This window comes from Streptosporangium sp. NBC_01469 (assembly GCF_036227305.1).
Lineage (GTDB): Bacteria > Actinomycetota > Actinomycetes > Streptosporangiales > Streptosporangiaceae > Streptosporangium.
In genome coordinates, this window is the sequence record NZ_CP109465.1 from 8561241 (window position 1) to 8618911 (window position 57671).

The window sequence follows — 57671 nt, forward strand, 5'->3', positions numbered from 1 at the left end:
GCCCGGACATCGGGACCGGGCATGCGGCGTGGGCGCCGGTCCCGTCCCGCGCCCGCCCGGCGCGGACGGCCGGACCCCGCCGCACAACGCACCCGCCGCACCGAACGAACCCGCCCACCGCCTACGCGCAGCCGCCTCAGGCCTACGACTCCGCGATGACGTAGCCACCGGTAGTACGTCTAATCGATGACGTACTGATCAAGTCCCTGATGTTCACCCGTTGACAGGCCGCTCCGACCACCGGCCCCAACCGCTACGCGGCCCCTACGGGGTCCTTCGGATTGGCGCCGGCCGCTCCGCTCCGTAAGAGCCGATCAACGGGCACTTGTGGTCGTAGGCGGTGTACGGGTGGCGGTCAGCAATTTCAGTCCGTAGGCGGTGAGGATCTCGCCGATCGGCTGGAAGTAGGTGGTGCCACCGGAGCTGCAGTCGCCGGAGCCGCCGGAGGTGACGCCCTGGGCCTGGTCGATGGAGATGAAGGAACCGCCCGAGTCGCCGGGTTCGGCACAGACGCTGGTGCGGGTCAGCTCGAAGACGTTGCCCTGGGGGTAGGTGACGCTGGCGTCGCGCTGCTGGATGAGACCGCAGTGCCAGTCGGTGGTGGAGCCGGACCGGCAGACCGAGGCGCCCTCGATGGCGGCCCGTGCGCCTGCTACGGGCACGGATTCGTCGATCCCGGCGCCGCCGTTACTTACCGTCGGTGTGAGCGTCCAGTTGGTGTTGACCGCGATCCAGGCGTAGTCGCTGCCGGGGAATACCGATCCCTGGAAGATGCCCTGAGCGGTCCGGTCGGCGCCGACGGTGGCTGCCCCTTTCTTGCCGCAGTGACCGGCGCTGACGAACCCTCTTTGGGCTCCCTTGGTTACGGCGAACCCGATCGAGCAGCGACTTGTGATGCCGGTGTAGTAGGCGTCCCCACCTCGCACATCACCAAGGAGCCGTGGTATCTCGAAGGAGGGAATCACGCTGACCACGTCTTTGTTCACTCCGACGGTCTCGATGATCGCTTCGGCCTGCTCAGGCGCCGCCGACAAGATCACGACCTTGTTGTTTCGCACGTCGATGTAGCGCACGCTGCCCACACGCGGGCGGGCGGGAAGAGCCGCGTCGAGACTCTGCTTGATCGGTATCAACTGTGCCAGCGATCGGGTGACGACCTCAGCCTGGGCGCCCGCAGCGAGGATCGCGGGAATGTCGGCGGCACTGGTAGTAGCCACCACCAAGCTTCGGGCGGTGGTGCCCGACAGCCAAGAGCCGCCGAAGCGGTCCCCGAGACTATCGCGGAGTTTGGCCTCGATCGGTGCCAGGCGGGCCTCGTTGACCAGCCGGATCTCGGCTTGATCCTTGCTGAGCCCGAGGTCGCGCTGAAGCGCCTGGATCATGCCCGGCGGCCATGGTCCCGGGGCGAGTGGAGCGGCCGGGGAGTCTGCTGTCTGGCGATTGGCGGCGGCTGGAACCGCTGCCAGGCTGAGTGCGGTGACTACTAGGACGCATCCGGTGATCATGGCTTGCCGACGGACCATGGGCCTCTCCTCGACCTCGTCGCGAAGGGGGAGCGGACCTCACATCGCAGATCAACCATGCGACATGGATAACGTCACCTTAATCCTGATCAAGGCCGCAAAAGCTTCACGCCACGCAGGAGCGTTCACCTCCTTGACCGCGTGACAACCAACATAAACAGGGGGCGGCCGTCATCCGGTCACCCCTCCCGCCTCCTCCCACGCCAAGTTCCGCGGCCCCGGCGAGCGCGCCAACGCCGTGTTGAAGACCTGGCACATCCTCCAGAAACTACGCTGCTGCCCACTTCGCGCAGGTCAACTCGTCAAAGCCATCTTCGTCCTTCAGGCCCGCGAAGCCGGATGAAAATACGTTCAACTCACCCGTCGGCCACCGGGTAGCGGCTGAAGATCTCGGCTCGCTGCGTCGCCGACGGCCGGTGGAAGTAGAGCAGCTCGCCGGGGGTGTCCACGCACTGGACCAGGCCGGCCAGCTCGGCGCCGCGGGTCTCATCGATGATGAGAAGATCGCTCGTCGCACCGCGGGCCACCAACTCCGTCGTCGCGGCGTCGACCGTGTCCTCCTCGACCACCACGAGCTGGTAGGTGACGGGCACCGGCAGCCGGCCATCGAGGGCCCGCGCGGCGAACTCGAAGCAGCGCATCGCCTCCACCCAGCCGATCCGCCGGTCAGCGGGGTTCATGGCCAGGCCGACGATCGACTGGATCGCCACTTCGGGCGCTTGATGCTTGGCCATCATGTAGGCGAGATTGCGGACCCAGTCGCTGTACATTCCGGCGTCTATCCCCCGGCGCCGCTGGTGGTAGGCCACGGCCGAGACGTTGAAAGCGAAGGCCAGTCCCGCCTGCCGCAGCCGATACCCCAGGTCGGTGTCCTCAAGTCCCCAGCCGAGAAATGCCTCGTCGAAACCACCGAGCCGGCGTAGGTGCTCGATGCGCACCGAGGCGTTGCAGGTGAACAGGAGATGCCAGCAGATGGCGAGCCGGTTCATGTTGCCCGAGAATTCGGCCAGCACCTGCTCGCGCGGATCACTCCAGGCGACGGCGGGCATGGCGTCAAAGGTGAACTCGCGGCTGAGGCGCTCCTTGTCGAAGTCTCCGTCTCCGAGGTCCGGGCGGGGGCCGATCACGACGAGATCATTCCTGAGCCGGTGATAACGGACGTGTTCGGCGAGATAGGTCGGCCCGACCACCGTATCGGCGTCGACCATGACGATGAGCTCCCCGGTGGCCTTGGCGATGGCCGCGTTACGGGCGGCTGCCCGGCTCGACCGATCGGTGCGCGGAAGGTAGAGGTAGGTCAGATTGTCACGGCCCGCCAGCTCGGCGACCATCTCGCCGGTACCGTCGGTGGAGCCGTCGTCGGCGACGACGAGCTCGAAGGAGTCTTCCGGATCGAGCACGCTGTGCGCGAGGGTGTACAGCAACAGGCGCAACTTGCTCCGCACGTTGAAGGCTGGAATGACGACGCTGACCTTCACGGAACCTCCGGTGAATGGGCGACAAAGGATGACCGGCACGGTCACGGACACGTCGAACGCCTTCGCGACCAGAATTATCAACCGTCCGCAAGTCCAGTGCAACGGCAGGTGGGACGAACCGGTCGGGGGCGACGGTCGTAGGGTGAGGGCCAAGGTCTTGAAGGTCCGGAGGTTTGTCATGGAGTACGTGCGCCTGGGGTCCACCGGGATGAAGGTGTCGAGGGTCTGCCTTGGCATGATGAGCTACGGCGATCCCGCCAAATGGGGCGAGTGGGTGCTGGACGAGGCCGCCGCCGAGCCGATCGTGCGCCGGGCCGCCGACGCGGGGGTGACGTTCTTCGACACCGCCGACGTCTACTCGTTCGGCGCCAGCGAGGAGGTCACCGGCCGTCTGCTCGCCAGGATCTTCCCCAGCAGGGACGACTACGTGCTGGCCACCAAGGTGTTCATGCCGATGGGCAAGGGTGTCAACGCCGGCGGCCTGTCGCGCAAGCACATCCATTCGGCGATCGACGCCTCGCTGCGCCGCCTGGGCACCGACCACGTGGATCTCTACCAGATCCACCGCTGGGACCCCGGCACTCCGATCGAGGAGACCATGGAGGCCCTGCACGACGTGGTCCGCGCGGGAAAGGCCCGCTACCTCGGCGCCTCCAGCATGTACGCCTGGCAATTCGCCAAAGCCCAGCACACCGCCGAAACCCACGGCTGGACGAAATTCGTGGCGATGCAGAATCACTACAACAAGTGCTTCATCTCGCGCAGGATGACATTTCTTGCCGCGTGACTCCGACAGTCCGTGATCGACAAGGCGCGAGATGCCCGTTGAGCTGGCTATTCACTCCGGAAGACGTACCCTTGCCGACTGCCCTCAGTCTTAACGATCTTGCACTGAACACGTCTCGGCGAGGATTTTCATTACATGGTCAAGGCGCCCGCTCCGCGCGCGCGGCCAGTCGCTTGACGTCCCCGTCGATCCCGACCCACATCGCTTATCAAACGTGAGAGAGGTAGCCATGCACATCAGGACACTCGGACAGGGCATGCAGGTCTCGGCTATCGGTCTGGGCTGTATGGGCATGTCTCAGGGCTACGGCCCGAACCCCGGCACCCATGAGGATATGGTGAGTGTGATCTGGGCCGCCGTGGAAGCCGGGGTGACATTCCTCGATACCGCCGAGGTCTACGGCCCGTACGTCAACGAGGAACTCGTGGGTGAGGCTATCGGCCCCGTCCGCGATCAAGTCCAGTTGGCAACCAAGTTCGGCTGGGACATCCAGGACGGCAAGTCCGTTGGTCTGAACTCCCGGCCCGAGCACATCAAGGAAGTCGCCGACGCCTGCTTGCAGCGTCTGGGAGTCGAGACGATCGACCTGTTCTACCAGCACCGGGTGGATCCCGACGTCCCCATTGAAGACGTCGCCGGAACGGTCGGCGAGTTGGTCCAGGCGGGCAAGGTCAAGCACTTCGGGCTGTCCGAGGTCGGAGCCGAGACGCTCCGCAAGGCGCACGCGACGTATCCGGTCACTGCTGTGCAGTCGGAGTACTCGTTGTGGACGCGGGACCCCGAGCCCGAGATCCTGCCTGCCTGCGCGGAACTGGGCATCGGGTTTGTCCCGTTCAGCCCACTCGGTCGCGGCTTTCTTACCGGCGCTATCGACCCGAACGCGTCCTTCTCCGAGGGCGACATGCGGGCAACGATCCCGCGTTTCCAGGCTGAAAATCTCGCCGCCAACCAGGCGCTCGTCCACCATGTCCGCGAGCTGGCCGCCGCCAAGGAGGCCACTCCTGCTCAGGTCGCGTTGGCGTGGCTGCTGGCCCAGGCACCATGGATCGCGCCGATCCCTGGAACCCGCAAATTGTCCCGGCTCATCGAGAACGCAGGCGCAACCGAGGTCAGGCTGTCCTCCGATGAACGGGCCGACCTCGACGCATTGGCCGCCCGAGTTGGTGTGGCCGGTGACCGTTACTCCGAGGCACACATGAAGCTCATCGGGCACTGACCATCATCTGCGCGGCGGGATGGTCGGCGGCAGCGCTCCGCGCCGTCGCACGGCGGGGCGCGTCCGCCCGCGCCGCCCGGACATCGGGACCGGGCATGCGGCGTGGGCGCCGGTCCCGTCCCGCGCCCGCCCGGCGCGGACGGCCGGACCCCGCCGCCCGCCGCACCAGCCCGCCCGCCGTACCGAACACCGCGCCGACCGTGAACGCACTGCCGCCCGCTCCGACCACCGGCCCAACCGCTACGCGGCCCCTACGGGGTCCTTCGGATTGCGCCGGCCGCTCCGCTCGTGTTCATCAGGAACGCTCGAATGTGGGAGTAACACCTCTGCCGCCCCGCTTCCGATGCTCGGGCCTGGCGGCCCTGTGCTTCGGGTCGGGTTGCCACCGGATGACATGGTTACCAACAGCAAGAGGGACCTATCCCCGCTGCCGTCAGATGTCCCTTGCCTGGCGTAGCCGGTCCAACGCGTCGTTGACCAGGCGGCCGAGGTTGCCCAGTTCGTACACCATCCGGTGACGTTCCTTGTCCTCCCAAGCCCTGATGGCCGTTCCGAGGTCACCCGACTTACCGGCCGCGATGATGATCTCTTGGCCGTTGACGCGCTTCGTTGCCGCATTGCCCAGGATGACCCAGCCGTACACAGTCACGCCCCTCGGGCAGCCACGATCAGGGCAACCACCTGTTCGGGATGCTCGCTCCTCACCGCTTGAGGGCCGGAGCCGTCGCGCAGGGAGACCAGGTAGCTGCCCGAGCGCGGCCCCATGGTCACCGTGGCCATGCGCCAGCCCTGCGGACCCTTCACGGTCAGCTCGGGCGGGTGTCGTTCCATCCACGACCGAAGCGGAGGCTGGTCGGGCCAGGCAGCCGCACTGTTGGCGAACAACCCCAGGCTGATCGTGTGATGACGGTGAGCACGGATTCCCCGCTCGATGAGAAGCCGCTGAACCACCGCCAGCGCCTTGTCCTGGCTCTCCACCGTCGCCTCGTCAACGGCGGGCGGGACGGCTCTACAGTTGTCCATGGGTCGCACCTCCAGTGTGCGATCAAGGACCCGCCGAACGAGTGGTGTCGTTCTGGCGGGTCCGCCATTTATGCGTTGCGCCAATCTCCGGTTCTGTTGTGCAGCCACTTAGAAGCATGTGTGATTGGTATCTCTCCGAACGAGGGGTTGCCTGAGCGGGGCAACGTGGCAACGGGAAGAGGCAACGATGAGCTTCGGGGAACAATTGCGCTGGTATCGCCAGCAACGGAAGATTTCGCTATCGGGCCTTCACGCGGTGACCTACTTTTCCAAGAGCTATCTCAGCCGCGTTGAGCAGGGAAAACGCAACCCGGAACGGGTATTGGCCGAACTCACCGACGATGCCCTTGGGGCAGGAGGGAAGCTCGTCGAAGCATGGGTGAACCAATATGAAAACCCGTTGCCTATGCTGGAGACGAGCACAGGAGGTAGGACAACGAAACGACGCACGTTCATCAAGAGCGCGGCGATTGCTGCGGGCGTCGGGCTGACCAATGGAGTCGGACAGCCGGACCAGAGCGCGGCAGCCGTTGCGCGCCTGCGTGATGCCCTCATCCCCAACGAGCCCACCTCAGGACCTGCCCTCACGCATGCGTCCTTCGCACGTGCCGTCACCCGTGCCCGGCGGGACTTCACCGCCGCCCGTTACGCCGACCTCGCCGGTGATCTCGCCGAGCTGATCCCTGTTGCCCGCGACGCGTCCGACCCAGCTGACCTCGCCACAGCCGCACAGGTCTACCACCTGACGACCCGCACTCTGATCAAGCTGAGCGCCTCACCGTACGCATGGGTTGCCGCACACCAGGGCGAGCGGGCCGCGCACGCCAGCGGTGACCTCCGAGCCATCGGTGAGGCCCGTCGAGACCTGGCCAGCCTTTTCCACCGGGCGATGGACTACGGCAAGGCCCGTGACATCACGGTGAGCACGGCGGAACTACTTCGCCCGCAACTGCCTTCCGCCCCCGCCTCTGCCTGGGGGTCGTACGGGGCGCTGATGTCTACCGGCGCCATCGCCGCAGCGCGGTTGGAAGACCGTGACAATGCCCTGGGCATGCTGGAGGAAGCCGAAGAGGCAGCCCGGCACGCGCCCAAGCTCGTGCTCAGCGTCGGGCATGTGGCGACCTACAAGATCGGTGTGTCCATCGTGCTCGGGGACGCCGGAACCGCCATAGAGCACGCCAGGGATATCGTTCCCGAAGAGATTCCGACCCTGGAACGGCGCGCCAGCTACTACACGGGCATCGCCGAGGCTTACACGCTCTGGGGGAAGACCGATCGCGCCGTACGTGCGCTCCTGGTCGCCGAGAAGATCGCTCCTTCCGAGGTGCGGCGAACCGGACCCCGTCAGGTGATCACCGACCTACTCCACCGCGACCGCCACAGCAAACTTTCCGGTCTGCACGCTCTCGCGCGTCGCTCCGGTGTGACTCTGTGATCATTTTCTGAGTGACGAACTGAACGACGCTTGAATAGTCGAGCGCTGGAACACGACTACCGGCCACTGTCACTACGCCATGGGTCGAGGCGGACGGGATGATCAGGCCGGGCGGAGTATGGGCGGGGAGGCGAGCACTCCAGGTTCTCAAGCCCCGGTAGAAGGATGGCCAGTTTTGGTCACTCTCAGTAATTACTTGATAACACAGAGTGATGGTTGTTTGATGGTGATCACCTGCCCCACCCCACAACATGGAGGAACGATGGCAAAGTTCACCGCCACACTGATGGCCCGCCACAGCAACAAGCTGGCATCGGTCATCGGAGAAAGCGCCGACAAGGGCGCCAAGGTAGTTCAGTGGACCGACAAGGGCAAAACCAATCAGGAGTGGAGCCTGGAGACGACCAACGCCGGATACTACGTCGTCCGCGCCGTCCACAGCGGCAAGGCCCTGTCGGTCCTCGGCGAAGGACTCCAGGACGGCGCCGAGGCAGTCCAGTGGGACTACGTGAACAAGCTCAACCAGGAGTGGCGACTGGTCCAACAGGACAACGGCTACTTCAGCATCGAGGCCCGCCACAGCGGTAAGGCTCTGTCGGTCACCGCCGAGGGCGGCGAAGACGGAGCCACGCTCGTCCAATGGGCCTATAAGGGCAAGCACAACCAGCACTTCCGCCTTGGCTAGCCCCACGACCTGACAAGGGTAGTCGCGGACACGAACTCATGCGGAGCCCCCTCTGCCAGACACTCTCTTCCCATACCGAGGAAGAGGACGCCTGCTTCTCCACGCCCTACCCCAGATACAGAAGCACCCGATCACCTGCCTGGTGGTCGGGTGCTTCTGTATGGCCCCCTCGCCGTTCCTGAGATCTGCCTCCGGCGGGGATCTCCGCTCCGGGATGATCAAGGCTAGGGAATGAGTACGGCGTCTGACCAAGAGCCGCACTCAGCACGCGGGATCTTCTCCGTTGCGCTCTTTGGCGATCCTGCGGGCAGTGGCGATGCGTTGCCGAGCCAGTTCCGCCCAGAAGGGTTCGCCGTGTCGGTGACCACTTCCGGCGTAGCGCCACTCAGACAGGGTGAGCGTGGTCTCTTCGGCAGGGTCGGGCAGACCGAGGAGCATCCGGGCTTGCACGGCCCGGTAATCGGCACGGGTCCGGCGTAGCTCACCGAGGGTCGTGGAGTAATAGCGGCTCTTGGTGGAGAAGTGCCCCCTGTACCCAAGCATGTGCGACCAATGCCGCAGCGGAAGCAGCCGGTATTGAGGCAGGCGGTTCAGGGCGAAGCAGGTCGAGATCATGCGCCGAGCGTGTTCGGTCACGTCCAGTCGAGCGATGTCCCGAGCGTCACGGATGCGCCGGTCCACCGTCCCCGCCGACTCGGCGCCCTTGGTCGCGTACTTGGCCACGTACGACGCCACCCGCTGGTCACTCACGCCGTCCAGGTCGGTGGAGAGGTAGACCGGTCGCACGTCGAGCTGATTACCCCAGCGCAGCAGGACCGGCGGAGGAGCGTCCGGCGATTGCTTCGAGGCCGGGACGACGACCTGTGCGGCGGCTTGCCGGATCGCGGTGTCCAGCAGCGGGACGGTTGCCCAGTCCGGCGGAGGTGAGGCAGGGCCGTCCGGGCCGTCGAGGCGGATCACGGCGTGAAAGTGGACCAGGCCGCGCGCTTGGTACTCGGCGACCTTGGCATACGACAGGCGCAGCACCTCACGCAGGTGAGCACGGCGCACGCCGAGCTGCCGAGCCAGGACAGCGGGGAGTGCTTGGGTGAAGCGGCGCCACAGCTCTCCCGCGTGAGCGTTCCACAGGACCGCGCCCTGGTAGTCATAACAGTCCACGCAGAGCGGTTGTCCCACTTGCGGGTCATCGCGGTCGTGGCGCCTGCCGCAGCCCTCATACCGGCCATGGGGGCAGGTGGGGGAGTCGCGCCGGGGACGACAGGGCAGGGTCTTGCCGTCCTTGGCTGTGCGGTGAGCGTGGACCGCGCCGAAGGACGGAGCGGTGAAGGTGGCGAACACCCGGGGGTAGCCGCCCACGTCTTCGGGGACGCCCTTGCCGCCGCGCAGGCCGGAGATGATGAGGTGATGGGTGTCGTCCTTATAGACCGCCGAGCAGGCCGCACAGCGCGACGCACGACGGTTGCCGCAGGCCGTCAGCAGGAACCCGGTCGGTTCGTCGGCCGTCTGGTAGACGTCGAGGATCTCACCGGTCGCGCCGTCGAAGGTCAGGCGTTCACCGTGCAGGCGGACCGGTTGGGCACAGCCCCCGGTGGCGTAGACCATGCGTTGCCACCGGGCGAAGTCGGGCATGGCCGCACGTTGCATCGCGGCCAGGATGTCAGGGGCGAAGGAGGAAGCCAGGTTCACGCGGCGCCCCTCCCGTCCACCTCATCGGACAGGGAGGCGTCGTGTCCTTCGGCGACACTGGCGCCCAGCACAGCGGCGACACGTTGCCACTTCTCGTCAGACCAACGCGGGGACTGTTCGGCTTGTCGTCTGCCCCACTCCCGGGCAGACAGGGGGGCTTTAGGGTTCAGGTGGCCTCCTCCGTCGTGGATGGAGTCACCGCCCGCCGGACGACAGGACATCGCACACCGTCACCGGGACAGCCGAAAGACAGCCGTTGGCATGTGGTGCGCAGCAACGAGAGATCAGATTGGAGTGCGGCGAGAAAGTGGATGGCGCGCTCTGTGTGGACGCCTACCGTCGGGCCGGGTAAATCCGACGATCATCGGTGATCATGAAATGTGTCTGTGCCCGGATTGAATATGCGCCTGAAGTGATTCGCCGAGAGGTTCGCTGCGTCGTGCCGTGAGAGGGTCGATGACTTCTTACGCAGATCTTTTGTACCACTTGATAAACGCTTTCACATCGCCGAGCGTTCCCTTATCGGCGTTATACGAGGACGTCCGTACGGCGTCCATTGAAGTCCGTGAAAGTCCGTAGACGTCCAGCCATCACCGGCTGTTCGGCAGGAAAAAGGAAGAGAGCCGTCACCTTTGGGTAAGGCTGACAGCTCTCTCGGAAGCTCAGGACGTCCAGGACGTCCAGGACGTCCAGGACGTCTTGAGGGTCACTCCTCGCGCCACACCGGTTGGAGAAGGTCCGGGTTGAAGATCTTCTGTCCCTGTCCAGCGGGATACATGATCACGGCGTGAAGCGCCTCCCGGATGTACGTCCGTTTCGTGGAGATCGGGAACCCGCCCTCCGCCTCAGCCAGGTACCAGCGCCGCCGGATCTCCGCCACGTCCGTGCTCGCTCGCGACTGCCGCAGTTCGACGGAGGCGGCGAAACCGGCGGCCTCAGCTCGGAGTCGCGCGGTCTCTTGCTCCAGGCCGGGAGCCAGCTTGAAGAAGAGATCGTTGCTGATGTTGCCCGCGTTCCACTGCCTGGTCAGTTCGTCGAGTCGCGACTTGACCTCCTCCAGTTCCTCTTCCTTCCCCCACGTGGACTGCTTGGCCGATGCGGTGAACGCCGCCTCTTCCAGCTTCGCCAGCACCGCTTCCGAGACGTACTCGTCCACCATGTCGCCACGTCGCGAGACTCCACCACCACAACCACCCTCTGACTTGCTCAAGCACGTGTAGGTGTGATGTCCGGCGCCCTTCTTCCGATTCGCACGGAGCGGTGTGTTGCAGAGCGTTCCGTCCGGGCGCGTGCGACCACATCGGAGAATTCCCGAGAGCAGGTAAGTGTGGTCCCGGTAATCAGGCTGATGCGGCTTAATGATCTTCATGTCCCGACCGATGAAATAGCCTTTACGACTGTCGAAAACAGCCCGAATCGCGGACCACTCCTCAACGGTGAGAATTGTTGCCCACTGGCCTTGGACCGGGTTGCCGTCCGCATCCCGGACGAGCTCCCCGTTGAGTTCCCGCAGGCCGCACATGCGCGGATTGCGCAGCATCACCTTCAAAGACAGCGTGATCCACTCGTTGCCCAGCGACGTCTTGACCCCTGCCTCCTGCCACTCCCGCACGATCGAGTGCAGGGAACGGCCACCGAGGAAGTCCTTGGCCGCCTGCCGGACGAAATCGGCCTCCCTCTTGTCGAGGGTCCGGCGATCCGGGTTCCAGCCGAACGGACGCGGACCACCGGACGGCACCCCTTGCTCCGCCCGTGACCGATGAGAGCGCCGCATCCGGCGCTGCATCTTGCGGACCTCCATCTTTGAGATGACCGCGCCGAACAGGCCCATGCTCTCCACGTCCTCGCTGTAGAGATCCTGAGCACCCCGCGCGTCGGCGAACACCCGCCCGTCCTGAAAGGTGATCGCTTCCACGAAACGCTCATAGTCACCAGGACGACGGGCGAGACGATCCGCCGCCAGGATCACCACGCCCTGGACAGATGTGCCGTTCGACAGCTTGCCCGCGCGCAGCACCCGTAGCATCGCCTCGAACTCGTCCCGCACGACGTCCGCTTTGGCGGCGGAGCGGTCGTTGTCGGTGAACTCGTGGACAACCGTCCAGCCGTAGCGCGCGGCGGTCTGGCGGTTGACCTTGTGCTGATCCTGCACACCGTGTTCGTCGCGCCTGAGGTCGGCCGAGATTCGTGCGTAGGAGACGACGGGGACGGGGGAATCTGACGGGTTCATGTGCACCTCCGCCCCACATCTTGCACGAGTTATAGAGCTACAATCTTCTTTACGGAGAGGAAGAGCGGGAGATGAACCCGCTCTGCCTCGACCAGGGCGTCGGCCTGATCCCGTGGAGCCCGCTGGCCAGGGGCCTGCTGGCCCGCGCCGGATCCGAGGAGGTCACCACCCGGGCGGGCAGCGACCCCCGCATCGAGGCCCTCTACGACGACGCCGACAACGACCGCCTGATCCTCGACCGGGTCGCCCAGGTGGCCAGAGAGCGCGAGGTCGCTCCCGCGCGGGTGGCGCTGTCCTGGCTGCTCCACCAGCCGGGCCTGTCGGCCCCGATCGTGGGCGCGACCAAGGACAGGCACGTGGACGACGCGGTCGCCGCGGTGGACCTGTCCCTCACCGAGAAGGAGCTCGCCTTCCTCGCCGAGCCGTACCGCCCCCGGGTCGTCAAGCTCTGACGTTCCCGGCCCGGCGAGTCTCCCGGCACGGCACCGCCGCCATCGGGCCGGACCCCGAGCGAGGGATCCGGCCATGTCGCGATGCTCCTCGAAGCGGGCCCTGCCGGTGCACGTCATCGGAGCCCGGTGGGGCTTCCCCAACGAAGCGCACTTCAACAGGACCTTCAGTGCGGCCTTCGACATCTCGCCCGCCGCCTACCGGCGACGTCTCGAGGAGCGGCACGACCCCCCGGCGGAAGGCTGACGGGAGTGTCAGGAGCCGGCGGGCGGCTCGAACCGGACGCACGTCATGCGTCATACCGCGCGTGGCCGGCCACGCCCGTCCCGGCGCCCGTACGAGCCGGTTGCGGCGGACGTGGCCCCTGTTCACGTCCGCGGCGGGCACGGCTCCCGGGAGGGTCGGGCGTCCGAGACGGCTCGGGGGTCAGGTGCCCGAGACGGCTCGGGGGTCGGGCGCCCGAGACGGCTCGGAGGTCAGGCGCCCGAGGCAGCGATCACCTCGGAGACCAGACGCGGGGAGGTGATCAGACGGCTGTACTCGGGCTGGCGCAGTTCCCCGCCCATGAACGGGTGGGGGTTGCGGTGGACGGCGAGGCTGGGCGCGTCGACCAGGGCGGCGAAGTGGATCTCGGAGGCTCCGGTCGCCTCGACCACGCGGTGCACGTTGCGGGGCGTGATGCCCCCGCCGGGCATGATGATCAGGTCGTCGCCCGCCCGCTCGACCAGGGAGGCGATCAGCGGCGCGCCCTCCAGGGCGGTGACGTCCTGGCCGGAGGTGAGGACCCGGTCGACGCCCAGGGAGACGAGGGTGTCCAGGGCGGCGAACGGGTCGGCGGTCATGTCGAAGGCCCGGTGGAAGGTGACCGAGAGGCCCCCGGCCGCGCCGATGAGGCGCTTGGCCACCTCGACGTCCACCTCGCCCGACGGCGTCAGCACCCCGATCACCACGCCATGCGCGCCCGCGTCCCTGATCGTCGCCACGTCGCGCTCCATGGCCGCGACCTCGTACTCGTCGTAGATGAAGTCGCCGCCCCGGGGACGGATGATCACGTGGACCCGGATCGTCGAGATCTCCGCGAGGGTCGCCTCGACGGTGCCGAGGGTCGGGGTCAGGCCCCCTTCGAAGAGGGCCGAGCACAGCTCGACGCGGTGTGCCCCGGCCTGCTCGGCCGCGAGCGCGCCCGCGGTGCTGTCAATGCAGATCTCATATCTAAGACTCATTTTTCCTCCAAAGCATGGATTTCACCGACTGGTAGGCCCCCGCCCAGCACCGGAACGCTCGCGAAGCCCGCGGCCGGCGTGACGTCCCCTCCGGCCGCCCTGAGCGCGGCGAGCGCGATCGCGCTCGTGGCCCGCGGGCTCCCGTCGATGACCTTGACGGCCGCCGCGTGCCCGGTGGCGAGCGCGACGACGAGGACCCCCTCGGCGCCGCCCTTGGCCACCGCCCCCGGCAGCGCCCGCATCAGCGAGGTGTTCACGTGCCCGGTCCCGCCGACGTACTCGGGGTGCTCGCGCATCGCGTCGGCGACCGCCCGCGGCGGGGTGCCGGGCTCGGCGACGACCAGGGCCCGTACGGCCCGCGCCAGCCCGGTCAGTGACAGCCCGAACAGCGGGGCGCCGCACCCGTCGATCGCGACGTGGGCCGCCTTCTCCCCTGACAGTTCCTCGGTCACGGCGCGCACCCGCAGTTGCAGGGGGTGGCCGGCATCCAGGTAGGAGGCGGTCTCCCAGCCGGAGGCGGCGGACGCGGCGAGCATCGCGGCGTGCTTGCCCGAGCAGTTCATCCGCTCGCGCGAGGCCGTCAGGCCCGCCCGAATCAGCATGTGCCGGGTGGCCTCGTCCTCCGGCCAGTCCGCGGGGCAGCGGAGGTCCTCGAAGCCGAGCCCGGCCCCGGCGAGCATGTCGGCGACCAGCCGCACGTGGAAGTCCTGGCCGGTGTGGCTGCCCGCGGCGATCGCCAGGCCGGGACCGTGCAGGTCCGCCCCGGACAGCAGGCAGGCCAGCGCCTGGAACGGCTTGGCCGAGGAGCGCGGCAGCACCGGCGCGTCGACCGCTCCCCTGGCGACGGCCACGGTGCCGTCGGGCGCCAGGGCGACGGCGCTGCCGAAGTGCACGCTCTCCACGAATCCGGAGCGCACCACCTCCGCGAGCGGGACGAGTTCAGGCACGGGCGGGTCTCCTTCTGAGCCGACGGGCCCCCGGGGTGTCGCGGGCGTCGAGGGTACGGGCGAGTTTGGACAGCGACGCGTTGACCACCAGGTAGATCAGCGCGACGATGATGTAGGTCTGGATGAGCAGGCCGTTGAAGGTCGCCAGGACCTTGCCGCTGTAGAGCAGTTCGGCGTAGCTGACCACGAAGCCCAGCGAGGTGTCCTTCAGCAGGCCGACCGACTGGCTCACGATCGAGGGCAGCACCCGCCGGGCCGCCTGCGGCAGCACGATCAGGCGCATGGTCTGGCCCTGGGTGAGCCCGACCGCGAGACCGGCCTCGCCCTGGCCGCGTTCCACGGACAGGACTCCGGCGCGGAAGATCTCCGCGAACGCCGCGGCGTTCGAGATCGCCAGCGGCACCACGAGTTTCCAGAACAGCGGCAGGTCGAGCCCGTAGCGGGGCAGCGCGAACAGCACGACGTAGACCAGCAGCAGCGCCGGGATGGTCCGCACGACCTCCACGTACGTGGCGGCGGGTACGCGTATCCACCTGTGCCGCGACAGCCGCCCGAGGGCGAGGGCGAGCCCGGCCGCCATCGCGAGCGCGGCCGAGACGACGGCGGCGAGCGCGGTGGCCCACAGGCCGTTCAGCAGGTAGCGCCACATCGGCCAGGTCGCGTACGGCGACCAGCGGTCGGCGTCGAGCTGGCCGTTGGCGGCGAACTGGCGGACCGCCAGCGCCAGCAGGACGAGGACCGCGACCGCCCCCACCGCGGTCGCGATCCTTGTCCTGCGGCGGGCACGCGGCCCCGGCTGGTCGAAGAGGAGGTTGCTCACCGGACCACCACCGTTCCGCCGGGAATCGGGACACCGGCCGTTCCACTCGGAACCGAAACCGGGACACCGGCTGTCCTGCCCGGGGGCAGGTCACCTCTGTCGGGAGGCGGGACGCTCACCGGACCACCACCAGCCGTCGTTCGAGCCGCCCGGTGACGAACCCGGCACAGGCGGCGATCAGCGCGTAGGCCAGGCCCGCCCCGACGAAGATCGGGATGGGCTGCGCCTCCGCGAGGTTCACCCGGTTGGCCGCGGCGGTCAGGTCGACCACGCCGACCGCGGCGGCGAGCGAGGTGTTCATCGTCAGCGCGATGAAGATGTTGCCGACCGGCTGGATCACCGTGCGCAGCGCCTGCGGCAGGACCACGTGGCGCAGGGACTGGCCGAAGGTCAGCCCGAGCGCGCGGGCCGCCTCGCCCTGTCCGGCGGAGACTGCGTTGACGCCGGAGCGCAGTGCCTCGGCGATGTAGGCGGCCTCGTAGAGCGCTATGACGATCATGGCCGTCACCAGCAGGTCGGCCTTGAGCCCGATCTCCGGCAGGCCGAAGACGGCGAGCACCAGCAGCACCAGCAGCGGCAGGTTCTGGAAGGTCTCCACGTAGGCCGTGCCGATCCCGCGCAGGACGCCGACCGGGCTGACCCGCATGGCGGTGATCACGAGCCCCATGACCGCGGCGCCGGCGAAGGACGCCGCGGTCAGCTGGAGGGTCACGACCAGTCCCTGCCACAACTCGGGCAGGTGGTCCAGGAGGGCGGACATCAGGACCCCGGCACCGATCCGATCTGCGGCGGGGTGGGAGCCTCGCCCTGCACGACCGTGCCGAGGGAGTTCTTCCAGGTCTTCTGCCAGAGGCCGTCGGCCTGGATCTTCTTCAGCCAGTCGTTGACGAACTTCTTGAACTGGTCGTCACCGTGCTTGAGGCCGATGCCGTACGGGTCCTCGGTGAACGGGCTGCCGACGACCTGGACCGAGGGGTCCTTCTGCGCGTTGGCGACCAGGAGCGTCTCGTCCTGGACGTAGGCGTCGCCGCGTTCCTGCTTGAGGGCCTGCATGCACTCGGGGTCGCTGCCGAAGGTCACGATCTTGGCCTGCGGGGCGAGCTTCTTGATCGCCGGGATGGCCGGGGTGTTGGCTCCGGCGATGACGGTCTTGCCGTTCAGGTCCTCGGGCCTGGTGATGCCCGCGGTGCCCTTCCTGACCGCGAGGCTCAGCCCGGAGGAGTAGTACGGGCCGGCGAAGGCGACCTGCTCGGCCCGCTCCGGGGTGATCGTGTAGGTCTGGAAGACGACGTCCACGGTGCCGTTGGAGAGCAGCGCCTCGCGGGTCTCCGAGGCCGAGTTGACGATCTTCACCTTGGGCTCGCCGATGATGTACTTGGCGAGCGCCTTGCCCATGTCCGCGTCGAACCCCTCGACCTCGCCGGTCGTCGGGTTCTGCTGCGACAGCAGCGGGGCGTCGAGCGACCCGCCGACGATCAGCTCGCCGCGCTGCTTGATCTTCTCCATCGTGGAGCCGGGCAGGATGTCCGCGGCGGCCGCGACCGGCGCCGAGGCGATCAGGTCGCTCCCCTTGTTGGCCTCGCCCGGTACGGCCGGGCTCGCCGAATCCGTACCGGCACAGGCCGAGAGGCCGAGCATGGACACAGCGGCGACAGCGGCCAGCCGCTTCATGGACACCATCGGGCCCACCATCCTTTTCGATCGTTTTCGATCAGTGAGTGAGAACTTTGGCCAGGAAGTCCCTGGCACGGTCGGTCTGGGGAGCCTCGAAGAAGGCGCCGGGCTCGCCGGTCTCGACGATCTGGCCGGCGTCCATGAAGACCACGCGGTCGGCGGCCCTGCGGGCGAAGCCCATCTCGTGGGTGACGACGACCATGGTCATGCCGTCGGCGGCGAGCCGGACCATCACGTCCAGCACCTCGCCGACCATTTCCGGGTCGAGCGCCGAGGTGGGCTCGTCGAAGAGCATCACCTTGGGTCGCATGGCCAGCGCGCGGGCGATGGCGGCCCGCTGCTGCTGCCCGCCGGACAGTTGCGCGGGCAGCTTGCCCGCCTGCTCGGCGATGCCGACGCGCTCCAGCAGTTTTCGCGCCGACGCCTCGGCCTCGGCGCGACCGTCGCCCCGGACCTTCATCGGCGCGAGCACGATGTTCTCCAGCACGGTCTTGTGCTGGAACAGGTTGAACGACTGGAACACCATGCCGACGTCGGCCCGGAGCCGGGCCAGTTCCCGCCCCTCCACGGGGGCGGGCACACCGTCGACGAGGATGTCCCCGGAGCCGGCGGTCTCCAGCCTGTTGAGGCAGCGGCACAGCGTGGACTTGCCGGAACCCGAGGGGCCGACCACCACGACGACCTCGCCCCGCGCCACATCAAGATCGATGTCGCGCAGTACGTGATGATCGCCGAACCATTTGTTCAGCCCTTTGACCTGAATCATTGCCATCTTCCTTCGAAATCGAAGATAGAGCGGAAGGTAATGGATGATTCTCATGGAAGTCAACACGTTGCCGTAGTAAGTACAGACGTGGTATTCCTCTAGTTCATGTCAGGCAAAGAGCGGCTGCCGGTACGGGGAGCGCAGGGCGATCTGCTGCGTCTCGTCGCCACCGGCCACGCCGAGTCGCGCGCGCAGCTGGCCCGCATCTCCGGCCTGGCGGCGTCGAGCGTCTCCCTGCGTGTCGAGGAGCTGATCGACACCGGGCTCCTCGTCGAGGAGGGCTCGGGCACCTCCAGCGGCGGGCGGCGACCCCGGCGGCTGCGGGTCAGCCCGACCGCCGGCCTGCTCGCGGTGGCCGACCTCGGTGCGCACCACGCCCGCCTCGGCCTGCTCGACCTCAGCGGTGTTCCCCTCGTCGTCGAGGAGCGCGCCTGCGACATAGCGCTCGGCCCCGAGGCGACCCTCGACTGGATGGCCGCATCGTTCGACGAGCTGCTGCTGGCCCACGGCCCGCCCGGCGTCCCGCTGCGCGGCGTCGGCACCGGCATACCCGGCCCCGTCGACCCCGCCAGCGGCCGGGTGGTCTCCCCCTCGCGAATGCCCGGCTGGAACAACTTCCCCGTCGTCGAGCATCTCGGCGCGCGCTACGACCTGCCGGTGCTCGTCGAGAACGACGCCAACCTCCTGGCCGTCGGCGAGGCCCGCTCGTGGCCGGGGTTCGACAACCTCATGGTGCTCAAGGCCGGCAGCGGCATAGGGTGCGGCGTGATCGTCGACGGCCGCCTGCACCGGGGCAGGGGCGCGGCCGGCGACATCAGCCACGTCCGGGTCAGGACCGACTCCTCCACGATGTGCTCGTGCGGCCATCCCGACTGCCTGGAGGCCTACGCGAGCGGCGCCGCGCTCATGGACGCCCTGTCCGGGCTCGGCATCGCGACGCGGCGCCCCGCCGACGTCGTCGCGCTGGTCGAGGACGGCGTGCCCGAGGCCACCGCCCTGGTCAGGAACGCGGGCCGCCTCATCGGCGAGGTGCTCACCGTCCTGGTCAACTTCCTCAATCCGGACGCCATCGTCGTCGGCGGCAGCCTCTCCACCGCCGAGCCGCTGATCTCCTCCATCCGGGCCGCCGTCTACGAGCGCTGCCTGCCCCTGGCCACCCGCGACCTGGAGATCGCCGTCACCCGGGGCGGCCCCGACGCCGCCCTGCTCGGCGCGGGCTCCCTCCTGCTGGACGCCGTCCTCGGCTGAGGAACGGCGGGCGGGCCGGGCGACTCCCGGCGCCACCACACGTGTCCTTTTGTCATGATCTACCGCTTATGGCGCTATATCTCCATAGATGCGTGCATATGAGAAGGAGGTGGTAGTTCCGACCGTGGACTGATCGACGGAGGATCCGATGGTTCGAAAGATGATCATCCTGCTGGCCGTCGCCGTGACCGTGACGGGCGGCACGGCCGGCGCTGCCGTCTCGCCCACCCCGCAGACCGTCAGCCAGCAGGACAAGGACTTCCTCGTCCAGGCGCACCAGGCCAACCTGGCCGAGATCGAGGGGGGCAAGGCCGCCGAGGCGAAGACCGCCGAGCCCGAGGGGCGGGAGAGCGCCCAGACCGTCCGCGACCTGGGAGAGAGGTTCGTCGTCGACCACACGAACCTGGACCAGGCCGTACGGCAGGTGGCCGACCGGCTCGGCGTCAAACTCCCCGACCAGCCCACCGCCGCGCAGCGCGAGCAGCTCGACAAACTGACGACGCTGAGCGGCGCGGACTTCGACAAGGCCTGGATCAGCGAGGAGCTCGAAGGCCACCGCGAGACCCTCACCGCCATCGATAAGGAGATCAAGAGCGGCTCCTCCCCCGAGGTGAAGAAGCTCGCCACCGACGCCAGGCCCATCGTGCAGGAGCACGTGGACCTGCTCCTCCACGCCGAGGAGACTCCCACGCCCGCCCCTTCCGAGAGCTGAGACAGCCCTCCCGGGCCCGGTACGGGGTGCCGAAGTGCCTGCCCAGGGCAGGGGCTGTGCTAGACAGGGGGCCAATCAAAGGGAGCCCCCATGGATCAGCTCAGCCTCGGCGTCGTGTCACGATCACGCAAGGAGAACGAGCACCGGCTGGCGATCCACCCGCTGCACCTGGAGCGGATCGACCCCGATCTCCGGGGACGCGTCTACCTCGAACGCGGCTACGGCGAGCACTTCGGCGTCTCCGACAAGCAGCTGACGCCGTACGTCGCCGGACTGCTCCCCCGGGAGCGGCTCATCGCCGAGTGCGACGTCATCCTGCTTCCCAAACCGCTGGCCGAAGATCTCGAAGAACTGCGTGACGGGCAGGTCGTCTGGGGCTGGCCGCACTGCGTCCAGGACGAGAGGGTCACGCAGCTCGCGATCGACCGGCGGCTGACGTTGATCGCCTTCGAGGCGATGAACCACTGGACCAGCGAGGGCGCGTTCAACCTGCACGTCTTCCACAAGAACAACGAGCTGGCCGGCTACTGCTCGGTCCTGCACGCCCTGGAGCTCATCGGGACGACGGGCGTCTACGGCCGGAGGCTGCGGGCGGTCGTCATCAGCTTCGGGGCGACGGGGCGCGGCGCGGTGACGGCGCTCAACGCGCACGGCGTGAACGACATCGACCTCCTCACCTTCCGTGACGTCACCGCGGTCGCCTCGCCGATCCACTCGGCGCGCATCGTGCGCTTCGAGCACGAGGCCGACGATCCCAACCGCAGTTACGCGCTCACCGAGAACGGGCGGATACCGCTGGCGGCCTTCATCGCCGACCACGACATCGTCGTCAACTGCGTGCTGCAGGACACCGACGCCCCGCTGATGTTCGCCAACGACGAGGACCTGGCCGCCTTCGCGCCCGGCACCCTGGTCGTCGACGTGTCCTGCGACGAGGGGATGGGCTTCAGCTGGGCGCGGCCCACGTCGTTCACGGACCCGATGTTCGAGGTGGGCGACAACGTCCGCTACTACGGCGTCGACCACAGCCCGTCCTACCTGTGGGACTCGGCGACCTGGGAGATCAGCGAGGCCCTGCTGCCCCACCTGCGGACGGTGCTCGACGGCCGGGCGGCATGGGACGCGGACGACACCATCCGACGGGCCGTCGAGATCCGCGACGGCGTCGTCCAGAACCCCGCCATCCTGTCCTTCCAGCACCGCTCCCCGGACTACCCGTACGCGCGCAACTAGCGGGAACCGGGCGAAAGGCCGTCCGCCGGAGCCGAACGGCCTCGCCCGCTCCCCGCCGGCCCGTGCGAGCCGCCCCCGGCCGCACGGCCACGCCGGCGGGACGGGTCAGCCGCGGCCGGAGGGACCCCCGAGCGGGGCGGTGGAGCCGCGCACCACCAGCTCGGTGGCGAGTTCGACGTGGTGGGAGTCGACCCGCTCGCCCGCCGCCAGGCGCAGGGCCGTGCGCACGGCGACGCCGCCCATCTCCCGCAGCGGCTGCCGTACGGTGGTCAGCGGGGGCGAGGCCATCCGGGCGACCTGGGTGTCGTCGAAGCCGACGATGCTGAGGTCCTCGGGTACGCGCACCCCACGCGCCCTGGCCGCCTCCAGCACGCCGAGCGCGATGTCGTCGCAGCCGGTGAAGACGGCCGTGGGCGGCTCGGGCAGGTCGAGCAGGGCCGCGCCGCCCGTCACCCCCTCCTGGTAGTGGAAGTGCCCCGCCCGTACGTGACCCGGGGGAACCGGGGCGCCCGCGGCCTCCATGGCGGCGCGGTAGCCGTGCAGCCTGGCCTGGTTGCAGGCGGCGGTGACCGGGCCGCCGAGGTAGGCGATGCGCCGGTGCCCGAGCGCGAGCAGGTGCTGCGTCGCGGCCAGGCCCCCGGCGAAGTTCGTCGAGCCGACGCTGATGACCCCCCTGGTCTGCGGCAGGTTCAGCGGGTCGATCACGACCAGCGGCACCCGCGCGCGGGACAGGGCGGCGAGCTGCCCGGCGGTCAGCTCGCTGGTGATGGCGATCACGGCCCGCCGTCCGGCCGTGGCCAGGCCGCGCGCCCAGCCTCCGGTGCGGTCGGCGTTCGTCCGGATGCTCACCACGATCGCCGCGTCGGTCTCGGCCCCGGCCCGCACCGCGCCCTGGACGATCTCGGTCGAGTACGGGTTGAGGTCGGCGTCGAGTTCCACCTCGATCGTGGCCGGCACGGCGGTGTCGCCCCGGTCGCCCCGGTCGCCCCGGCGGCGCTGCGGCAACGCGACGTAGTCGTGCTGCTCCAGCAGCGACTCCACGAGGGAGCGGGTCACCGGGGAGACGTCGCCCCGGCCGTTGAGCACCTTCGACACGGTCGCGACCGACACGCCCGCCGAGGCCGCGACCGTGGCCAGCGTGGTCCGTCTAGGACTGGCCGGCATCCGTTCCTCCCTGGTGTGTGGCGGAAGAGCCCGGTGCCGGTCGCACGTCCACCCGGGTGACCAGTCGCCGGTCCGGGCCGACGTGGCGCGGCGGGCCGGTCAATCGTACGCGGCCCCGGCAGGGCAGGTCGGACACCGACGCGCCCACGAACACCTCGAGGTCCCCGGGTTCGACGACGCGCCGCAGGTCACGCCCGGTGAACGCGGTCCGGTCGGCGGGCACGGTGAAGGTCGCCAGGGCGCTCGCGCCGGGCTCCAGCCGGACCCGGGCGAACCCGGTGAGCTGCCGCACCGGCCGGGTGACCTGGGCGACCACGTCATGCAGGAAGAGCTGGACGACCTCCTCACCCGCCCGGCCCCCGGTGTTGCGCACGCGCACCGACACGGTGAACTCGCCGTCGGTGGGCACCTCGGCGTCGCTGATCCTCAAGGAGTCGATCGCGAAGGTGGTGTACGAGGTGCCGTGCCCGAACGGGAACAGCGGGGTCGGGTCGAGGTTGCTGATGCCGTGGCTGTTGGAACCCAGCGGCGGCTGCAGGTAGGTGCCCGGCTGCCCTCCCGGGCCGCGCGGGATCTGCACCGGCAGCTTCCCGCTGGGCTGCACCCGGCCGGACAGGACCCCGGCGATGGCCGCCCCGCCCTCCTCACCGGGCATGAAGGCCTGGACGAGCGCGGCGGCCGTCCCGGACACGCCGCCCAGCGCGTACGGGCGGCCCGAGACGACGACCACCACGACCGGCGTGCCGGTGGCGGCCAGCTCGGCCAGCAGGTCCTCCTGCACGCCGGGCAGCCGCAGGTCCTCGGCGTCGCATCCCTCGCCCGACGTGCCCAGCCCGAACATCCCCGCCAGGTCGCCGACGACGGCCACGCACACGTCGGACTCGCGGGCCGCCCGGAGCGCGGCGGCGAAGCCGGAGCGGTCGTCGCCCCGCACCTCGCAGCCCGGCTCGTGAACCAGCTCGGCGTCGGGCAGCTCGGCCCGCAGCGCGTCGAGCAGGCTGGGCGCGGCCACGCCGAGCCCGAGCCCCGGATGACGGGGCAGCACGTGGTTGGGGAAGGCGTAGCAGCCCATGAACGTGCGCGGGTCGTCGGCACCGGGGCCGACCACGGCCACCCGGCGCGGCTCCGGACGCCCCTCGCCGAGCAACGGCAGCGCGGTGCCCGCGTCGAGCAGCACGATCGACCGTTCGGCCAGCTCCCTGGCGAGTGCCCGGTTGGCCGGCGAGTCGAAGTCCACGACCGGTGCCCCGGCCACCGACTTCTCCGGCGTCCAGTCCGGGTCCAGCAGCCCGAGCTGCACCTTCTGGGTGAGCAGGCGCCGGGCGGCCCGGTCGACCAGGGGCTCCGGCAGCTCGCCCCGCCGCACCCGCTCGACGAGGTGCCGGCCGAAGCCGAGCGTGTCGGGCAGCTCGACGTCGACGCCCGCGGTCAGCGCCTGCACCCCGGCCTCGTCGGTGTCCGCGGCGACCTGGTGCATCGTCGCGAGGAACGGGATCGCCCAGTAGTCCGACACCACCGTCCCGGTGAACCCCCACTCGTCGCGCAGCAGGTCGGTCAGCAGCCAGGAGTCGGCCGCGGCGGGAACACCGTCCACGTCGGAGTAGGAGTTCATCACCGAACGCGCGCCGCCCTCGACGATGGCGGTCTCGAACGCCGGCAGGATCATGTCCATCAGCTCGCGCCGGCCCATCGGCACCGGGCCGTGGTTGCGGGCCGCCCGGGAGGCGGAGTAACCGGCGAAGTGCTTGAGCGTGGCGATGATCCCGGCGCCCTCCAGGCCGCGCACGTAGGCCGCGCCGAGCATCGCGACGAGGTACGGATCCTCGCCCATGGTCTCCTCGACCCGGCCCCAGCGGTAGTCGCGCACCACGTCCAGCACCGGCGACAGGCCCTGGTGGACGCCCACCGCGCGCATGTCCCGCCCGATGGCGGCCGCCATCCGCTCCACCAGGTCCGGGTCGAACGTCGCGCCCCAGGCGATGGCCGCCGGGTAGACGGTCGCACCGTAGGTGGTGAAACCGGTCAGGCACTCCTCGTGGACCAGCGCGGGGATGCCGAGCCGGGAGTGCTTCACCACCTCGGACTGCAGCCGCACCACCTCCGCGGCGCCCTCCACCGCGGTCACCGGAGCACTGCCGAACACCCGCGTCAGGTGGCCGAGCCCGTGGCGGACCGCCTCCTCCAGGGGCACCCTCCCCGAGGCCGCGAAGACGTCCTGCATCGGGGCCACGTTCGCCGTGCCCTCGGCCTCCTCCTCGGGCTCCCCGCCCTGGTCGGCCCGCATGTCGTTGCCGAGCCAGCGGCTGCCGAGCTGGCCGACCTTCTCCTCGAGGGTCATCTCCTCAAGGAGGGCGTCGACCCGGTCGGCCACGGGAAGTGCCGGGTCCTGCCACGGACGGAGGATCCGGCCCACCGCGGAGGTCCCATCTAACGCCGTCATCTGCTCTCCTCAAGAAAAACCTGTTCCGGCAACTACCCGAAACTTTTCGGCGTGTTGCGGCAGCTCCACTCAATGTCCTGGCATGCGTTAGATGGCCAGGAAAGTCCAGATGAGAGTACCTCACATACCTCGCATATCAAGCTCGTGCCGACATTAGATCACCTCTTGACAGGCAACTGACTGAAATCTAAATTGACGAACCACGCGGTCTGTTTCGGAAATGTTTCGACATGCCGGGCTCAAGAAAGCGGATGCCTGGCATCGGAGGTGCCGATCCACGACCGACCCACCGCCACTGATGTTTCACACGGAGTCGCACCCAGCCCCGGCATACGACATACGGAGATCAGCGTGGAGTCAACGACACCATCTCGCCGCACCTTCCTCACCCTCTCCATGGGCATTCCCCTCGGGGCCGCGCTGGCGGCCTGCGGCACGTCCGGCCCCACCCCTGCGGGCGGGGGCGCGACAGGCGGAAGCGGGAACGCCGCGAGTAAGGCCAGCTACTGGTTCCTGTCGGTCCAGCCGCAGGAGGGCGTGCGCACCCGGGCCGTGGAGCGGTTCAACAAGGCCAACCCCGGCGGGCAGATCGCCTTCACGGCCATGCAGAACGACGCGTACAAGACAAAGATCAAGACCGCGATCGGGGCGGGCCAGGCGCCCACCATCATCTGGGGCTGGGGCGGCGGGACTCTGCGCACGTACGTGCAGGCCGGCCAGGTGGAGGACCTCACCCCGTGGTTCGAGCAGAACCCCGCCGTGAAGGACCGGCTGTTCGCCTCCTCCTTCGGGGCGGCCACGATCGACGGCAAGATCTACGCGATGCCCGCCGAGACCATGCAGCCCATCGTCCTGTACTACAACAAGAAGATCTTCGAGCAGGTCGGTGTGGAGCCGCCGGAGTCGTGGGGCGACATCATGGCCCTGGTCCCCAAGTTCAACGCCGCCGGCATCGCCCCGTTCTCCCTCGGCGGCCAGTCCCGCTGGACGAACATGATGTGGCTGGAGTTCCTCTTCGACCGCATCGGCGGCCCCGAGGTGTTCCAGGCCGTGTTCGACGCCAAGAAGGACGCCTGGTCCCACCCCGCCGCCCTCGACGCCCTGACCAAACTGCAGGACCTCGTCAAGGCGGACGGGTTCATCAAGGGCTTCTCCTCGATCACGGCCGACTCCAACGCCGACCAGGCCCTGCTGTACACCGGCAAGGCCGCGATGATGCTGCACGGCGGCTGGACGTACGGCGGCATGTCGACCGACGGCGGCGACTTCGTCTCCGGCGGCCACCTCGGCTACATGAACTTCCCGCCGGTCGAGGGCGGCAAGGGCGACCCCAGCAACACCGTCGGCAACCCCGGCCAGTACCTGTCGATCTCCTCCAAGGCGACCCCCGAGCAGAAGGAGATCGCCAAGAAGTTCTTCGCCACCGCCGTGCTCAACGACGAGGACGTCAAGGAGTGGGCGGGCACGGGCGCGGTGCCGATCGTCAACGGCGCCGACAGCGCGTTCGCGGCCTCCAAGGACGCGGAGTTCCTGAAGTTCGTCTACGGCATCGCCAGCAACGCCAAGTCCTTCGCCCAGTCCTGGGACCAGGCGCTCAGCCCCACCGCGGCCGAGGTGCTGCTGGACAACATCGCCAAGCTGTTCCAGCTGTCGATCACGCCGCAGCAGTTCGTGTCCAACATGAACGCGGTCATCGGCAGTTGAACGCGCTCGCCACCTCCGCTCGGAGAGGGACGCCGCCGGCCGCGCGAAGGGCCCGGGGCGGCGTCCTGCCGTGGCTGGCCGTACCGGCCCTGGTGATCTTCGTCGCCTTCGGGGTGATTCCGCTGGTCGGGGTCCTGTTCCTCAGCTTCACGTCCTGGGACGGGCTCGGCGAGATCCAGATGTCCGGGTTCACGAGCTGGCGGGCCGTGTTCGCCGACCCCGGCCTCCTGCACGCGCTGTGGGTGACGCTGCTGGTGATGGTCGCCTCCTGGGCGGTCCAGACACCGGCCAGCATCCTGATCGGGGTGTTCCTGGCCGGGCGGCAGCGCTACCGCTCGCTGCTGGCGGTGCTGTACTTCATCCCGCTGCTGCTGAGCTCGGCCGCCATCGCGATCGCCTACAAGGCGCTGCTCGACCCGAACTTCGGGCTCGGTGCCGGGCTGGGCATCGATCTGCTCGTCCAGGACTGGCTCGGCGAGCCCGTCCTCGCCTTCAGCGTCGTGATCTTCGTGGTGTCGTGGCAGTTCATCCCCTTCCACTCGCTGATCTACCAGGGCGGCGTGCGGCAGATCCCGCGCTCCATGTACGAGGCCGCGGAAATAGACGGCGCGGGCCGGGTCCGCAAGTTCTTCAGCATCACGCTGCCGCAGCTCAAGTACACGATCATCACGTCCTCCACCCTGATGGTCGTCGGGTCCCTGACCTTCTTCGACCTGATCTTCGTGCTCACCGCGGGCGGTCCCGGCGACGCCACCCGGGTGCTCGCCCTGGACATGTACAAGCGCGGGTTCCAGGCCAACCTCATGGGACCGGCCAGCGCCATCGCCGTCATCCTCGTCCTCGTGGGCCTCGCCCTGGCGTTGCTCCTGCGCCGGCTCGGCGGACGCGACGCCAATGCCAGCCAGATGGAAGGGGTCTGACCATGGGCGTGACCCAGACGACGAGGCCCGAGCGGACCGAGACGCTCGAATCGGAACGGCGCGGGCACCGCCGCCGACGCCGGCCGCGGGCGGGCGAACACCAGACTCGGGCGCTCGGCGAGCGCCGCAACTGGCTGGGCGGGGCCGCGGGCTGGCTGTGGCTGGCGATCGTGATCGTGCCGATCTACTGGATCGTCATCACCAGCTTCAAGGCGCAGAGCAGCTACTACGCCACCAACCCGCTGGCGCCGCCGGCCGAACCGACCCTCGACAACTACCGGCTGGTCGTCGAGTCCGACTTCCCGCTGTACTTCCTCAACAGCCTCATCGTGACCGTCGGCGCGGTCGTCCCGGCGGTCGCGGTCGCGTTCATGGCGGCGTACGCGATCGTCCGGGGCAGCGGTTCCTTCCGCTTCCTTCGCGGGGTGAACGCGCTCTTTCTCATGGGCCTGGCCATCCCGTTGCAGGCGACCATCATCCCCGTCTACCTGATCATCATCCGGTTGCAGCTCTACGACTCGCTGACGGGGCTGATCCTCCCGTCGATCGCCTTCTCGATCCCGCTGTCGGTGCTGGTCCTGACCAACTTCATCCGTGACGTGCCCAAGGAGCTGTTCGAATCGATGCGGCTGGACGGCGCGGGCGAGCTGGCGACACTCTGGCGCCTGGCCCTGCCGCTCACCATGCCCGCCGTGGTGACGGTGACGATCTACAACGCGCTGACGATCTGGAACGGGTTCCTGCTGCCGCTGATCCTCACCCAGAGCCCCGACAAGCGCACGCTGCCGCTCGCGTTGTGGACCTTCCAGGGGCAGTACAGCGTGAACGTGCCGGCCGTGCTCGCCTCGGTCGTGCTGACCACGCTGCCAATCCTGGTCCTGTACGTGATCGGCCGCCGCCAGCTGCTCAGCGGCCTGACGGCCGGTTTCAGCAAGTGACCGTGCCCGGCCGATCACTCCGGGAGGTGGCGCCGAACGGCCCCGGCCGTTTTCCGACCGCCGGCAGCCGGTCGGCGCCACGCTGGAACTCGTAGGGCACCCGGCGCACCTCCGTGGTCAGGCCCGCCGCCTCGAGATCGGCCCGGAGGGTGCCGAGTGAAGGCGACGGGCTCGCCGAACGATCGCGATGTGATGATCACATGGCCTCCCCGGAATCGACTTCCCGCCCGCTCACACCGACGAACGCTCTCCAGGCTCCGGGGACGTCCGCGTATGCCGTTTCAGCATGAAACCGACTGTTTCTGTCTTTGACGGCATCGAACAACGACACGAGACTTCCCGTCGTATCCAGTCCACGATGGGAAGGCCCGACCATGCCCGCTCAGCTTCTTCGACGCGCCGTGCTCTCGACGCTGGCCTCACTCGTGCTCGTCCCCCTGCCGGGTGTCGCGACGACCGCTCACGCGTCCACCGCTCCGCCCGCGACGACGACTCCCGCGCGTACTGATCAGACGACGGCGACGCCTGCGCGCGCTGATCAGACCCTCAAGGACCTGCGCGGGCTGGAGGCGTCCTTCAAGGGCCGCATCGGCGCGTACGCCCTGGACACGGCGACCGGCAGGACGGTGACGTACCGGTCGGGCGAGCGCTTCCCGATGCTGTCCACCTTCAAGGCGCCCCTCTGCGCGAGTGTGCTGCACAAGGCGCGCACCTCCGCCCCCGGCCTGATGAACAAGCTCGTCAAGTGGACGGCCGCCGACATGAAGCCCAACTCGCCGGTCACCGAGAAGCACGTCAAGGACGGCCTGACCGTCACCCAACTGTGTGAGGCTGCCGTCACTCAGAGCGACGGCACCGCGTCCAACCTGCTGCTCAAGCAGATCGGCGGCCCTGCGGGCCTGACGAAGTACTTCCGCGGCCTGAAGGACCCGGTCTCCCGGATGGACCGCTGGCACCCCGAGCTCAACGACTGGACCCCCAAGGAAAAGCGTGACACCACCACGCCCGCGGCCATCGGCCGCGACCTGCGCGTGCTCACGACCGGCAAGGCGCTGCACGCCAAGGACCGCGAGCAGCTCAACGCCTGGCTGCTCGCGAACAAGACCGGCGACGAGCGCATCCGGGCGGGCCTGCCCAAGACCTGGACTATCGGCGACAAGACCGGCACCAACTCCGACGGGTTCGGCGGCGGCAACGACATCGCCGTCATCTGGCCCAGAAAGGGCGACGCCCCCATCATCATGGCGATCTACACCAACCGCACCCCGGGTCTCGCCACCGACAACCCGACCATCGCGAAGACCGCCACCATCCTGGCCCGCGGGCTCGGCAGGCTCTGATGTCCGGTCGGGGGACGAAGATCGTACGACTCGCCGCCGCGGGCGCGGCGGTGGGCGTGCTCGTGGCGGGGATCGCGTTGCCAGCCGTGGGGGGCGCGGGCCTCGGCTTCATGTCGGTGACCAGCGAGGTGGACCTCAGACCTGAGGATCTCACCGAGCCGCCGCCGGCGGAGGTCTCGGTCGTGCAGGATGCCCGGGGCAACGAGATCGCGCGGTTCTACGAGGAGTATCGCGAGGTCGTGAAGCTCGACGAGGTCGCCGAGATCATGAAGACGGCGATCATCTCGATCGAGGACTACCGGTTCTACCAGCACGGTGCGATCGATCTTGAGGGCACGATCCGCGCGTTCGCCAAGAACCTGAGCGCGGGCGGGGTGAGCCAGGGCGGCTCCAGTATCACCCAGCAGTACGTCAAGCAGGTCCTGCTCAACTCCGCCTCCAGCGACGAGGAGAAGGACAAGGCGCTGGAGGCCAGTTACGCGCGCAAGCTGAACGAGTTGCGGCACGCGATGGCGGTGGAGGAGAAGTACTCCAAGGACGAGATCTTGGAGAAGTATCTGAACATCGCCTATTTCGGGGCGAGTGCCTATGGGGTGGAGGCGGCGGCCAAGCGGTTCTTCGGTGTGCCCGCGGCCGACCTCACCCTGCCGCAGGCGGCGACGCTGGCGGGCGCGGTGCAGGACCCCAACGCCACCGACCCCAACCTGGGCAGGAAGCATCGGGATCGGTTGCTGAAGCGGCGCAACGTGGTGCTGGACCGGATGGCGGAGCTGGGCAAGATCACCCCGGCCGAGGCGGCGAAGGCGAAGGCGGCCAAGCTCGGCTACAGGGGCACGAAGCAGGTCGGCGGGTGTGAGTCCAGCAAGTACCCGTACTTCTGCATCTACGCCCGCAACGAGGTGTTGAAGAATCCCGCGTTCGGCAAGACGGCCAAGGCGCGGGGGGAGTTCCTCAATCGTGGCGGTCTGACGATCAGGACCACGCTGGATCCGGCCATGCAGGCGGCGGCGGACCGGGCGATCAGGAAGTGGGTCCACCCCTCCGACAACCCGGCGGCGGCCGAGGCGCTGGTCCAGCCGGGTACCGGGGCGATCAAGGCCATGGCGGCCAGCCGGACCTACGGGCGCAGCAAGGCCAGGAACGAGATGTCCTACAACCTGGTCGCGGACGCCGCGCACGGCGGCGGCGTCGGTTTCCAGGCGGGCTCGACGTTCAAGACGTTCACGTTGCTCACCGCGCTGGAGCAGGGCATGAAGGTCAACGACGGGTTCACCGCCGGGGCCGGTTTCCGCGCCTCGGGGTACTCGGCGTTCAAGAACTGCAAGGGCGAGAACATCGGCGACCCGGGCTGGACGGTCACCAACGACGAGGGCGCTCCGGGCTGGAAGACCCTGCAGACCGGCACCTGGGGGTCGGTGAACACGTTCTTCATGGAGCTGGAGCAGCGCGTCGGGCTCTGTGAGACGATCAAGACCGCGAGATCGCTGGGCATCCACCGCTCCGACGGGCTCAAGCTCCTGGAGTTCTCGACGTTCACGCTCGGCACCAACGAGATGGACCCGGTGACGGTGGCCAACGCCTACGCCGCGATCGGCGCGCGTGGCAAGTACTGCGCGCCGATGGCGATCAGCCGGATCACCGACAGGAACGGTGAGGTCACCGACTACAAGCCCAAGTGCCGCCAGGCGCTCGACCCCGAGGTCGCCGACGCGGCGGCCGACGTGCTGTCGGGGGTGTTCACCAAGGGCACGATGCGGCTCGTCGGTGGCATCGGCCGCGACGCGGCCGGCAAGACCGGCACCACCGATGACTACGCGTCCGCGTGGTTCGCCGGGTTCACCCCGGACCTGGCCGGCGCGGTCAGCATCGGCGACCCGCGCGGCTCGCGGGACCACAGGCTGACCGGCGTCACGATCGGCGGCCGGTACTACGGGGCGGTGGCCGGGGCCACCCTTCCCGGGCCGATCTGGAAGGACACGATGATCGGCGCGTTGAAGAGTGTGCCGCCGGCGTCGTTCACGCCCATCGACTCGGCCCGCTTCGGAGGGTGTTCCCAGGACTGCCGGCCCGCACCGCGGCCCACGGACGGCGACGTCAGTGCGGCGACTCGAAGGGGTTGACCACGGACACGCCCGTGCCCTCGAAGTCCTTGACGTTCCTGCTCACCAGCGTCCACCCGTTCACCCTGGCCGTCGCGGCGATCAGGCCGTCCGTCGTCGGAAGCGGGCGGATGGCGTTCAGCCGTCCCCACTCCTCCGCGACCTCCGAGGTGACGGGAACGATGCGATCACCGAACTGCCGGTGAAGTCCGTGAAGCCAGCGTTCCAGAATCGTCGCCTGCTCGGGATCCCTGCGTCGGCGGAGCTCGACTCCGCAGCGGATCTCACCGACCGTCAGGCTGCTGAGATAGAGCGTGGGCCCGTGAGCCCCACCTATCCAGTCCCTGACGTGAGAACTTCCGCTTCGCTTGCGAACCTCGGAGACCACATTCGTGTCGAGGAGATAGCCGATGCCCATCAGCCGAGATCCACCCCTCGGGGAAGATCCCGGTTCCGGGGAAACTCGATGTCGTCGTCCCAGTTGGGATCAGCGAGAAGGAACCGCCCGAAATCTGGAGCGTCGCCTTTGAGACGGCGATATTCGGCGATGTCGATCACCACGGCCACTTCCTCTCCGTGCCGGGTGACCACTTGAGGCCCTTCACTGACCGCCCGCCGTACGACCTCGCTGAAGCGCTGCTTCGCCTCCTGCACCTGCCATCCGCCCACGAAAACCTCCTGTCTAGTCTGTCTAGATTGAGCGTAGGCCAATACAAGATCACGTGCAGCGACAACCGTGGTCCAGTCAGTCGATGTCGCTCTCCCTCGTCACACCGACCTCCCGAAAATCACCGGCTCCCGGAGGTCATGCCAGGAGTGGCAGGTATTCGAACCAGTCGAAGGCGGCCGTGTTGGTGCTCGGGTGGCCGTTGGAGGAGGCGTAAAGGCCGATCATGGCGCCGGTGAAGCCTCCGGCCACGGTGGAGCCGAGGACGCGGCCGTCCACCGGGGCCGCGAGGTCGGTCCACTCACCGGGGCGCAGCGCGTAGCGCGCCTGGTAGTCCTGGCCGTGGGCCTCCACGCCCAGCCACAGCGGGCCGGAGGGGACGACGTCCGCGCGGACCAGGAGGGTGTCGGTGCCGCCGGACCTGCGGGTGAGTTCCAGGCCGTGCGCGGTGAGGACGAGCGTGATGTGGAAGTCGTCGTTCTGGAACAGGACGAGCCCGGCGCACTCCTTCCCCTCCGGACGGAACTCCATCACCGTGTGGGCCGCGAAGGCGATGTGCCGCTGCCGCCGGGCGACCAGGCTGGGCGCGGCCCGCTCGCGCAGGGTCTGCGGTCGCACTCTCAGGGTGAGGCGGCTGTCGGCCAGGCTCCAGTACGGTTCGCGGGGCGTGCGCAGGTGGTTCCACTCCGGTGCGAGGCGCGGGGTGTCGAAGTGGTCGCAGGCGGGGGTGGCGGGCCAGCGGCGCGCGGGAGTCGAGGGGGCCTGCGCGTACGGTTCCACCTGGTCGAAGACCGGCCAGTCGTCCTCCCAGCGGACGCGGGTGAGGAAGGTCTCGCGGCCCAGGTTGTAGCCCCTGGAGGCGCGGAAGGCGGCCGTCGTGGGCTGGTCGCCGATGGATTCACCATGGTCATCGGCGGATTCGCCACGGGAGCCGATGGATTCGCCACGGGAGCCGGCCGGTCCGCTGTGGGAGCGGGTGGCGGAGGAGCTCACGCGGGAGAGGCCGTCGGGGGAACCTGCGGGGGCGCCGTAGGGACGGTCCTCGACGGGAGCGACGGAAGCGGGGAGCGCGCCGTAGGGGCGGGTGGCGAGGAGGACCGACCACCACTCGCCCTCCGCGTTCTGGACCAGGTCGGGGTGGCCGACGCTGGTGACGGGGTGGCGCAGCCCGAGGTGGCGGTGGGTGAGGACGGGGTTGCGCGGGTTGCCCAGGTAGGGGCCGGTGATCCGCTCGGCTCTGGCGACCATGACGGCGTGGTCCTCGGCGGTGCCGCCCTCCGAGGTGAGCAGGTAGTAGTAGGCGCCGATCCGGTAGATGTGCGGGCCCTCGCACCAGACGCCGCCGCGCTGCGCCGCCTCCCAGATCACGTGCTCCTCACCGAACGGCTTGAGCGTGGCCGGGTCGAACTCGCGCAGCCAGATCTCGCTGTCGCCCTCGTAGCGCCCGGCGTCCTTCAGCCGGGTGCCGGTCATCCAGGCGCGGCCGTCGTCGTCGAAGAACAGCGAGGGGTCGAAGCCGCGAGTACCGGGGAACCACACCGGGTCGCTCCACGGCCCGGCCGGGTCGGTGGCGGTGACCAGGAAGTTGCCCGGCTCGTCCATCAACGTGGTGATCATGTAGAAGACGCCGTCGTGGTGCCGGATGGTGGGGGCGTAGATGCCGCCGGACGGCCGTACGCCGTCCAGGTCGAGCTGGGACGGCCGGTCCAGGACGTGGCCGAGCTGCCGCCAGTGCACGAGGTCGCGGCTGTGGAAGATCGGCACCCCGGGGAACCACTCGAAGGACGAGGTGACGAGGTAGTAGTCCTCGCCCACCCGGCACACCGAGGGGTCGGGGTGGAAACCGGGGATGACGGGGTTGGTGTACATGAAACCTCCGTTGACGGACGAGGGGCCTTCGCTGGTGTCCCCGGGCTCGAACTCTGGTCGCCGGTGCTCCCGGCCCAGGCTGTGGTCGTTGGTGCCCTCGGGCCCAGGCCCCGGGCTCTGGAAGGACTGGAAGGAAAGGAGACGCCGGGCCCGTCCCCCCTGAGAAAGGGACGGGCCCGGCGGGCGTGTCTACTTGGTGAGCCGGAGCACCCCCCACCTCGACGTGTCGACGTAGCTCCGCCCGGTCGGGTCGTTCCAGGTGGCGGCGGCCGTGCGGGTGGTGCCCGTGGCGTCGTTGGCCTGCACGTCGAAGCCGAGCAGGGCGTTCTGCTCCAGGGTCACCGTGGGCAGCCGGATCGCCGCCTCGACCACGTAGCCTCCGGCGACGCGGGTGGCCGCGCCGGTCAGGTTGTCCTTGACGGCGAAGGCGTCGAAGGTGCCGCCGACGGTCTTCCGGCCGGTGAAGCTGATCCGGTACTGGCCGTCGTCATCGTCGTAGCCCCTGGTCTTGTTGTTCTCCGGGTCCACGAAGATCTCGACGGAGTCCTGCTCCCAGGCGTTCGGCGACTCCTCGCTGAGGGTGGGGTCGGTGACGCGGGCCAGGACATAGAGGGTGCCCGCCTTCCACATCGCCTTCACCCTGGCGGTCGCCCCGGAGGTGCCCTGGACCCGGGTGCCGGTGGTGACCTCCGGGACCCTGTTCCAGGCGGCGTCCACGGTGCCGTCCACCACGGGGACGCCCTTCGGCGCGGAGGTCGTCCTGATCGCCGGTAGGGGGACCAGCTCACCCGTCCAGGTGGTCTCCCGCCCGCCCGCGTCGGCCACGGCGACCCGGACGCCGGTCGCCGTGCCGGACGGGAGCAGCGCCTCGACCCGGTAGCCGGTGGCGGTCTTCTTGGTGTGCGCCTTGAAGCCGTGGGCGTGCGTGCCGCCCCGCTGGATCCGGTACGGGGTGCCGCCTGCGGTGAACGTGACGGTGTCGGTCTTGTCGTCCGTGGCGTCGGTGACCTCGGCCAGCACGTACAGACCGGCGGGGGTGGTGCGTGCCTGCCAGGCCGCCGACAGGTGGCCGGTCCTGGCGATGGGCGCGTCGGGCAGCAGATCCCACTGCTCGTCCCGCTTGCCGTCCACCGTGACCGTGCCCGCGGGCGCGTTCAGGCTCCGGCTGATCGGGGGCAGCCTGCCGGGGTCGGCGATGCCCCAGTAGGCGGGCTTGGCCTGGAGCTCGTCGTCGAACGGCAGCGGCGGGTTCAGCCGGGTGATCGGGAAGGACGACAGCCAGGTCGCGTCGTCGGCGACGCCCCAGATCGTCACCGACGACAGGTGGCGGGCCTGACGCCGGAAGACGTCGAAGATCTCCCGGTACCGGTGGCCCTGCAGGGCCAGCACCTCGGCGGGCACCGTGTCGTATGAGGTCGTGAAGTCGGTGTAGACGCTCACGTCCAGCTCGGTGACCTGCTGGTCGACGCCCAGCCCGGCGAACCTCTCGATCGTGTCCTCGATGTACGAGGCGGGCGGCTGCTCGACGTTGACGTGCAGCTGGTGGCCGACCGCGTCGATCGGCACGCCCTCGGCGCGCAGCTTCCGCACCAGGTCGTAGAGTGCCTGCCGCTTGCGCGGGAACTCGGTGTTGTAGTCGTTGATGACGAGTTTCGCGTCCGGGTCCACCTCGCGGGCGACCCGGAAGGCGGTCCTGATGTAGTCGAGCCCGGCGATCTCGTACCACGGGGAGCGGCGCAGCCCGTCGGCCTGATTCTCGTCGACGACCTCGTTGACCACGTCCCAGGTGCCGATTTTTCCCTTGTAGCGGCCCATCACGGCGCGGATGTGGTTCTCCAGCCGCCGGAGCAGGATCTCCTTGGTGGCGCCCTCGAACACCCAGGCGGGGGTCTGGCTGTGCCAGACGAGGGTGTGGCCGCGGAACTCCAGGTCGTTGGCGGTCGCCCAGTCGACCAGGTAATCGCCGTCGGCGAAGGTGAACTCGCCCTCCACCGGTTCGGTGGCGTCCCATTTGAGGCTGTTGCCGGGGGTGACGCTCCCGTAGTGCCGGGTGATGAGTTTGGCGTGCTCGCCCAGGGTGGCCCCCCGGTAGAAGGCCGCGCCGATCGTGAACGGCACCCTGTCCTTCAGCGGGGGGATGTCGGTCTGGATGGGCTTGGGCTCGACGTAGGCCAGCCGGAAGTCGTCGACGTCGAAGGGCGCCGTCCCTTCGGCCGACTCGACGTAGACGCTCAGGAAGTCCACGTCGTAAGCCAGGGTGTAGGTGCCCGCGAGTTCGGTCCACTCCCCCGCGCCCAGGGCCCTGGGCGCGGCCACCCGATCGTAGGCGGGGGTGCCGTCCAGCCGCCGCTCGACCGACAGGCCCAGGCTCTGGGCGTCGGCGGTGCGCACCCACACCGACAGGGTGTACTTCGCCCCCTTGGCCATCCTGCCCAGGACGGTCCGTGACGGGCCGTCCCAGGAGGCCTGCCGGTTCGTGACGCCCAGGCCGTACGAGCCGGTGCGCGCGGAGGCGGCGCCCGGGGTGAGAGCGGAGCCGCCGCGCGCGGTCCACTCCTGCGCGGTGCCGGTCTCGAAGTCGCTGGTCAGGCCGGACCGGGTGGGGTCGGTGTCGGCGGTGACCACGATGTCGTCGAGCAGGAAGCCGGCGGTCTCCCCGGAGCTCTCGGCGTACAGCGACAGGTCCGAGTCGGCCTGGTAGGTGTAGGTCCCGGACAGCCGGACCCACGCGGCGTCGGTGACGACGTCCGCCGCGACACGCTCGTAGACGGCCTCGCCCCCGGCCGGGGTGCGCTGCACGGTGAGCGCGACCGTCGAGGACGGACTGCCGGCGACGGCCCGCGCCCACGCGGTCACCTCGTAGGTGACGCCCTTCTCGAACGGCGGGGTGACGGCCGCGCCGTGCCAGGTCGCGGTACGGCCGGTGGTGAGCAGGGACCGGGCGCCGCCGTGCGCGGAGTCCGGAGTCGTGGCGACCGACACCCCGGAACCTCGCGGCCCCCAGCCCTGGGCCCCGGACTCGAAGTCGTAGGTGGCGATGGTGGCCGCCGCGGCGGCGGTGGCCGGCACCACCGCCAGCGTGCCCGCCACCAGGGACAGCGCGAGGGACAGCAGGGCGAGGACGGCTGGTCGCGGCGTTTTCACGAGCGGCCGGGGGGTGCGCATCTTTCCTGGGCTCCTCGGTCAGGTGGGAGTGGGCAGGCCGAAGCGGGGCGTCTGTCAGGCGTCGCCGTACGGGTTCTCGGTCAGGTGGGAATGGGCAGGCCGAAGCGGGGCGTGTCAGATGTCGCCGTACGGGTTCTCGATCAGGTGAAAGTGGGCAGGCCGAAGCAGGGCGTGTCAGATGTCGCCGTACGGGTTCTCGATCAGGTGAAAGTGGGCAGGCCGAAGCAGGGCGTGTCAGGCGTCGCCGCGCGGGTTCTCGGCGAGCAGGTTCTCGGCGAGCAGGTCCAGCAGCGGCTCGCGCCGGACGCAGCGGGCGAGGGCGAAGGAGTCGGCCAGGGCGATCAGTTCCTCGTCGGAGTGGCCGCGCAGCAGTTCCGCGTACTCGGGGAGCAGCGCCTGCGCGATGAGGACGTGCCGGATCAGGTCGTCGGTCTGGTAGCGGGCGCCCCACGGGTAGGGGTTCCAGGACGGGAACTCGGTCTCCATCAGCCGGTGCAGGGGGGCCAGCTCGCTCGCCGACTCCTCCATCGTCGAGCCCCACCGGTCGGCGCCCAGCCGTCCCTTCTTGGCGATGAAGGCGCCGAACCGCTCCATGTACGGCTCGCCCGCGCTGACCAGGCCCTGGAGCCCGACGTCCTTGTAGGTCCACAGCGACCAGCCGGCCCCGTACGAGTCGAAGATCTCCAGCTGGTCGCGGAGGATCTGGTAGCGCTGCCGGTCGATCTCCGGATCGCCGGTGTAGACGGGGCCGAACTCGCCGACCCAGATGGGGGTGCCGGTCTCCCGCTGGAAGACGGTCCGCCGCTCGAAGGAGCGCTCCAGCTGGGCCCGGTCCACCCACTCGCCGCGGGTGTGGCCCGGGTAGGGGCCGCCGTGCGCGAAACCGGCCAGGGCGTAGTCGTGGCAGACGAAGACCGTGTTCTCGTACACCTCGCGGAAGATCGAGAAGTCGGTGGAGTAGGTGTTGCCGTCCAGGAACAGCACGTGTCCCGGGTCGACGGCGCGGACGGCCTTGACCAGGCGGTCGTAGAAGGGGCCGATGACCCGCCCGCTCGAATCGCCCGGCTCGTTCATCGGGTTGTATCCGGCCACCCAGGGGTTGTCCCTGTACCGGTCGGCCACGACCTCCCACAGGTGGACGGCGCGATCCTGGAAGTGTCGGTGCTGCCAGAACGCGGCGATGTGGGTGGGGTTGTCGGAGTGCCAGTGCTGGTTCTGCGCGCCGGGCAGGGCGTGCAGGTCGATGACGCTGTAGATGCCGTGCTCGGCGAGCAGGCCGATCACCCGGTCCAGGTGGCGGAAGCCGTGCTCGATGATCTCGAAGGGGCGGTCGTCGGACTCCAGGTGGCGGTAGTTGATCGGGATGCGGACGCAGTTGACGCCGAGGCCGGCCAGCAGCGCGGCGTCGTCCGCGCCGAAGAACGAGGTGAGCAGGCGGTCGAAGAACAGCTCGGCCCGATCCTCCCCCAGCACCTCCCGGACGGCCTCTCGCATCGCGGACTCGTTGGCCGGGTAGCCGGTGATGAAGTTCTCCATGTTCAGCCATCCCCCGAGGCCCACTCCACGCAGCCGTACCGGGGTGCCGGCCGAATCGACGAAACGGGATCCGGCGACACTCAGGGTCATGTTGTCTCACTCTCTACACGACGATCTTTCTACGGGCGAGCTCTCTGCACGACGATGAATTCGGGTCAGCCCTTGGTGGCGCCCGCGGTGAGGCCGCTGATCAGCTGACGTTCGGCGACGGCGTAGAAGGCCAGCGCCGGGACCATCGAGACGATGACGTAGGCCAGGATCCTGGCGGTGTCCGCCATGTACTCGCCCTGGAACTGCTGGACGCCGAGTGGCAGGGTCCACAGGTTCGGGTCGTTGAAGACCACCAGCGGGAGGAAGAAGTTGTTCCAGCTCGCCACGATCGCCAGGACCGAGACGGTGGCCAGGGCGGGCCGGGCTATCGGCAGCAGCACCCGCCAGAAGAAGCCGAAGGCGGTGCAGCCGTCGATGATGGCGGCCTCCTCGACCTCCTTCGGGATGGATCGGAAGAACGTCCGCAGGATGATGACGGTCAGCGGAAGGCCGAACGCGGCCTGCGGCAGGATCACCCCGAGCGGGTTGTCCAGCAGGCCGAACGTGCGCAGCAGGACGAACAGCGGCAGGATCGCCACCGCGAACGGGAACATCAGCCCGACGGCGAACAGTGTGAACAGGAACTCGCGGCCCCGGAAGGCGAACCGGGCGAAGGCGAAGGCGGCCATCGCCGACAGCCCCACGACCAGCACGGTGGTCGCCACCGCGATGAACAGGCTGTTGAGCAGCTGGCGCCAGAACGCGCCGGAGCCGATCACGTCGGTGTAGTTCTCGGTGACCCACGGGGAGGGCAGGCCCAGCGGGTTGCCGGAGAGCTGGTCGGAGCTCTTGAAGCCGCCGAGCAGGCCGTACAGGAAGGGGATGACGATGAAGACGGCCGCCACCCAGATGACCGCGTGGATCGGGAGCGTGCGGAGCCGGGCGGTCATCGGCGGTCTCCCATGGTGGTACTGGCCCCTTCCAGGTCCCGGCGCAGGACGAACCGCTGGTAGCCGAGGGCGAAGACGAGGCTGATGAGGAACATGACGATGCTGATCGCGCTGGAGTAGCCGATCTGGGACCGCTTGAAGCCGTACTCGAACATGCTGACGGCCATGGTCTCCGAGGCGTGCGACGGGCCGCCGCCGGTGAGGATCCAGACCAGGTCGAAGAGCTGGATCGTGCCGATGACGGACAGGAACGCGCTGATCCGGATGGTGGGGCCGAGCAGCGGCAGGGTGACGTGGCGGAACACGTCCCAGCCGCCGGCGCCGTCGATCCTGGCCGCCTCGCTCAGCTCCCTGGGGATGCCCTGCAGGCCGGCCAGGTAGATGATCATGTGGAACCCGAAGTACTTCCAGGTGATCACGAGGAACAGCGAGAACATCACGGTGTCCGGCTCCGACAGCCAGGGCCAGGGCTCCAGCCCCCAGGAGGTCAGCAGCTGGTTGGCCAGGCCCGCCTCGGGCGACAGGATCAGCGAGAACAGCACGGCGGTGATCGCCTCGGAGAGCATGTACGGCGCGAAGAACAGCAGCCGGTAGAAGGCGCGCCCGCGGATCCTCTGGTTCAGCATCACCGCCAGGCCCAGCGAGAGCGGCAGCTGCACCGCCAGGCCCAGCACGATCAGGATGGCGCCGTTGCGCAGGTCGCCGATGATGATGTCGCTCTGGAACAGCCGGGTGAAGTTGTCCAGGCCGATGAAGTTGCTCGGCGGGCCGATGCCGTTCCACTTGTAGAGGCTGGTGTAGCCGGCCACCAGGATCGGCACAAGCACCAGGAGGGTGAACAGGATCAGGGCGGGGAGCACGAACAGGATCGCGGTGACCCAGCCACGTCCCCGGCGGAGGCCGCCGCCCCGCCCCCGCCTAGCGGCGGGTCTCTCGGAGTGAGGGGCCGGACGTGCGTCCGGCCCCGTCATCGTCGTCACCGTCTTCATCCGGGCGGCTACTCCGACTCCGACTTGGCCGTCTCGGTGACGGCTTGGACGACCTCCTGCGGCGTCTTGGTGCCCCCGATCAGCTCGGCCACGGCGTCGTTGACCTCCTGGCCGACGGCCGGCGGGTACTCCTGGTCGAGGTAGAGCTGGAAGCCGCTCGCGGCCGACAGCGTCTCGGAGACCGTCTTGATGTGGGGGTCGGTGACGGCCGCCTCCTCACCCGTCTTGAGCACGGGCAGGACCGCTCCGGCCTTGACGGCCTTGCTGTGGTTCTCCGGCTTGAGCGCGAACTTCAGGAAGTCCAGCGCGGCGGGCGGGGCGTCGACGCCCAGGGCCAGGCCGCCGCCGCCGCCGAACGCGTCGCCCGCGGCGCCCTTGCCCCCCTCCACGGCGGGGAAGGTGAAGAACCCGAGGTCGTCGCCGAGGCCCTTGCCGGCGTCCGCCTGCACGGACGGGGCCCACTGGCCCATCAGCTCCATGGCGGCCTTGCCGTTGCCCATGGTCGCGGCCTGCCCGTCGGGGGTGGAGTAGTCGGCACCCTGGAAGCCCTTCTGGAACGGCTGGAGGTCGACGAGCTCCTTGAGCCGCTGCCCGGCGGTGACGAAGTCCGGCCCGGTGAAGTCGTTGGTGCTGCCGGCCTGCTTGAGGGCGTCCAGCCCGGCCACCCGCATGGCCAGATAGGCCCAGTAGTAGTGGCCCGGCCACTTGGCCTTGCCCGCGAGGGCGATCGGGGTGGTCCCGTCCGCCTTCAGCTTCTTCACCGCGTCCAGATACTCGGTCCAGGTGGCGGGCGGGGCGGTGATGCCGGCCTTCTCGAACAGCGCCTTGTTGTACCAGAAGCCGACCATGCCGATGTCGGTGGGCAGCCCGTAGGTCTTGCCGTCGAACTGGTAGGCGGACAGGGCCGCCGGGGTGAGGGCGCCGATGACGTCGCCCGCGTCGGACGACAGGTCCTTCACCAGGCCCGCCTCGATGTGCTGCTTCAGGACGCCGCCGCCCCAGGTGGAGTAGAGGTCGGGCGCCTTTCCCGACTGGGTGAGCGTTGCGAGCTTGGGCTTGTAGGAGTCGTTCTCGATGGCGATGTTCTTGATCGTCACATTCGGATGGGCCGCCTGGTAGTCCTTGATGAGGTTCGCCCAGAACCCCTTGAGGGGTTCCGCCGTCGCCAGGTTCCAGAACTCGAAGGTGACCTTCTCCGAGCCGGTGCTCGCGCCGGGTTGGGCCCCGTTTCCGTCTTCGCTCGTACCGCAGGCTCCAAGAAGCAGCGCGGACAACGCCAGAGCCACCACGCCTCGCCGACTCAGCATGGGGATCCCCTTTCGGGAGGTAAGGTGAAAGATTTCATATATTCCCCGAATATTTCGTGATCCGGAGAATAGGTAAACTCCCGGTTACACGTCAATAGCCCCGTGGTAGCGATCCCGGACGGCGACGACCACCTCCCCCGGAAAGCCTCCGAAAGGTTTCAGTTAGTATTCGCCGCATGCCAACCAAGCCGCGCGTGACGATCGCCCTGATCGCCGAGGAGGCCGGGGTCTCCGCGCCCACGGTCTCGAAAGTCATCAACGGGCGGCCCGAGGTCGCGTCCGAGACCAGGCAGCGGATCGAGCGCCTGCTGCACAAGCACGGCTACCAGCGCAGGACCGGCCAGGGCGACGCCCCCGTCGGCCTGGTCGACCTGGTCTTCACCGAGATCGAGAGCCCGTGGGCGATGGAGCTGGTGCGCGGCGTGGAGACCGCGGCCCGCGAGGTCGACGCCGGGGTGGTCGTCTCGGTCCTGCACAGCCACGCGGGGCCGGGCAGGGACTGGGTGGAGCGGATCGCCGCCCGGCGCACCGACGGGGCCATCCTGGTCGGCTCCCGGATCAGCGCCGACCAGCACGGCCAGCTGGCCGCCAGGTCCATCCCGTTCGTGGTGGTGGACCCGGAGGGCGAGCCGCCGCCCGGGGTCGCCTCGGTCGGCGCCACCAACTGGAACGGCGGCCTGGCCGCCACCCGCCACCTGCTGGAGCTGGGCCACCGCAGGATCGGGATGATCGGCGGCCCCGCCGGCATGCTGTGCAGCCGGGCCCGCGTCGACGGCTACCGGGCGGCGCTGGAGACCGCGGGGATCGCGGTGGACACGGCGCTCATCAGGTACGGCGACTTCCTGGTCGGTTCCGGCCGCGACCACGGCCACGCCCTGCTGTCCCTGGACGAGCCGCCCACCGCGATCTTCGCCGGCAGCGACATGCAGGCGTTCGGCGTCTTCGAGGCGGCCAGGCAGCGCGGCCTGCGGGTTCCCGACGACCTGTCGGTGGTGGGCTTCGACGACCTGCCGCTGGCACGTTCCGCGTGGCCGCCGCTGACCACCGTGCGCCAGCCGCTCCAGGAGATGGCGGAGCTGGCCACCCGGATGGTGCTCGGGCTCGACCGGGGCGGGCACGAACCCCGGCGGGTGGAGCTCGCCACCGACCTCCTCGTCCGCGACAGCACCGCGCCGCCGGCCGGCTGACCCCCGCCCGGCGGCGCCCGCGGCGATCGGCCTCCCTCACCCCCCGGCTCCGCTCCCCGCCCGGCTCACCCCCGGCCATGCTTCCCGCCCGGCGGCCCTCCCGTGCACCGGCCGCCCCTTCTCCACTCACGCCCTGACCGGCTGTTGACGACCGCCCCCGAAACATTTACGGTACTCGACACGAAATGTCTCGGTAATCTTGTGAAACTTTCGGAAAGCGGGTTTCCGCATGTCTCGACATCACAGGGCACTGCTGGCACCGGTCCTCGCGCTCCCCCTCCTCGGAATCAGCCCGGCCGCCATGGAAAACGCTTCCCAGATCCGAGTGGACCATCACGGCGTCCTCCAGAAGATCGACGGCTTCGGCTTCTCGCAGGCGTTCCGGCGCAACGAGCTGGTCCGCGCGCTGCCCGCCGCCAAGCAGCGGGAGATCCTCGATCTGTGGCTCAGCCCGGAGAAGGGCGCGGGGCTCAGCATCCTGCGTCTGGGCATCGGCTCCTCCCCCACCGGCAGCCCGTACGACCTGATGGCCTCCATCCAGCCCGAGGACCCCGGCGGGCCCACCGCGCCCCCGAAGTACGTCTGGGACGGCGAGGACGGCGGCCAGGTCTGGCTGGCCAAGGAGGCCAGGCGCTACGGCGTGACCCGCTTCTACGCCGACGCCTGGAGCGCCCCCGGCTACATGAAGGACAACGGCTCCGACAGCAACGGCGGGACACTGCTCCCCGAGTGGCGGCAGGCGTACGCGAACTACCTGGTCCAGTACGCGAAGTTCTACGCCAAGGAGGGCATCAGGATCACCGACATCGGGTTCACCAACGAGCCCGACCTCACCGTCTCGTACGCCTCGATGCGGTTCACCCCCAAGGAGGCCGCCGAGTTCGTCAAGGTGCTCGGCCCCACCGCGGCCCGCACCGGCCTCAAGGTGGTCTGCTGCGACGCCGCCGGCTGGTCCCAGCAGCGCGAGTACACCGCCGCCATCGAGGCCGACCCCGTCGCGCGGCGGTGGGTCGCCACGCACGCCGGGCACCCCTACGTCAGCCCGGTGGACGGCCCGCTGCCCACCGACCGGCCCGTGTGGATGTCGGAGTGGTCGCCCGACGGGACCACCTGGAACGAGGAGTGGGACGACGGCAGCGGCTACGACGGCTTCGCGGTCGCCCAGCAGATCCACGACTCGCTCACCCTGGGCAAGGCGAACGGCTACGTCTTCTGGTTCGGCGCCTCGCGCGGCGCCACCCGGGGACTGATCCAGATCGACGAGGCCACCTCGACCTACCGCGTCTCCAAGCGCCTGTGGGCGCTGGCCGCCTACAGCCGCTTCGTCCGCCCCGGCGCGGTCCGGCTCTCCGTCGCCGCGGCCGACCCGGCGCTGAAGGTCACCGCCTTCCGCAACGCCGGGGGGTCGGAGGTCGTGGAGATCCTCAACACCTCCGCCGCCCCCGTCACCACCCGGATCACCACCCGCCCCGGCCGGGCCACCGCCTACCTGACCAACCGCGAACACTCACTCGCCGCCACCCCGCTGCCGGGGCTGAGGCCCGGCAGGAGCCTCACCCTCGCCCCGCGCTCCCTGACGACCGTCGTCGTCCGGTGACGCGCCCGTGAGCGCCGTCCGGGTCCCGTACGCGCGACGTCCTTCCCGCGGCCGGAGGCCGGGGGGGTCATCCGTACCGGGAGGACCGCGGTGATCCGGGTGGCGGTCGCGGGCGCCGGCGGCATCGCCGGGATCTGCCACCTGCCCGCCCTGCGCGCCGAGGCGCGCAGGGCGCGGGTGGTGGCCGCCGCGGACGTGGACGAGGCGCGGGTCAGGGCGTTCTGCGCCGAGCACGCCATCCCGGGGGCGTACACCTCCCTGGAGGCGATGCTCGACGCGGAACGGCCCGACCTCGTCCACCTCTGCACCCCGCCGCACCTGCACGCCGCCCAGGCGGTGGCCTGCCTGAGGGCGGGCGCCTGGGTGTGGATCGAGAAACCCGCCTGCCTGTCGCTGGCCGAGTACGACCTGATCTCGGCGGCCGAGGGGCCCGGCTACGCCTCGGTCGTCTCCCAGCACCGGTTCGGCTCCGGCGCGCGGCACCTGCGCGCCCTCGCCCCCGAGCTGGGCCGCCCGCTCGTCGCGCTCTGCGTGACCGCCTGGTACCGCGACCACGCCTACTTCGAGGTGCCCTGGCGCGGCCGGTGGGAGACCGAGGGCGGCGGCCCCACGATGGGACACGGCATCCACCAGATGGACCTGATGCTGTCGGTCCTCGGCGACTGGTCCGAGATCCGCGCGATGACCGGCACGCTGGACCGCCGGATCGAGACCGAGGACGTCTCGATGGCCGCCGTCCGCTTCGCCTCCGGCGCGATGGCCTCGGTGGTCAACAGCGTGCTGTCCCGGCGCGAGGAGAGCTACCTGCGCTTCGACTACACCGAGGCGACCGTGGAACTGCGTCACCTGTACGGCTACCGCAACGCCGACTGGACCTCCACCTCGGAGCGCTGGAACCCGCCCGCGGACCTGCCGAGCTCGCACGAGGCGCAGCTGGCGGAACTGCTGGACGCCTACGAGCGCGGCGAGCGCCCGCCCATGAGCGGCCCCGAGGGGCGCCGGGCGCTCGAACTGATCACGGGCCTGTACGCGTCGGCGTTCACCGGCCGGCCCGTGCTCCGCGCCGACCTCACCCCCGGCCACCCCTTCCACCACCGCCTGGACGGACGCGCATGCGACTGACCTTCACCGAACGCGGCGTCGAGATCCTGCACTACGTCCACCGGCCGGAGACGCCGGTCTTCGAGTCGCCCAAGCCGTACTTCCACCCGATCAGGACCCTGGCCGGGGACGTGGTCAGCGCCTACCGCCCGCACGACCACCGCTGGCACCGGGGCCTGCAGCTGACCGTCTCGGACCTGTCGGGGGAGAACTTCTGGGGCGGCGGCAGCTATGTCCGCGAGGCCGCCGGGTACGTGGACCTGCCCAACAACGGGACCATGCGGCACGAGGAGTTCCTCGCCCCCGGCGTGGAGCGCCTGACCTGGCACACCCAGGGCGGCGAGCACTGGGTGGACGAGGTGCGGACCTTCGGGGTGCGGGACGTGCGGGAGGACTCGTGGGCGCTGGAGCTGTCCACCGCGATCACCAACGTGCGCGGGGAGGACCTGGTCTTCGGCAGCCCCACCACCAACGGCCGCCCGATGGCCGGGTACTGCGGCCTGTTCTGGCGCGGGCCCCGCTCCTTCGAGCACGGGCGGGTGGTCGCGGAGAGCGGCGAGGGGCCGGAGATGATGGGCCGGGAGTCGGCCTGGCTCGCCTACACCGGCCACCACGACGAGGTGGACCGCTCCTCCACCCTGCTGTTCCAGAGTGCCCTGCCCGCCGTCTGGTTCGTCCGCACGACGCCGTTCGCGGCCGTCAACCCGTCCATCGCGTTCCATCGCGAGCTGGTCCTGCCGCCCGGCGCGACGCTGCGCCTGGGCTACCGGATGGTCGTGGCCACCGGTGCGTGGGACCGCCCCCGGCTGGAGGCGTACGTCGGGGAACACCCGTATCCGGAGGGGACGTAACGGCCTCGCGCCGCGTCCGGCGGGGTATGACCGGTCCCGAGAAGTTTTCGGCGGAAACGTCCGGCAGGAGCGTTCGGCCGAGGTTCGACAGGAGTCCAGCGGGAGCGTTCGGCAGAAGCCCGGCAGGAGTTCGGCAGAAGCTCGGCAGGAGTTCGCAGGAACGAGGAGGACCCGTGTTCGGCACAGGCGTGAGCGATCTGACCGTCTACGACTGGCCCGCCGAGGACGGCCTGCGCGGGGGGTCGCCCCACCTGCACACGCTGTGCGCCGAGGCGTACGCCGTGGTGGCCGGTTCCGGCGCCGTCCAGACCCTGACCTGGAGCGGGTACCAGGAGACGGCGCTGGCCCCCGGCGCCGTCGTCCGGTTCACCCCCGGCACAGTCCACCGCCTGGTCAACGGCGGCGGCCTGCGCATCGTGGTCCTCATGCAGAACAGCGGCCTGCCCGAGGCCGGTGACGCCGTCCTGACCTTTCCCCCCGGCGTCCTCGCCGACCCCGCCCGGTACGCCGCCGCCGCGCGCTCGGCCCCGCGCGAGCGACGCGACCTGGCCGTCGAGGGGTTCCTCCGGCTCCGCGCCGAGGGCCGCCCCGGCTTCGCCGCCTTCCTGGAGGCCGCCGCCGGGCTCGTCGCCCCCCGCCTGGACGCCTTCGAGTCCCGCTGGCGCGACGGCCCGCTGCGCGCCGCCGAGACGACGGGCGCCCAGCTGGCGGCCCTGCGCGCCGGCGACCTCGCCCACCTGCGCGAGGCCGCGGTCACCCGGGTGCCCTCGGTGCCCCGCGACGGCATGTGCGGCCACCTGCTGACCTACCCGGCGGATCTCCCCGATCTCCCCGGCGTCGCCGAGCACGCCGAGCACGGCCGGGACTGAGGGCCGCGAGGGGACCCAGCGGGGGCACAGCGGGGATCCAGACCACCGGGCGGCGCGGCGGCGCGCGCCGCCCGGTTCTCCTGCCGCCGGGTTTCCCGTGACGGCCGGTCTCCCGTGACGGCCGGAGCCGGGAAATGTCGGTGCGATCTTCTAGGCTGGACCCATGGCACGAGCTAACGATGACGTCGCCGCCGCCCTGGAGGAGTACGCCGAGCTGTTCGCGATGAACGGCGGCGACGCGTTCCGGGTCCGCAGTTACCAGAAGGCCGCCAGGGCGATCGCCGGGTTTCCCGACGACATCACGACCGTGCCCGTGCGGAGCGTCTCCGGGGTGGGTGAGGCGATCGCCAAGAAGGTCGAGGAATACCTGGAGCGGGGCAGCTTCCGGCAGCTCGACGACCTGCGGGAGAAGGTCCCCCAGGGGGTGCGGCGGCTGACCCGGGTGACCTCGCTCGGGCCGAAGAAGGCCGTCTTCCTCTTCCAGGAGCTGGGCATCGACTCCCCCGAGGCCCTGGTGAAGGCCATCGGGGAGGGGCGCCTCGACGGCGTCAAGGGCTTCGGCGCCAAGACCGTGGAAAACCTCCTGAAGGGCGTCGAGCACCTCGCCGAGCACAGCGCCAGGATGCACACCGGGACGGCGATGGACCTGGCCGAGCGGGTCATCGCCTCGCTGCCGGGCGCCGAGCGGATCGCCTACGCCGGGTCGCTGCGCCGGATGAAGGACACCGTCGGCGACATCGACATCCTCGTGGTCGGCCCCGAGTCGCTGATGGACGACTTCAAGGCGCAGCCCTACGTCGCGGAGGTCGTCGCCTCGGGCGAGAAGAAGACCTCGATCCGCACCGCCCAGGGCGTCCAGGTCGACCTGCGCCTGGTCCCCGCCGAGTCGTGGGGCGCCGCGATGATGTATTTCACGGGTTCCAAGGAGCACACCGTGCACCTGCGGGAGATCATCGTGAAGAGGGGCTGGAAGCTGTCGGAGTACGGCCTGTTCGACGGCGACCGGGTGATCGCGGCCGCGACCGAGGAGGAGGTCTTCGGGGCGCTCGGCATGGAGTGGATCCCGCCGACCCTGCGTGAGGACGGCGGCGAGATCGCCGCCGCGCTCAAGCACGAGCTGCCCAGGCTGGTCACCGTCGAGGACCTCAGGGGCGACCTGCACACCCACACCGACCTGACCGACGGGATCGCCCCCCTGGAGGACATGGTCGCCGCCGCCGCGGCCCGCGGCTACTCCTACTACGCGGTGACCGACCACGCGCCCGACCTCGCGATGCACCGGATGAAGCTGGAAAAGGCCCTGGAGCAGCGCGAGCGCATCCGCGAGCTGCAGAGGAAGTATCCGAAGACGCGGCTGCTGCACGGCAGCGAGCTGAACATCGCCCCCGACGGCTCGGTCGACTGGCCCGCCGAGGTGCTGGAGGGCTTCGACGTGTGCGTGGCCAGCGTCCACTCGCACTTCAACCAGTCGCGCGCGGAGATGACCCGGCGCTTCGTCGCCGCGTGCGAGAACCCCAACGTGCACATCATCGGCCACCCGACCACCCGCAGGATCGGCATCCGCCCGCCGGTGGACGCCGACTGGGACGAGGTGTTCCGCGCCGCGGCCCGCACCGGCACCGCGATGGAGATCGACTCCTTCCCCGACCGCTCCGACCTCCCCGCCGACCTGGTGCGGCTCGCGCACCACCACGGTGTGAAGTTCTCCGTCGACAGCGACGCCCACGCGGTTCCGCACCTCGACAACCAGCGGTTCGGCATCGGCGTCGCCCAGCGCGGGTGGCTCACCACCGACGACGTGATCAACACCTGGCCGCTGGAGCGGCTGCTCGCCTTCCTCGGCCGGTGAGGTGACGGCCGAGGACGGCGGGGGCGTGTCGCCTCTCGCATATTACCTATTTTTCTGGTAGGAAATAGAGGCAATAGAGACGGCGCCGGACATCCATGGACGAGTATTTCCTTCGGAAAAGATCGTCAGAGTGACCCCGTCCGGAAGGCGTGTCTACCGTGTGAAATGGGAAGGTTACGCAGGGCGACGATCGGCGGGTCTCCACGCCTCGCCGAGGAGACGTCCGAAAAACGCCGGAGGTCCTACGGAGGAAACGAGAGGGAAACGTGCCGACGTGATGATGGCAACACGTGTTCTCCGATTTCTCGCATTTTCCGCTGGGAGGCCCGACCGATGCGCCAGCTGACCGCGCTCGACGCGCAGTTCCTTCACGCCGAATCGGCGACCACGGCGGCCCACGTCGCGGGGCTGGCCATCCTCGACCCCGCCTGCTCCAGGCTGGGAGCCGTCACCCGCGAGTGCCTGGTCGGGCTGCTCCGCGAGCGGCTGCACCTGGCCCCGGCGCTGAGGTTGCGCCTGGCCACCGTGCCGTTCGGCCTCGACCGTCCTTACTGGACGGAGGACCCCGATCTCGACGTCGCCGGCCACGTCCACGAGGTGACCCTCGCGGGCCCCGGCGACGACGCCCAGCTCGCCGAGAAGGTGGCCAGGATCCACGAGCGGCACCTCGACCGGACCCGCCCGCTGTGGGAGATGCACCTCATCCACGGCCTGACCGGCGGCCGGGTCGCCCTGTACGCCAAGGTCCACCACTGCGCCATCGACGGGGTGTCCGGGGCGGAGCTGCTCGCGGCGCTGCTGGACCTGACACCCGAGCCCCGCGCCGTCGAGCGGCCCGCGCCCGGACCGCGGACCACCGCCCCCGGCCTGGCCGGCATGCTCGCCGGGGCCGTGGCCAGGACGGTGCTCCAGCCCGCCAGGACGCTGTACTCGCTGGGCCGCATGGCGACCGAGCTCGACACGATGCCGCTGACCTCTGCCCTGCCCGGCGCCCGGCAGGTGGCCGCCGCCACCCGGATGATCGCGGGGAGGGCGCCGGAGCCGTCAGCGCCCTCGGAGCCGCCCATGCTGACCGCGCCGCGCACGCCGTTCAACGGCCCGATCGGCGCCGAGCGGCGCTTCTCCTACGGGTCGATCCCGCTCGCGGACGTCAAGCGGGTGGCCAAGAGCGCGGGGGCCAGCGTCAACGACGTGGTCATGACGCTGTGCGCCTCGGCGCTGCGCGCGTGGCTGCACGAGCGCGACGCGCTGCCCGACCGGCCGCTGATCGCCGCGGTCCCGGTCGCGGTCCGCACCGCGAGCGCGCAGGACGTGGTCGGCAACCAGATCTCCGTCATGGTCACCCCGATCCCGACCGACCTGGCCTGCCCCCGCGAGCGCCTGCGCGTCATGGCCGGGACGATGCTCGCCGCCAAGCGGCGCTTCGCCGGCGCCCCCACGGCCTGGCTGGGCGAGCTGTCGTCGATGCTGCCCTCGGCCGTCACCGCGCTGGCGACCTCCGCGGTGTTCCGGCTGGCCTCGATCGTGCTGCCGCCGATCAACCTGATCGTCTCGAACGTGCCGGGGCCGCAGCTCCCGCTGTACCTGTGCGGGGCCAGGGTGCTCGCCTACCACCCCATGTCGGTGCTGACCGACGTGAGCGGCGGGGTCAACATCACCTGCTTCTCCTACGACGGCTCGCTCGACTTCGGCATCCTGTCCTGCCCGGACCGGGTGGCCGACGTGTGGCGGCTCATGGGCCACCTGCGGGAGGCCATGGACGAGCTGATGGAGCAGGTCGAGCCGGCCGTGCCGACCGTGCGGATCGCCCCGGTGGGGCACCCCCCGCCGGTCAGGGAGATGGTGCCCGCCTGAGAGCGGCGCGGGCCCGCTCCCCCGCGGAGCACCCGGGCGGGGCCGGTCGAGATTCCCGGCTCCGGCTGCGGGAGGCATTTCGATGGTCAAGAAATAGAGTTGGCCCATGAGCTTTTCTGAGCTGAACCTGTTCCCTCTCTGCCTTGGCGGCAACGTATTCGGCTGGACCGCCGACCGGGACGACTCCTTCGCCGTCCTGGACGCCTACGCGGAGGCGGGCGGAAACCTCGTCGACACCGCGGACTCCTACTCCGCGTGGGTTCCCGGGCACGCCGGCGGGGAGTCGGAGACCGTGATCGGCGAGTGGATGGCCTCTCGCCGCAACCGCGACCGGATCGTGGTGGCGACCAAGGTGGGTTCCCTGAGCGGCCGCACCGGGCTGTCGGCGGCCACCATCCGCGCGGCGGCCGAGGACTCGCTCCGGCGGCTCCGTACGGACTACATCGATCTGTACTGGGCCCACATCGACGACGCGGCCACCCCCCTGGAGGAGACCCTCGGCGCGTTCGACGAGCTGGTCACCGAGGGCAAGGTACGCAACATCGGCGCCTCCAACTACAGCGCCGAGCGGCTCGCGAAGGCACTCGCGATCTCCGAGGGGGCCGGTCTGGCGCGGTACGGGGTGCTGCAGCAGCACTACAACCTGGTCGAGCGCGACTACGAGGGCGCGCTGCGCGACGTGGTGGCCGAGGCGGGACTGACCAGCACACCGTACTTCGGCCTGGCCCGCGGCTTCCTGACCGGCAAGTACCGGCCGGGGGTCACGGTGGACAGCCCGCGGGCGGCCAAGGCGTCTGAATACCTGGAGTCCGAACGCGGCCCGCGGGTGCTCGACGCCCTGGACAAGGTGGCCGCCTCCCACGGCGCCGCCCCTGCCACCGTCGCGCTCGCCTGGCTCGCCGCCCAGCCCACGGTGGCCGCGCCGATCGCCAGCGCCCGCAATGTCGAGCAGCTCCGGCCGCTGCTCGCGGTCGCCGACATGACACTGTCGAAGGACGAGCTCGCCCTGCTGGACGAGGCGTCCGCGCCGGCCAGGGGATAAACCGGGAGCGCACGACGACGGGGCCCGGCCGCGACGCGGCCGGGCCCCGGGTTCCCGCACTTCCGTACGAGGTGTACGGGGGGTCGGTACGGGGTTTAGTGGGGGGTGGCCTTCTCGGCGCCGATGCCGGTGAGCGAGCGGACCTCGATCTCCGCGTACTTCTCGGCGCTGTACTCCTTGCTGAGGCGGGCGCCGATGAACCCGGCCAGGAAGCCGATCGGGATCGAGACGATGCCGGGGTTGCTCAGCGGGAACCAGGCGAAGTTCGCGTCGGGGAACAGCGCGGTGGCGCTGCCGGAGACGACCGGCGAGAAGATCACCAGGACCAGCGCGGAGACCAGGCCGCCGTAGATGGCCGAGACCGCGCCCGCCGTGTTGAACCTCTTCCAGAACAGGCTGTAGAGGATCGCGGGCAGGTTTCCTGAGGCCGCCACGGCGAACGCGAGCGCGACCAGGAAGGCCACGTTCTGCCCCTGGGCGAGGATGCCGAGCCCGATGGCGACCGCGCCGATGACGAAGGCCGAGATCCTGGCGACCAGGATCTCCTCCTTGTCGGTGACGTTGCCGCGCTTGAACACGTGCGCGTACAGGTCGTGGGCGAAGGAGGAGCTCGACGCCAGCGTCAGGCCGGCGACGACCGCCAGGATCGTGGCGAAGGCGACCGCCGCGATGACGGCCAGCAGGATGGTGCCTCCCACGTCGCCGAAGATGGCCTTGCCGACCGCCTCAGCGAGCATCGGTGCCGCCGTGTTGCCCGCCTTGTCCTGAGCCACGATCGCCTTGCCGCCGACCAGGGCCGCCGCGCCGAAGCCGAGCACGAGGGTGAGCAGGTAGAAGGTGCCGATGATGCCGATGCCCCACAGGACCGACTTGCGGGCCTCCTTCGCGGTGGGGACCGTGTAGAAGCGGATCAGGATGTGCGGCAGGCCGGCGGTGCCGAGGACCAGCGCCAGACCCAGGCTGATCAGGTCGATCTTGCCCGCGAGACCCTGCGCCTCGGTGCCGTACCTCTGACCCCCGTTGAGGAAGGCGTCGCCCTTGCCGCTCTGGGCGGCGGCCTCGCCGAGCAGGCCGGACAGGTTGAAGCCGTAGTGGCCGAGCACCAGCAGGGTGACCAGGGTCGCGCCGCCCATCAGCAGCACGGCCTTGACGATCTGCACCCAGGTGGTGCCCTTCATACCGCCGACGACCACGTAGATGATCATCAGGACACCGACGCCGACGATCGTGAGCGCCTTGCCCGTCGGCGAGGTGACGCCGAGCAGCAGGCCGACCAGCGCGCCCGCGCCGACCATCTGGGCCAGCAGGTAGAAGATCGACACCGTGATGGTGGAGACGCCCGCCGCCGTACGGACCGGGCGGGGGCTCATCCGGAAGGCCAGCACGTCGGCCATGGTGAACTTGCCGGAGTTGCGCATCAGCTCGGCGACGAGCAGCAGCGCCACCAGCCAGGCGACCAGGAAGCCGATCGAGTACAGGAAGCCGTCGTAGCCCGACAGGGCGATGATGCCGGCGATGCCCAGGAAGCTCGCGGCCGACATGTAGTCGCCGCCGATGGCGAGGCCGTTCTGCACGCCGCTGAAGGACCGGCCGCCGGCGTAGTAGTCGGTGGCGTCCTTGGTGTTGCGGCTGGCCCAGAAGGTGATGCCCAGCGTCCCCGCGACGAAGAGCAGGAACAGGATCGTGGAGAGGGTCTGGTGGCTCATTCGGTCTTCCCCTCGATACCGTGGCGGATCTCGTCGGCCAGCGGGTCGAGCTTCTTCTCGGCGAAACGGGAGTAGGCCCAGGCGATCCCGAACGTCGACACGAACTGGAGCAGACCGAAGATCAGCGCCACGTTGATGTTGCCGAAAACCTTCGTGCCCATGAAGTCGCGCGCCCAGGCGGACAGGACGACGTAAAGCAGGTACCACGCGAGGAACGCCGCGGTCATCGGGAACGCCCAGGCCCGGAAACGCCTCTTCAACTCCTGGAATTGGTCGTTGGCCTGAATTTCTTCGTAGACCGATGAATCATGTTGCCTGGCGGTCACGGGACCTCCCAAAATGTGATCTGGATCACGGACAACGTAGGGGTGGACGCTACCCGCGGAGGAGACCCGTACGCGGACTCTTCGCCGAGGCGCCGACGAGTCGCGTTCAGTTGGATGGGGCTTGCGGTGAAAGGTCTGTATCGCACGACGAACGGTTTCCCGCAGGGGGCCGTTCCCACCGCGATCCCCCTCCCCGCAGGGCGTATGCCCCGGCGCAGCAGGCCGTCAGGCCGACCACCGCCAGCAGGAGGCGGTAGTCGACGAGCGACACCAGCACGGCGCCCCCGAGCAGGGACAGCAGTTGCGCGACCCCGGTGAGGGACTCGAAGGCGGTGGAGACCCGGCCGACGAGATGGCCCGGACTGCGGCGCTGCACCAGGGTCGTCCTGGCCACCCCCTCCAGGGTCAGCCCGGCGCCCGCCACCGCCATCGCCCCCAGCACGGCCGCCTCCGCGGGGACCATCCAGCAGATGACCGCCACGCCGTACAGGCCGACGCCCGCGCCGATCGCGAACAGCTCGCCCCTGCGCGCGATCACTGTGGGACTCCACAGCCCCCCGGCGATCGCCCCGAGGCCCATCGCGGTCGAGGTGAACGCGGTGAACTCCGGCGACCTGGCGAGGCCGTGCTCGATGACCGCGAAGATCAGCGATTCGGTCGCCCCGGCCAGCGAGAACATCAGGCAGAGCGCCACGGCCGCGCGGCGCAGCGGCGGGTCGGCGGAGAGGTGGCGGACCCCGGCCCAGAACTCCTCGCGCCGGCGCCCCGAGGGGGCCGGCGAGACGGCCGGAACGGGCTCCGGCACGGGGAGCATCGCGAAGACCCCGGCGGCGACCAGGAAGGTGACCATGTCGAACAGCACGAGCGCGCCGAGGCCGAAGCCGGTGTAGACGGCCACGCCCAGCAGCGGCCCGAACAGCCGCAGCCCCTGCCGGGTGGTGTGCAGGGCCCCGTTGGCCTCGGCGAGCAGGTGCTCGGGCAGGATGGCTTTGAGCAGCCCGCCGAGCGCGGAGAAGATCACCGCGTACGAGCAGCCCATGGCCGCGGACACCGGGTAGACCAGCCAGACCCTGTCCTGCCCGGTGACCGCGATCAGCGGGGCGAGCGAGATCCCCGACAGCACGCAGGTGACGATCAGGAGCTTCCTGCGGTCCACCCGGTCGATCAGGTATCCGAAGAAGGGCGAGAAGCACAGGGGCAGGGTGAAGAAGAACAGGGTCAGGCCGGCGGCGGCGTCGGAGCCGGTGAGGCTCTTGGCCAGGATTCCCGGTACCAGCAGCAGCGAGGCGTCGCCCAGCAGGCTGACGGCCATCCCGAAGTAGACGAGCCGGAACCGGGACCGGCGCAGGACCTGCGGCATCACCGCTGACCGGCGGGCCGGTGCGCCGTCCGCCTCTCGGAGGGCACGGCGGCGGGCCAGGAGACCTTCCGCCTCTCGGGGAACGCGACGGCGGACCGAGGTACCGCCCGGCTCCCGGGTAGCGCTGCGGTGCCGTCGCCGACCTCGGCGACCGCCTCGTCACCGGAGCCGGCAAGTACCAAATCTAGTCAGAACAACCGAAATGTCGGTTCATAATCGTCATTCCGTCACAGCTCGCCGGAGCCGTCAAGAGGACCGGGGCCGCCAGTCACCCCGGTCCAGGTTGAGGATCTCGGGGGTGTGCAGGCGCACCATCGTGCGGGCCACGTTCGGCGGGATGCGCCCCGGCGTCAGCAGCGAGACCACCACCATGACGAGAAAGGCGATCGGCACCGTCCACGCCGCGGGCTGGGCCAGCAGAGCACCGACCAGGCCGGTGTGCGGCCCCCCGCCGATCGTCATCAGGACCGCGCCGCAGGCCAGGCCGCCACCGGCGAGCAGCCCGGCCATCGCGCCGGCCGGGGTCAGCCGCCGCCACCAGATGCCCAGCACCAGAAGCGGGCAGAAGGAGGAGGCCGCCACCGCGAACGCCAGGCCGACGACGTCGGCGACCGGCAGCGAGCGGGCGAAGGCCGCCAGGGCGAGCGGGACGATCACGGCCAGCACCGCCGCCGCCCGGAACGACCGCACGCCACCCTTGAGGATGTCCTGCCCGATGACCCCGGCGACCGAGACCGTCAGCCCCGAGGAGGTCGACAGGAACGCCGCGAACGCCCCGGCCGTCACCAGCGCCGTCAGCAGGTCCCCGGCCACGCCGCCGATCAGCCGTCCGGGCAGCGACAGGACCACCGTGTCACTGCCCTCCAGCTCCGGGACGTAGATCCGGCCCAGCGCGCCGTACACCGCCGGCAGCAGGTAGAAGGCACCGAGCAGCGACAGGACCACCAGCGTCGTACGGCGCGCCGCCCGGCCGTCGGGGTTGGTGTAGAAGCGGACCAGCACGTGCGGCAGCCCCATGGTGCCCAGGAACGTGGCCAGGATCAGCGAGTAGGTCGAGTAGAGGCCGTACTCCCTGCCGGTCGACAGCGGCAGCGCCCACGTGGCCGTGTCCTCCGCGCTCAGCCCCGGCGCGCCGTCGCTCCGCCACGCCAGCAGCAGGAACACCAGCGGCACGGCCAGCGCGGTGAGCTTCAGCCAGTACTGGAAGGCCTGCACGAACGTGATCGACCGCATGCCGCCGGACATCACGTTCACCGCGACCACGGCCGCCACCAGCAGGCCCCCCGCCCACTCGGGGGCGCCGGTGATGGCCCGCAGGACCAGGCCCGCGCTCTGGAACTGCGGCATCAGGTACAGCCAGCCGATCAGCACGACCAGCACCCCGGCCATCCGCCGCACCGCCATCGACTCCAGCCGCGCCTCGGCGAAGTCGGGCAGCGTGTACGCGCCCGAGCGGCGCAGCGGCGCGGAGACCAGCACGAGCAGCACCAGATAGCCGCCCGTCCAGCCGACCGGCAGCCACAGCATGTCCGCGCCGTAGGTGAGGATCAGCCCGGCGATGCCCAGGAAGCTCGCGGCCGACAGATACTCCCCGCCGATGGCGGAGGCGTTCCACAGCGGGGAGACCGTGCGGGAGGCGACGTAGAAGTCGGAGGTGGTCCGCGACAGCCTGATC

The 57671-nt window shown here is 69.6% G+C and carries 46 protein-coding genes and 3 pseudogenes (1 of these 49 only partly in view); 23 read left to right on the forward strand and 26 right to left on the reverse strand.

What is annotated here, in order from left to right; all coding sequences use genetic code 11:
• Positions 1 to 314: 314 nt before the first annotated feature.
• Entirely contained in the window at positions 315 to 1382 is a 1068-nt protein-coding gene (locus tag OG587_RS37230; protein WP_329083491.1) for a S1 family peptidase, read from the reverse strand.
• A 310-nt stretch (positions 1383 to 1692) separates the two neighbouring features.
• Here OG587_RS37230 and OG587_RS37235 point away from each other — a divergent pair.
• Positions 1693 to 1866: pseudogene (locus tag OG587_RS37235) on the forward strand (IS5/IS1182 family transposase); the annotation flags it as partial.
• 13 nt (positions 1867 to 1879) lie between these two features.
• Here OG587_RS37235 and OG587_RS37240 read toward each other — a convergent pair.
• Positions 1880 to 3001, reverse strand: a complete 1122-nt coding sequence (locus OG587_RS37240; RefSeq protein WP_329083492.1) for a glycosyltransferase family 2 protein — start codon at positions 2999 to 3001, stop codon at positions 1880 to 1882.
• A 178-nt stretch (positions 3002 to 3179) separates the two neighbouring features.
• Here OG587_RS37240 and OG587_RS37245 point away from each other — a divergent pair.
• Positions 3180 to 3746 (forward strand): annotated as a pseudogene (locus OG587_RS37245) (aldo/keto reductase); the annotation flags it as partial.
• Between the two features lie 271 nt (positions 3747 to 4017).
• Complete coding sequence (locus OG587_RS37250; protein ID WP_329083493.1) at positions 4018 to 5004, forward strand: aldo/keto reductase; 987 nt, start codon at positions 4018 to 4020, stop codon at positions 5002 to 5004.
• 433 nt (positions 5005 to 5437) lie between these two features.
• Here OG587_RS37250 and OG587_RS37255 read toward each other — a convergent pair whose 3' ends face one another.
• Positions 5438 to 5647: a hypothetical protein gene (locus tag OG587_RS37255; protein WP_329083494.1), complete on the reverse strand. Its 210-nt coding sequence runs from the start codon at positions 5645 to 5647 to the stop codon at positions 5438 to 5440.
• Between the two features lie 2 nt (positions 5648 to 5649).
• Positions 5650 to 6027 carry a hypothetical protein gene (locus OG587_RS37260; protein ID WP_329083495.1) on the reverse strand — a complete coding sequence of 126 codons (378 nt, stop codon included), beginning with the start codon at positions 6025 to 6027 and terminating at the stop codon, positions 5650 to 5652.
• Positions 6028 to 6214: 187 nt separating this feature from the next.
• Between OG587_RS37260 and OG587_RS37265 the strand changes: the two genes are divergently transcribed.
• Complete coding sequence (locus OG587_RS37265) at positions 6215 to 7462, forward strand: helix-turn-helix domain-containing protein (protein ID WP_329083496.1); 1248 nt, start codon at positions 6215 to 6217, stop codon at positions 7460 to 7462.
• Positions 7463 to 7724: 262 nt separating this feature from the next.
• Positions 7725 to 8147, forward strand: coding sequence for an RICIN domain-containing protein (locus OG587_RS37270; protein WP_329083497.1), 423 nt, complete (start codon positions 7725 to 7727; stop codon positions 8145 to 8147).
• A 261-nt stretch (positions 8148 to 8408) separates the two neighbouring features.
• On the opposite strand, the gene OG587_RS37275 is transcribed toward OG587_RS37270, so the two are convergent.
• Positions 8409 to 9833 (reverse strand): replication initiator, encoded by a 1425-nt coding sequence (locus OG587_RS37275; RefSeq protein WP_329083498.1) that lies wholly within the window; start codon positions 9831 to 9833, stop codon positions 8409 to 8411.
• Positions 9834 to 10539: 706 nt separating this feature from the next.
• Positions 10540 to 12063, reverse strand: a complete 1524-nt coding sequence (locus OG587_RS37280; protein WP_329083499.1) for a recombinase family protein — start codon at positions 12061 to 12063, stop codon at positions 10540 to 10542.
• Positions 12064 to 12113: 50 nt separating this feature from the next.
• Here OG587_RS37280 and OG587_RS37285 point away from each other — a divergent pair.
• Positions 12114 to 12515, forward strand: a pseudogene (locus tag OG587_RS37285) (aldo/keto reductase); the annotation flags it as partial.
• A gap of 73 nt (positions 12516 to 12588) precedes the next feature.
• Entirely contained in the window at positions 12589 to 12759 is a 171-nt protein-coding gene (locus OG587_RS37290; RefSeq protein ID WP_329083500.1) for an AraC family transcriptional regulator, read from the forward strand.
• A 230-nt stretch (positions 12760 to 12989) separates the two neighbouring features.
• On the opposite strand, the gene OG587_RS37295 is transcribed toward OG587_RS37290, so the two are convergent.
• The 6 genes from OG587_RS37295 to OG587_RS37320 all read right to left on the reverse strand — a co-directional run bounded on the left by OG587_RS37295 (position 12990) and on the right by OG587_RS37320 (position 17943).
• Positions 12990 to 13736 (reverse strand): copper homeostasis protein CutC, encoded by a 747-nt coding sequence (locus OG587_RS37295; protein ID WP_329083501.1) that lies wholly within the window; start codon positions 13734 to 13736, stop codon positions 12990 to 12992.
• Positions 13733 to 14683, reverse strand: a complete 951-nt coding sequence (locus OG587_RS37300; protein WP_329083502.1) for an asparaginase — start codon at positions 14681 to 14683, stop codon at positions 13733 to 13735. Before OG587_RS37300 ends, OG587_RS37295 begins: the two co-directional genes overlap by 4 nt.
• Positions 14676 to 15503 carry an amino acid ABC transporter permease gene (locus OG587_RS37305; RefSeq protein WP_329083503.1) on the reverse strand — a complete coding sequence of 276 codons (828 nt, stop codon included), beginning with the start codon at positions 15501 to 15503 and terminating at the stop codon, positions 14676 to 14678. The genes OG587_RS37300 and OG587_RS37305 overlap by 8 nt, the downstream gene beginning before the upstream one ends.
• A 115-nt stretch (positions 15504 to 15618) precedes the next feature.
• Positions 15619 to 16263: an amino acid ABC transporter permease gene (locus OG587_RS37310; protein ID WP_329083504.1), complete on the reverse strand. Its 645-nt coding sequence runs from the start codon at positions 16261 to 16263 to the stop codon at positions 15619 to 15621.
• Positions 16263 to 17183: a glutamate ABC transporter substrate-binding protein gene (locus OG587_RS37315; protein WP_329083505.1), complete on the reverse strand. Its 921-nt coding sequence runs from the start codon at positions 17181 to 17183 to the stop codon at positions 16263 to 16265. The genes OG587_RS37310 and OG587_RS37315 overlap by 1 nt, the downstream gene beginning before the upstream one ends.
• A gap of 31 nt (positions 17184 to 17214) precedes the next feature.
• Positions 17215 to 17943, reverse strand: coding sequence for an amino acid ABC transporter ATP-binding protein (locus OG587_RS37320; RefSeq protein ID WP_329083506.1), 729 nt, complete (start codon positions 17941 to 17943; stop codon positions 17215 to 17217).
• A gap of 105 nt (positions 17944 to 18048) precedes the next feature.
• On the opposite strand from OG587_RS37320, the gene OG587_RS37325 reads away from it, so the two are divergent.
• The 3 genes from OG587_RS37325 (at position 18049) to OG587_RS37335 (ending at position 21136) form a co-directional block, all read left to right on the forward strand.
• A complete protein-coding gene (locus tag OG587_RS37325) occupies positions 18049 to 19191 on the forward strand; it encodes an ROK family protein (RefSeq protein ID WP_329083507.1) in 1143 nt (380 codons plus the stop codon).
• 148 nt (positions 19192 to 19339) lie between these two features.
• Positions 19340 to 19903, forward strand: a complete 564-nt coding sequence (locus OG587_RS37330) for a DUF4142 domain-containing protein (RefSeq protein ID WP_329083508.1) — start codon at positions 19340 to 19342, stop codon at positions 19901 to 19903.
• A gap of 90 nt (positions 19904 to 19993) precedes the next feature.
• Positions 19994 to 21136: a N(5)-(carboxyethyl)ornithine synthase gene (locus tag OG587_RS37335; RefSeq protein ID WP_329083509.1), complete on the forward strand. Its 1143-nt coding sequence runs from the start codon at positions 19994 to 19996 to the stop codon at positions 21134 to 21136.
• 105 nt (positions 21137 to 21241) lie between these two features.
• Here OG587_RS37335 and OG587_RS37340 read toward each other — a convergent pair whose 3' ends face one another.
• Both OG587_RS37340 and OG587_RS37345 read right to left on the reverse strand, forming a co-directional pair.
• Positions 21242 to 22300, reverse strand: a complete 1059-nt coding sequence (locus tag OG587_RS37340) for a LacI family DNA-binding transcriptional regulator (protein ID WP_329083511.1) — start codon at positions 22298 to 22300, stop codon at positions 21242 to 21244.
• A complete protein-coding gene (locus tag OG587_RS37345) occupies positions 22284 to 24740 on the reverse strand; it encodes a glycoside hydrolase family 3 N-terminal domain-containing protein (protein WP_329083512.1) in 2457 nt (818 codons plus the stop codon). Before OG587_RS37345 ends, OG587_RS37340 begins: the two co-directional genes overlap by 17 nt.
• Before the next feature lie 351 nt (positions 24741 to 25091).
• Here OG587_RS37345 and OG587_RS37350 point away from each other — a divergent pair, with 351 nt between their 5' ends.
• The 5 genes from OG587_RS37350 to OG587_RS37370 all read left to right on the forward strand — a co-directional run bounded on the left by OG587_RS37350 (position 25092) and on the right by OG587_RS37370 (position 31762).
• Positions 25092 to 26444 (forward strand): extracellular solute-binding protein, encoded by a 1353-nt coding sequence (locus tag OG587_RS37350; RefSeq protein ID WP_329083513.1) that lies wholly within the window; start codon positions 25092 to 25094, stop codon positions 26442 to 26444.
• On the forward strand, positions 26441 to 27364 hold the full coding sequence (locus OG587_RS37355) for a carbohydrate ABC transporter permease (protein WP_329083514.1): 924 nt from the start codon (positions 26441 to 26443) through the stop codon (positions 27362 to 27364). Before OG587_RS37350 ends, OG587_RS37355 begins: the two co-directional genes overlap by 4 nt.
• A gap of 2 nt (positions 27365 to 27366) precedes the next feature.
• On the forward strand, positions 27367 to 28302 hold the full coding sequence (locus tag OG587_RS37360) for a carbohydrate ABC transporter permease (RefSeq protein WP_329083515.1): 936 nt from the start codon (positions 27367 to 27369) through the stop codon (positions 28300 to 28302).
• A gap of 374 nt (positions 28303 to 28676) precedes the next feature.
• On the forward strand, positions 28677 to 29642 hold the full coding sequence (gene bla / locus OG587_RS37365) for a class A beta-lactamase (RefSeq protein ID WP_329083516.1): 966 nt from the start codon (positions 28677 to 28679) through the stop codon (positions 29640 to 29642).
• The gene (locus OG587_RS37370; protein ID WP_329083517.1) at positions 29642 to 31762 is read left to right on the forward strand and encodes a transglycosylase domain-containing protein; all 2121 of its coding nucleotides are present in this window, start codon (positions 29642 to 29644) and stop codon (positions 31760 to 31762) included. Before bla ends, OG587_RS37370 begins: the two co-directional genes overlap by 1 nt.
• On the opposite strand, the gene OG587_RS37375 is transcribed toward OG587_RS37370, so the two are convergent.
• From OG587_RS37375 to OG587_RS37410, 8 genes are all read right to left on the reverse strand, one after another.
• Positions 31737 to 32159: a type II toxin-antitoxin system VapC family toxin gene (locus OG587_RS37375; RefSeq protein WP_329083518.1), complete on the reverse strand. Its 423-nt coding sequence runs from the start codon at positions 32157 to 32159 to the stop codon at positions 31737 to 31739. The genes OG587_RS37370 and OG587_RS37375 overlap by 26 nt on opposite strands.
• Positions 32159 to 32410, reverse strand: coding sequence for a type II toxin-antitoxin system Phd/YefM family antitoxin (locus tag OG587_RS37380; RefSeq protein WP_329083519.1), 252 nt, complete (start codon positions 32408 to 32410; stop codon positions 32159 to 32161). The genes OG587_RS37375 and OG587_RS37380 overlap by 1 nt, the downstream gene beginning before the upstream one ends.
• Positions 32411 to 32546: 136 nt before the next feature.
• Positions 32547 to 34277: a glycoside hydrolase family 43 protein gene (locus OG587_RS37385; RefSeq protein WP_329083520.1), complete on the reverse strand. Its 1731-nt coding sequence runs from the start codon at positions 34275 to 34277 to the stop codon at positions 32547 to 32549.
• Positions 34278 to 34466: 189 nt separating this feature from the next.
• On the reverse strand, positions 34467 to 37442 hold the full coding sequence (locus OG587_RS37390; RefSeq protein ID WP_329083521.1) for an endo-1,4-beta-xylanase: 2976 nt from the start codon (positions 37440 to 37442) through the stop codon (positions 34467 to 34469).
• Positions 37443 to 37676: 234 nt separating this feature from the next.
• A complete protein-coding gene (locus tag OG587_RS37395; RefSeq protein WP_329083522.1) occupies positions 37677 to 39068 on the reverse strand; it encodes a glycoside hydrolase family 5 protein in 1392 nt (463 codons plus the stop codon).
• 65 nt (positions 39069 to 39133) lie between these two features.
• The gene (locus OG587_RS37400) at positions 39134 to 39958 is read right to left on the reverse strand and encodes a carbohydrate ABC transporter permease (RefSeq protein ID WP_329083523.1); all 825 of its coding nucleotides are present in this window, start codon (positions 39956 to 39958) and stop codon (positions 39134 to 39136) included.
• Complete coding sequence (locus tag OG587_RS37405; RefSeq protein ID WP_329083524.1) at positions 39955 to 40818, reverse strand: carbohydrate ABC transporter permease; 864 nt, start codon at positions 40816 to 40818, stop codon at positions 39955 to 39957. The genes OG587_RS37400 and OG587_RS37405 overlap by 4 nt, the downstream gene beginning before the upstream one ends.
• Positions 40819 to 40955: 137 nt before the next feature.
• Positions 40956 to 42254 carry an extracellular solute-binding protein gene (locus tag OG587_RS37410; protein ID WP_329083525.1) on the reverse strand — a complete coding sequence of 433 codons (1299 nt, stop codon included), beginning with the start codon at positions 42252 to 42254 and terminating at the stop codon, positions 40956 to 40958.
• 176 nt (positions 42255 to 42430) lie between these two features.
• Between OG587_RS37410 and OG587_RS37415 the strand changes: the two genes are divergently transcribed.
• The 8 genes from OG587_RS37415 to OG587_RS37450 all read left to right on the forward strand — a co-directional run bounded on the left by OG587_RS37415 (position 42431) and on the right by OG587_RS37450 (position 52604).
• Positions 42431 to 43441 (forward strand): LacI family DNA-binding transcriptional regulator, encoded by a 1011-nt coding sequence (locus OG587_RS37415; protein ID WP_329083526.1) that lies wholly within the window; start codon positions 42431 to 42433, stop codon positions 43439 to 43441.
• Positions 43442 to 43670: 229 nt separating this feature from the next.
• On the forward strand, positions 43671 to 45038 hold the full coding sequence (locus OG587_RS37420) for a glycoside hydrolase family 30 protein (protein ID WP_329083527.1): 1368 nt from the start codon (positions 43671 to 43673) through the stop codon (positions 45036 to 45038).
• A 93-nt stretch (positions 45039 to 45131) separates the two neighbouring features.
• Positions 45132 to 46160 carry a Gfo/Idh/MocA family protein gene (locus OG587_RS37425; RefSeq protein ID WP_329094118.1) on the forward strand — a complete coding sequence of 343 codons (1029 nt, stop codon included), beginning with the start codon at positions 45132 to 45134 and terminating at the stop codon, positions 46158 to 46160.
• Positions 46151 to 46990, forward strand: coding sequence for a PmoA family protein (locus tag OG587_RS37430; RefSeq protein ID WP_329083528.1), 840 nt, complete (start codon positions 46151 to 46153; stop codon positions 46988 to 46990). The genes OG587_RS37425 and OG587_RS37430 overlap by 10 nt, the downstream gene beginning before the upstream one ends.
• A gap of 173 nt (positions 46991 to 47163) precedes the next feature.
• The gene (locus OG587_RS37435) at positions 47164 to 47859 is read left to right on the forward strand and encodes a cupin domain-containing protein (protein ID WP_329083529.1); all 696 of its coding nucleotides are present in this window, start codon (positions 47164 to 47166) and stop codon (positions 47857 to 47859) included.
• A 163-nt stretch (positions 47860 to 48022) separates the two neighbouring features.
• Positions 48023 to 49708, forward strand: coding sequence for a DNA polymerase/3'-5' exonuclease PolX (gene polX / locus OG587_RS37440; RefSeq protein WP_329083530.1), 1686 nt, complete (start codon positions 48023 to 48025; stop codon positions 49706 to 49708).
• A gap of 333 nt (positions 49709 to 50041) precedes the next feature.
• Positions 50042 to 51562, forward strand: coding sequence for a WS/DGAT/MGAT family O-acyltransferase (locus OG587_RS37445; RefSeq protein WP_329083531.1), 1521 nt, complete (start codon positions 50042 to 50044; stop codon positions 51560 to 51562).
• Between the two features lie 106 nt (positions 51563 to 51668).
• Positions 51669 to 52604 (forward strand): aldo/keto reductase, encoded by a 936-nt coding sequence (locus OG587_RS37450; RefSeq protein WP_329083532.1) that lies wholly within the window; start codon positions 51669 to 51671, stop codon positions 52602 to 52604.
• Between the two features lie 95 nt (positions 52605 to 52699).
• Here OG587_RS37450 and OG587_RS37455 read toward each other — a convergent pair whose 3' ends face one another.
• The 4 genes from OG587_RS37455 to OG587_RS37470 form a co-directional block, all read right to left on the reverse strand.
• Complete coding sequence (locus OG587_RS37455; RefSeq protein WP_329083533.1) at positions 52700 to 54310, reverse strand: solute symporter family protein; 1611 nt, start codon at positions 54308 to 54310, stop codon at positions 52700 to 52702.
• Complete coding sequence (locus tag OG587_RS37460; RefSeq protein ID WP_329083534.1) at positions 54307 to 54636, reverse strand: DUF485 domain-containing protein; 330 nt, start codon at positions 54634 to 54636, stop codon at positions 54307 to 54309. The genes OG587_RS37455 and OG587_RS37460 overlap by 4 nt, the downstream gene beginning before the upstream one ends.
• A gap of 106 nt (positions 54637 to 54742) precedes the next feature.
• Positions 54743 to 55996 (reverse strand): MFS transporter, encoded by a 1254-nt coding sequence (locus OG587_RS37465; protein ID WP_329083535.1) that lies wholly within the window; start codon positions 55994 to 55996, stop codon positions 54743 to 54745.
• A gap of 246 nt (positions 55997 to 56242) precedes the next feature.
• Positions 56243 to 57671, reverse strand: partial view of a sodium/solute symporter gene (locus OG587_RS37470; protein WP_329083536.1) — the 3' portion only. 71 nt of this gene lie beyond the right edge of the window; 1429 of the gene's 1500 nt are visible here — the last part of the coding sequence; the start codon falls outside the window, past its right edge — the gene reads right to left on this strand; the stop codon is at positions 56243 to 56245.

What these genes read in the sequence shown, in the direction of transcription:
- OG587_RS37230 (WP_329083491.1), bottom strand. Translation starts at nt 1,382, where the DNA reads ATGATCCAGGCGCTTCAGCGCGACCTCGGGCTCAGCAAGGATCAAGCC.
- OG587_RS37250 (WP_329083493.1), top strand. Translation starts at nt 4,018, where the DNA reads ATGCACATCAGGACACTCGGACAGGGCATGCAGGTCTCGGCTATCGGT.
- OG587_RS37260 (WP_329083495.1), bottom strand. Translation starts at nt 6,027, where the DNA reads ATGGACAACTGTAGAGCCGTCCCGCCCGCCGTTGACGAGGCGACGGTG.
- OG587_RS37265 (WP_329083496.1), top strand. Translation starts at nt 6,215, where the DNA reads ATGAGCTTCGGGGAACAATTGCGCTGGTATCGCCAGCAACGGAAGATT.
- OG587_RS37270 (WP_329083497.1), top strand. Translation starts at nt 7,725, where the DNA reads ATGGCAAAGTTCACCGCCACACTGATGGCCCGCCACAGCAACAAGCTG.
- OG587_RS37280 (WP_329083499.1), bottom strand. Translation starts at nt 12,063, where the DNA reads ATGAACCCGTCAGATTCCCCCGTCCCCGTCGTCTCCTACGCACGAATC.
- OG587_RS37290 (WP_329083500.1), top strand. Translation starts at nt 12,589, where the DNA reads ATGTCGCGATGCTCCTCGAAGCGGGCCCTGCCGGTGCACGTCATCGGA.
- OG587_RS37295 (WP_329083501.1), bottom strand. Translation starts at nt 13,736, where the DNA reads ATGAGTCTTAGATATGAGATCTGCATTGACAGCACCGCGGGCGCGCTC.
- OG587_RS37310 (WP_329083504.1), bottom strand. Translation starts at nt 16,263, where the DNA reads ATGTCCGCCCTCCTGGACCACCTGCCCGAGTTGTGGCAGGGACTGGTC.
- OG587_RS37315 (WP_329083505.1), bottom strand. Translation starts at nt 17,183, where the DNA reads ATGGTGTCCATGAAGCGGCTGGCCGCTGTCGCCGCTGTGTCCATGCTC.
- OG587_RS37320 (WP_329083506.1), bottom strand. Translation starts at nt 17,943, where the DNA reads ATGATTCAGGTCAAAGGGCTGAACAAATGGTTCGGCGATCATCACGTA.
- OG587_RS37325 (WP_329083507.1), top strand. Translation starts at nt 18,049, where the DNA reads ATGTCAGGCAAAGAGCGGCTGCCGGTACGGGGAGCGCAGGGCGATCTG.
- OG587_RS37330 (WP_329083508.1), top strand. Translation starts at nt 19,340, where the DNA reads ATGGTTCGAAAGATGATCATCCTGCTGGCCGTCGCCGTGACCGTGACG.
- OG587_RS37335 (WP_329083509.1), top strand. Translation starts at nt 19,994, where the DNA reads ATGGATCAGCTCAGCCTCGGCGTCGTGTCACGATCACGCAAGGAGAAC.
- OG587_RS37340 (WP_329083511.1), bottom strand. Translation starts at nt 22,300, where the DNA reads ATGCCGGCCAGTCCTAGACGGACCACGCTGGCCACGGTCGCGGCCTCG.
- OG587_RS37345 (WP_329083512.1), bottom strand. Translation starts at nt 24,740, where the DNA reads ATGACGGCGTTAGATGGGACCTCCGCGGTGGGCCGGATCCTCCGTCCG.
- OG587_RS37360 (WP_329083515.1), top strand. Translation starts at nt 27,367, where the DNA reads ATGGGCGTGACCCAGACGACGAGGCCCGAGCGGACCGAGACGCTCGAA.
- bla (WP_329083516.1), top strand. Translation starts at nt 28,677, where the DNA reads ATGCCCGCTCAGCTTCTTCGACGCGCCGTGCTCTCGACGCTGGCCTCA.
- OG587_RS37370 (WP_329083517.1), top strand. Translation starts at nt 29,642, where the DNA reads ATGTCCGGTCGGGGGACGAAGATCGTACGACTCGCCGCCGCGGGCGCG.
- OG587_RS37375 (WP_329083518.1), bottom strand. Translation starts at nt 32,159, where the DNA reads ATGGGCATCGGCTATCTCCTCGACACGAATGTGGTCTCCGAGGTTCGC.
- OG587_RS37385 (WP_329083520.1), bottom strand. Translation starts at nt 34,277, where the DNA reads ATGTACACCAACCCCGTCATCCCCGGTTTCCACCCCGACCCCTCGGTG.
- OG587_RS37390 (WP_329083521.1), bottom strand. Translation starts at nt 37,442, where the DNA reads ATGCGCACCCCCCGGCCGCTCGTGAAAACGCCGCGACCAGCCGTCCTC.
- OG587_RS37395 (WP_329083522.1), bottom strand. Translation starts at nt 39,068, where the DNA reads ATGACCCTGAGTGTCGCCGGATCCCGTTTCGTCGATTCGGCCGGCACC.
- OG587_RS37400 (WP_329083523.1), bottom strand. Translation starts at nt 39,958, where the DNA reads ATGACCGCCCGGCTCCGCACGCTCCCGATCCACGCGGTCATCTGGGTG.
- OG587_RS37410 (WP_329083525.1), bottom strand. Translation starts at nt 42,254, where the DNA reads ATGCTGAGTCGGCGAGGCGTGGTGGCTCTGGCGTTGTCCGCGCTGCTT.
- OG587_RS37415 (WP_329083526.1), top strand. Translation starts at nt 42,431, where the DNA reads ATGCCAACCAAGCCGCGCGTGACGATCGCCCTGATCGCCGAGGAGGCC.
- OG587_RS37420 (WP_329083527.1), top strand. Translation starts at nt 43,671, where the DNA reads ATGTCTCGACATCACAGGGCACTGCTGGCACCGGTCCTCGCGCTCCCC.
- OG587_RS37430 (WP_329083528.1), top strand. Translation starts at nt 46,151, where the DNA reads ATGCGACTGACCTTCACCGAACGCGGCGTCGAGATCCTGCACTACGTC.
- polX (WP_329083530.1), top strand. Translation starts at nt 48,023, where the DNA reads ATGGCACGAGCTAACGATGACGTCGCCGCCGCCCTGGAGGAGTACGCC.
- OG587_RS37445 (WP_329083531.1), top strand. Translation starts at nt 50,042, where the DNA reads ATGCGCCAGCTGACCGCGCTCGACGCGCAGTTCCTTCACGCCGAATCG.
- OG587_RS37450 (WP_329083532.1), top strand. Translation starts at nt 51,669, where the DNA reads ATGAGCTTTTCTGAGCTGAACCTGTTCCCTCTCTGCCTTGGCGGCAAC.
- OG587_RS37455 (WP_329083533.1), bottom strand. Translation starts at nt 54,310, where the DNA reads ATGAGCCACCAGACCCTCTCCACGATCCTGTTCCTGCTCTTCGTCGCG.
- OG587_RS37465 (WP_329083535.1), bottom strand. Translation starts at nt 55,996, where the DNA reads ATGCCGCAGGTCCTGCGCCGGTCCCGGTTCCGGCTCGTCTACTTCGGG.